At 67.5% G+C, this 56,844-nt stretch carries 53 protein-coding genes (2 of these 53 cut by a window edge); 45 read left to right on the top strand and 8 right to left on the bottom strand.

Features of this window, described 5'->3' with window-relative positions; all coding sequences use genetic code 11:
- Positions 1-551, bottom strand: the beginning of a protein-coding gene (gene rhmD / locus J0I99_RS05775; RefSeq protein WP_291396475.1) for an L-rhamnonate dehydratase. The gene continues 631 nt to the left of window position 1, outside the view; the window shows 551 of its 1,182 coding nt (coding positions 1-551); its start codon is at positions 549-551; the stop codon falls past the left edge of the window.
- 74 nt (positions 552-625) lie between these two features.
- Entirely contained in the window at positions 626-1,375 is a 750-nt protein-coding gene (locus J0I99_RS05770) for a FadR/GntR family transcriptional regulator (RefSeq protein WP_291396473.1), read from the bottom strand.
- 143 nt (positions 1,376-1,518) lie between these two features.
- Between J0I99_RS05770 and J0I99_RS05765 the strand changes: the two genes are divergently transcribed.
- Genes J0I99_RS05765 through J0I99_RS05745 form a run of 5 tightly spaced genes read left to right on the top strand, consistent with a single transcriptional unit; the run spans position 1,519 to position 7,098 of the window.
- The gene (locus tag J0I99_RS05765; protein ID WP_291396470.1) at positions 1,519-2,547 is read left to right on the top strand and encodes an aldo/keto reductase; all 1,029 of its coding nucleotides are present in this window, start codon (positions 1,519-1,521) and stop codon (positions 2,545-2,547) included.
- Entirely contained in the window at positions 2,544-4,061 is a 1,518-nt protein-coding gene (locus J0I99_RS05760) for a sugar ABC transporter ATP-binding protein (RefSeq protein ID WP_291396469.1), read from the top strand. The genes J0I99_RS05765 and J0I99_RS05760 overlap by 4 nt, the downstream gene beginning before the upstream one ends.
- Complete coding sequence (locus tag J0I99_RS05755) at positions 4,058-5,059, top strand: ABC transporter permease (RefSeq protein WP_291396466.1); 1,002 nt, start codon at positions 4,058-4,060, stop codon at positions 5,057-5,059. The genes J0I99_RS05760 and J0I99_RS05755 overlap by 4 nt, the downstream gene beginning before the upstream one ends.
- A complete protein-coding gene (locus J0I99_RS05750) occupies positions 5,056-6,054 on the top strand; it encodes an ABC transporter permease (RefSeq protein WP_291396464.1) in 999 nt (332 codons plus the stop codon). Before J0I99_RS05755 ends, J0I99_RS05750 begins: the two co-directional genes overlap by 4 nt.
- Positions 6,055-6,099: 45 nt before the next feature.
- Positions 6,100-7,098, top strand: coding sequence for a substrate-binding domain-containing protein (locus J0I99_RS05745; protein WP_291396462.1), 999 nt, complete (start codon positions 6,100-6,102; stop codon positions 7,096-7,098).
- A 66-nt stretch (positions 7,099-7,164) separates the two neighbouring features.
- Here J0I99_RS05745 and J0I99_RS05740 read toward each other — a convergent pair whose 3' ends face one another.
- A complete protein-coding gene (locus J0I99_RS05740) occupies positions 7,165-8,556 on the bottom strand; it encodes an L-serine ammonia-lyase (protein ID WP_291396460.1) in 1,392 nt (463 codons plus the stop codon).
- A gap of 328 nt (positions 8,557-8,884) precedes the next feature.
- Here J0I99_RS05740 and J0I99_RS05735 point away from each other — a divergent pair, with 328 nt between their 5' ends.
- The 9 genes from J0I99_RS05735 (at position 8,885) to J0I99_RS05695 (ending at position 18,367) form a co-directional block, all read left to right on the top strand.
- Positions 8,885-10,222: an extracellular solute-binding protein gene (locus J0I99_RS05735; protein ID WP_291396458.1), complete on the top strand. Its 1,338-nt coding sequence runs from the start codon at positions 8,885-8,887 to the stop codon at positions 10,220-10,222.
- 73 nt (positions 10,223-10,295) lie between these two features.
- The gene (locus tag J0I99_RS05730; RefSeq protein WP_291396456.1) at positions 10,296-11,180 is read left to right on the top strand and encodes an ABC transporter permease subunit; all 885 of its coding nucleotides are present in this window, start codon (positions 10,296-10,298) and stop codon (positions 11,178-11,180) included.
- A 10-nt stretch (positions 11,181-11,190) separates the two neighbouring features.
- Positions 11,191-12,108: an ABC transporter permease subunit gene (locus tag J0I99_RS05725; protein ID WP_291391314.1), complete on the top strand. Its 918-nt coding sequence runs from the start codon at positions 11,191-11,193 to the stop codon at positions 12,106-12,108.
- 12 nt (positions 12,109-12,120) lie between these two features.
- A complete protein-coding gene (locus J0I99_RS05720; protein WP_291396454.1) occupies positions 12,121-13,197 on the top strand; it encodes an ABC transporter ATP-binding protein in 1,077 nt (358 codons plus the stop codon).
- Positions 13,198-13,382: 185 nt separating this feature from the next.
- On the top strand, positions 13,383-14,294 hold the full coding sequence (locus J0I99_RS05715; RefSeq protein WP_291396452.1) for a TIM barrel protein: 912 nt from the start codon (positions 13,383-13,385) through the stop codon (positions 14,292-14,294).
- A 194-nt stretch (positions 14,295-14,488) separates the two neighbouring features.
- Complete coding sequence (locus J0I99_RS05710; RefSeq protein WP_291396450.1) at positions 14,489-15,622, top strand: NAD(P)-binding domain-containing protein; 1,134 nt, start codon at positions 14,489-14,491, stop codon at positions 15,620-15,622.
- A 31-nt stretch (positions 15,623-15,653) separates the two neighbouring features.
- Positions 15,654-16,613: an NAD(P)-binding domain-containing protein gene (locus J0I99_RS05705; RefSeq protein ID WP_291396448.1), complete on the top strand. Its 960-nt coding sequence runs from the start codon at positions 15,654-15,656 to the stop codon at positions 16,611-16,613.
- 165 nt (positions 16,614-16,778) lie between these two features.
- The gene (locus tag J0I99_RS05700; protein ID WP_291396446.1) at positions 16,779-17,468 is read left to right on the top strand and encodes a FadR/GntR family transcriptional regulator; all 690 of its coding nucleotides are present in this window, start codon (positions 16,779-16,781) and stop codon (positions 17,466-17,468) included.
- A gap of 152 nt (positions 17,469-17,620) precedes the next feature.
- Entirely contained in the window at positions 17,621-18,367 is a 747-nt protein-coding gene (locus J0I99_RS05695; protein WP_291391320.1) for an SDR family NAD(P)-dependent oxidoreductase, read from the top strand.
- Between the two features lie 59 nt (positions 18,368-18,426).
- On the opposite strand, the gene J0I99_RS05690 is transcribed toward J0I99_RS05695, so the two are convergent.
- Positions 18,427-19,899 carry an FGGY family carbohydrate kinase gene (locus J0I99_RS05690; protein WP_291396444.1) on the bottom strand — a complete coding sequence of 491 codons (1,473 nt, stop codon included), beginning with the start codon at positions 19,897-19,899 and terminating at the stop codon, positions 18,427-18,429.
- Between the two features lie 192 nt (positions 19,900-20,091).
- On the opposite strand from J0I99_RS05690, the gene J0I99_RS05685 reads away from it, so the two are divergent.
- On the top strand, positions 20,092-21,384 hold the full coding sequence (locus J0I99_RS05685; RefSeq protein WP_291396442.1) for a Gfo/Idh/MocA family protein: 1,293 nt from the start codon (positions 20,092-20,094) through the stop codon (positions 21,382-21,384).
- Between the two features lie 198 nt (positions 21,385-21,582).
- Here J0I99_RS05685 and phnF read toward each other — a convergent pair whose 3' ends face one another.
- Positions 21,583-22,320: a phosphonate metabolism transcriptional regulator PhnF gene (phnF, locus tag J0I99_RS05680; RefSeq protein WP_291396440.1), complete on the bottom strand. Its 738-nt coding sequence runs from the start codon at positions 22,318-22,320 to the stop codon at positions 21,583-21,585.
- Between the two features lie 80 nt (positions 22,321-22,400).
- On the opposite strand from phnF, the gene phnG reads away from it, so the two are divergent.
- From phnG to phnE (J0I99_RS05625), 11 genes are all read left to right on the top strand, one after another.
- Positions 22,401-22,847 carry a phosphonate C-P lyase system protein PhnG gene (gene phnG, locus J0I99_RS05675; RefSeq protein ID WP_291396438.1) on the top strand — a complete coding sequence of 149 codons (447 nt, stop codon included), beginning with the start codon at positions 22,401-22,403 and terminating at the stop codon, positions 22,845-22,847.
- Positions 22,847-23,437, top strand: coding sequence for a phosphonate C-P lyase system protein PhnH (phnH, locus tag J0I99_RS05670; protein WP_291396436.1), 591 nt, complete (start codon positions 22,847-22,849; stop codon positions 23,435-23,437). The genes phnG and phnH overlap by 1 nt, the downstream gene beginning before the upstream one ends.
- A gap of 3 nt (positions 23,438-23,440) precedes the next feature.
- Positions 23,441-24,541, top strand: a complete 1,101-nt coding sequence (locus tag J0I99_RS05665; protein ID WP_291396434.1) for a carbon-phosphorus lyase complex subunit PhnI — start codon at positions 23,441-23,443, stop codon at positions 24,539-24,541.
- 142 nt (positions 24,542-24,683) lie between these two features.
- A complete protein-coding gene (locus tag J0I99_RS05660) occupies positions 24,684-25,562 on the top strand; it encodes an alpha-D-ribose 1-methylphosphonate 5-phosphate C-P-lyase PhnJ (RefSeq protein ID WP_291396433.1) in 879 nt (292 codons plus the stop codon).
- A gap of 150 nt (positions 25,563-25,712) precedes the next feature.
- On the top strand, positions 25,713-26,489 hold the full coding sequence (phnK, locus tag J0I99_RS05655) for a phosphonate C-P lyase system protein PhnK (protein ID WP_291396431.1): 777 nt from the start codon (positions 25,713-25,715) through the stop codon (positions 26,487-26,489).
- A 176-nt stretch (positions 26,490-26,665) separates the two neighbouring features.
- Positions 26,666-27,370 (top strand): phosphonate C-P lyase system protein PhnL, encoded by a 705-nt coding sequence (phnL, locus tag J0I99_RS05650; protein ID WP_291396429.1) that lies wholly within the window; start codon positions 26,666-26,668, stop codon positions 27,368-27,370.
- The gene (locus J0I99_RS05645; RefSeq protein WP_291391330.1) at positions 27,367-27,975 is read left to right on the top strand and encodes an acetyltransferase; all 609 of its coding nucleotides are present in this window, start codon (positions 27,367-27,369) and stop codon (positions 27,973-27,975) included. The genes phnL and J0I99_RS05645 overlap by 4 nt, the downstream gene beginning before the upstream one ends.
- Positions 27,976-28,143: 168 nt before the next feature.
- Positions 28,144-29,016 (top strand): phosphonate ABC transporter ATP-binding protein, encoded by an 873-nt coding sequence (phnC, locus tag J0I99_RS05640; protein ID WP_291396428.1) that lies wholly within the window; start codon positions 28,144-28,146, stop codon positions 29,014-29,016.
- Positions 29,017-29,108: 92 nt separating this feature from the next.
- The gene (gene phnD, locus J0I99_RS05635) at positions 29,109-30,023 is read left to right on the top strand and encodes a phosphonate ABC transporter substrate-binding protein (RefSeq protein WP_291396426.1); all 915 of its coding nucleotides are present in this window, start codon (positions 29,109-29,111) and stop codon (positions 30,021-30,023) included.
- Positions 30,024-30,093: 70 nt separating this feature from the next.
- Positions 30,094-31,053, top strand: coding sequence for a phosphonate ABC transporter, permease protein PhnE (gene phnE, locus J0I99_RS05630; protein WP_291396424.1), 960 nt, complete (start codon positions 30,094-30,096; stop codon positions 31,051-31,053).
- Between the two features lie 2 nt (positions 31,054-31,055).
- Positions 31,056-32,396, top strand: a complete 1,341-nt coding sequence (gene phnE, locus J0I99_RS05625) for a phosphonate ABC transporter, permease protein PhnE (RefSeq protein ID WP_291396422.1) — start codon at positions 31,056-31,058, stop codon at positions 32,394-32,396.
- Between the two features lie 107 nt (positions 32,397-32,503).
- Here the strand turns inward: phnE (J0I99_RS05625) and J0I99_RS05620 are convergent, their stop codons facing one another.
- Positions 32,504-33,544, bottom strand: a complete 1,041-nt coding sequence (locus J0I99_RS05620; RefSeq protein ID WP_291391335.1) for an ABC transporter ATP-binding protein — start codon at positions 33,542-33,544, stop codon at positions 32,504-32,506.
- Between the two features lie 196 nt (positions 33,545-33,740).
- Here J0I99_RS05620 and kynU point away from each other — a divergent pair, with 196 nt between their 5' ends.
- Both kynU and J0I99_RS05610 read left to right on the top strand, forming a co-directional pair.
- Complete coding sequence (gene kynU / locus J0I99_RS05615) at positions 33,741-34,961, top strand: kynureninase (protein ID WP_291396420.1); 1,221 nt, start codon at positions 33,741-33,743, stop codon at positions 34,959-34,961.
- A gap of 117 nt (positions 34,962-35,078) precedes the next feature.
- Complete coding sequence (locus tag J0I99_RS05610; RefSeq protein ID WP_291396418.1) at positions 35,079-37,751, top strand: EAL domain-containing protein; 2,673 nt, start codon at positions 35,079-35,081, stop codon at positions 37,749-37,751.
- Positions 37,752-37,839: 88 nt separating this feature from the next.
- Here J0I99_RS05610 and J0I99_RS05605 read toward each other — a convergent pair whose 3' ends face one another.
- Positions 37,840-38,193, bottom strand: a complete 354-nt coding sequence (locus J0I99_RS05605) for a hypothetical protein (RefSeq protein WP_291391338.1) — start codon at positions 38,191-38,193, stop codon at positions 37,840-37,842.
- A 164-nt stretch (positions 38,194-38,357) separates the two neighbouring features.
- On the opposite strand from J0I99_RS05605, the gene J0I99_RS05600 reads away from it, so the two are divergent.
- From J0I99_RS05600 to J0I99_RS05525, 16 genes are all read left to right on the top strand, one after another.
- Positions 38,358-38,954, top strand: a complete 597-nt coding sequence (locus tag J0I99_RS05600) for a chemoreceptor glutamine deamidase CheD (RefSeq protein ID WP_291391339.1) — start codon at positions 38,358-38,360, stop codon at positions 38,952-38,954.
- A gap of 135 nt (positions 38,955-39,089) precedes the next feature.
- Positions 39,090-40,604 (top strand): methyl-accepting chemotaxis protein, encoded by a 1,515-nt coding sequence (locus J0I99_RS05595; RefSeq protein ID WP_291396416.1) that lies wholly within the window; start codon positions 39,090-39,092, stop codon positions 40,602-40,604.
- A 26-nt stretch (positions 40,605-40,630) separates the two neighbouring features.
- Complete coding sequence (locus J0I99_RS05590; protein WP_291393150.1) at positions 40,631-41,491, top strand: CheR family methyltransferase; 861 nt, start codon at positions 40,631-40,633, stop codon at positions 41,489-41,491.
- On the top strand, positions 41,488-42,537 hold the full coding sequence (locus J0I99_RS05585; RefSeq protein WP_291396414.1) for a chemotaxis response regulator protein-glutamate methylesterase: 1,050 nt from the start codon (positions 41,488-41,490) through the stop codon (positions 42,535-42,537). Before J0I99_RS05590 ends, J0I99_RS05585 begins: the two co-directional genes overlap by 4 nt.
- A gap of 98 nt (positions 42,538-42,635) precedes the next feature.
- On the top strand, positions 42,636-43,025 hold the full coding sequence (locus J0I99_RS05580) for a response regulator (protein WP_291393154.1): 390 nt from the start codon (positions 42,636-42,638) through the stop codon (positions 43,023-43,025).
- Between the two features lie 261 nt (positions 43,026-43,286).
- Positions 43,287-45,809: a methyl-accepting chemotaxis protein gene (locus J0I99_RS05575; protein WP_291396412.1), complete on the top strand. Its 2,523-nt coding sequence runs from the start codon at positions 43,287-43,289 to the stop codon at positions 45,807-45,809.
- Positions 45,810-45,991: 182 nt separating this feature from the next.
- Positions 45,992-48,421, top strand: a complete 2,430-nt coding sequence (locus J0I99_RS05570) for a methyl-accepting chemotaxis protein (protein ID WP_291396410.1) — start codon at positions 45,992-45,994, stop codon at positions 48,419-48,421.
- Between the two features lie 87 nt (positions 48,422-48,508).
- Positions 48,509-48,805, top strand: a complete 297-nt coding sequence (locus J0I99_RS05565) for an antibiotic biosynthesis monooxygenase (RefSeq protein ID WP_291396408.1) — start codon at positions 48,509-48,511, stop codon at positions 48,803-48,805.
- 1 nt (position 48,806) lies between these two features.
- The gene (locus tag J0I99_RS05560; protein WP_291396406.1) at positions 48,807-49,154 is read left to right on the top strand and encodes a DUF1801 domain-containing protein; all 348 of its coding nucleotides are present in this window, start codon (positions 48,807-48,809) and stop codon (positions 49,152-49,154) included.
- A 38-nt stretch (positions 49,155-49,192) separates the two neighbouring features.
- Positions 49,193-49,555 (top strand): methylglyoxal synthase, encoded by a 363-nt coding sequence (locus J0I99_RS05555; RefSeq protein ID WP_291393165.1) that lies wholly within the window; start codon positions 49,193-49,195, stop codon positions 49,553-49,555.
- A 147-nt stretch (positions 49,556-49,702) separates the two neighbouring features.
- Positions 49,703-50,485 carry an ABC transporter ATP-binding protein gene (locus J0I99_RS05550; RefSeq protein WP_291396404.1) on the top strand — a complete coding sequence of 261 codons (783 nt, stop codon included), beginning with the start codon at positions 49,703-49,705 and terminating at the stop codon, positions 50,483-50,485.
- Complete coding sequence (locus tag J0I99_RS05545) at positions 50,485-51,189, top strand: ABC transporter ATP-binding protein (RefSeq protein WP_291393167.1); 705 nt, start codon at positions 50,485-50,487, stop codon at positions 51,187-51,189. The genes J0I99_RS05550 and J0I99_RS05545 overlap by 1 nt, the downstream gene beginning before the upstream one ends.
- A 5-nt stretch (positions 51,190-51,194) precedes the next feature.
- Positions 51,195-52,196 (top strand): branched-chain amino acid ABC transporter permease, encoded by a 1,002-nt coding sequence (locus tag J0I99_RS05540; RefSeq protein ID WP_291396403.1) that lies wholly within the window; start codon positions 51,195-51,197, stop codon positions 52,194-52,196.
- Positions 52,196-53,482 carry a branched-chain amino acid ABC transporter permease gene (locus J0I99_RS05535; RefSeq protein WP_291396402.1) on the top strand — a complete coding sequence of 429 codons (1,287 nt, stop codon included), beginning with the start codon at positions 52,196-52,198 and terminating at the stop codon, positions 53,480-53,482. The genes J0I99_RS05540 and J0I99_RS05535 overlap by 1 nt, the downstream gene beginning before the upstream one ends.
- A 73-nt stretch (positions 53,483-53,555) precedes the next feature.
- On the top strand, positions 53,556-54,092 hold the full coding sequence (locus tag J0I99_RS05530) for an MbcA/ParS/Xre antitoxin family protein (RefSeq protein WP_291396400.1): 537 nt from the start codon (positions 53,556-53,558) through the stop codon (positions 54,090-54,092).
- Positions 54,089-54,745 carry an RES family NAD+ phosphorylase gene (locus tag J0I99_RS05525; protein WP_291396648.1) on the top strand — a complete coding sequence of 219 codons (657 nt, stop codon included), beginning with the start codon at positions 54,089-54,091 and terminating at the stop codon, positions 54,743-54,745. The genes J0I99_RS05530 and J0I99_RS05525 overlap by 4 nt, the downstream gene beginning before the upstream one ends.
- 309 nt (positions 54,746-55,054) lie before the next feature.
- On the opposite strand, the gene J0I99_RS05520 is transcribed toward J0I99_RS05525, so the two are convergent.
- Positions 55,055-56,263: an ABC transporter substrate-binding protein gene (locus J0I99_RS05520; protein WP_291396399.1), complete on the bottom strand. Its 1,209-nt coding sequence runs from the start codon at positions 56,261-56,263 to the stop codon at positions 55,055-55,057.
- Between the two features lie 226 nt (positions 56,264-56,489).
- Here J0I99_RS05520 and J0I99_RS05515 point away from each other — a divergent pair, with 226 nt between their 5' ends.
- Positions 56,490-56,844 carry the 5' portion of a glycine betaine ABC transporter substrate-binding protein gene (locus J0I99_RS05515; RefSeq protein ID WP_291396398.1) on the top strand. 695 nt of this gene lie beyond the right edge of the window, so 355 of the gene's 1,050 nt are visible here — the first part of the coding sequence; its start codon is at positions 56,490-56,492; its stop codon lies off the right edge, out of view.

Raw genomic sequence — 56,844 nt, 5'->3', positions numbered from 1 at the left:
GGCACCTTGGCGCCCCAGAAGCCAAGGGCCTTGATGGCCTCGGGTTCGGGCCCGGTGCAGTAGAAGGTGATCTCGTCGCGCGTCCTGCCGCCGATCAGGTTGTAGACCGGCTCGCCGCGCACCTTGCCGATGAGGTCCCAGAGGGCCAGGTCGACGGCGCTGATCGCCATGATCGGCAGGCCCTTGCGACCGTACGGCAGGGACGAGCGATAGAGCTGGTCCCACAGCATGTTGGTCTTGCGCGCGTCCTCGCCGACGAGGAAGCGCGCGAAATGGTGCCGGATCATCCAGGCGGCCGGGGCGCCGCCCGAGCCGGTGGCGACGCCGACGGTGCCATCCTCGGTCTCGATCTCGACGACGATGGCGCCAAGGACGCCGATGCCCCAGCTGGAGCGCTTCTCGCGATAGCGCGGGTAGCCGGACATGGGGTTGGAGATCAGGGTGTCGACCAGCCAGTGGCGGCTCTCACCGGGCTTGAAGTAGGTGCCGGCCTTCTCGGACGGCTTCACGTTGTAGGCGCGGACATCCTTGATGCGGAAAGCGGTACTCATGGCAAGCGGACGTCCTGCGGGGAGGAGACCCCGCCAGGTCGGGTCATGCGAAATGCAGTGAGCGCCGGCATCGATCAGGCTCCGAGGCTTTGTTTGGCCGAGATGGTGGTGTCGCGCACATGCTCGAGATGGGCGCGGTAGGCGGCGATGGCAGCGGGTGCGTCGCCGGCCATGAGGGCATCGGCGACGACGATGTGCTGGCCGACGCTCTTGGCAATGACGCCAGGCACTTCGCTGGCGGTGCGGCGGACGTCGAGGCCCATGTCGTAGAGCACCTGGGCCAGGGCCGCGAGAAGGCTATTGCCCGCTCCGTCATTGATCGCCTGGTGAAATTCCATGTCGAGCAGCCGGAAGGCGACCGGATCTTGCTCGAAGGCGCGCCCGTCGACGGCGAGCTTGCGGATGCGCTGGCGCAGTTCCGGCGACGCCCGCTCGGCGCACAGCCGCACGAGCTCGAGATCGACGACGGTGCGCGCCTCGAACTGCATGTCGACGTCGTAGTCGGCCACCGACAGCATGGTGTTGAAGGGGGCGACCAGCCGGCTCGGTGACAGGTCCGTCACCGTGTAGCGGCCGCCCTGGCGGCTGACCAGCACGCCCATCAGGGTCAGGGCCTTCAGCGCCTCGCGCAGGGGCGGGCGCGAAATGCCGAAGGCGATGGTCATCTGCTGCTCGGTCGGAAGCCGGTCGCCGGGCTTGAGGTTGCCCGACTTGATCATGGCCATGATGCGATTGGCGACCTGCTCGGCAATGGACGGGCGCGCCAGCGTGCCGCCGCCGAAGTCGCCCGCATCCTTGCGGCCGCTGTCGTCGTAAGCAGACATGCCCACCTTGGAGATCGTCCTCGTCGCCATGGGCTACGAATGGCCGGCACTCCAGAACTTGTCAAACTAATTTTTGTCTGACAAGTTGCGTGTCAGCGAGAGCAGAGCCAACTCTGCCGGAAGAGGACCAGGGAGCCCGGGCCGTGACCGTTTCCGTCTCAACGCGCCGCCGTGTCGCGCAGACTGCACTCGAGCTGCCGGTCTTCGGCTTCGGTGCGGCGCATCTGGGCGAGCTCTACGCCAGGGTGGACGAGGCGATGTCACGCGCCACCCTCGAGGCGGCCTGGCAGAAGGGCGTGCGCTTCTACGACACGGCACCGTGGTACGGCCGTGGCCTCAGCGAGCACCGGCTGGGCGGGTTCCTCAGGACCAGGCCGCGCAGCGAGTTCATCGTCAATTCAAAGGTTGGCCGCTACCTCAGGCGCCCGGACGACCCGGCGCGCTTCAGCACCGCGCCGTGGACCGGTGGACTGCCGTTCGAGGTCGTCTTCGACTACAGCTACGACGGCGTGATGCGGGCCTATGAGCAGCTGCTGCAGCGCCTCGCCGTGAACACCGTCGACTCGCTGGTCATCCACGACCTCGACGCCATGTTCCACACGCCCGAAGCCATTGCGCACTACATGAAGCAGCTGACCGGCGGCGGCGTCAGGGCGCTCGAGGAGCTCAAGCGCAACGGCGAGATCAAGGCCATCGGCGTCGGCAACAACATTCCCGGCGCGCTCGACGACATGCTGGGGGCAGTGGAGGTCGATTTCGCCATCGTCGCCATGCCCTACACGCTGCTCGACCAGTCGGTGCTGAATACCAGCATGAAGCTCTGCCTCGACAAGGGCGTGAGCGTCATCATCGGCGCGCCGTTCGCGTCCGGTATCCTCGTCACCGGCTCGGGGGCGGGCGCCATGTATGCCTATGGCAAGGCGTCGCCCGAGGTGCAGACCAGGGTGCGCGGCATCGAGGCGGTGTGCGCGGCGCATGGGGTGAGCATGCCCGTCGCGGCGCTGCAGTTCGTGCTGGCCCATCCGGCGGTCGTCTCGGTCATTCCCGGGGCGGCCAAGCCGCGCGAGGTCGAGGCCAATGTCGACGCGCTGGCGGTGCGCATCCCGGCGGCCTTCTGGGCCGACCTCAAGGCCCAGGGACTGCTCCATCCCGAAGCACCGGTGCCCGCATGAGCGAAGCCGGCGCTTCCCCGCTGCTCTCCGCCCGCGGTACCTCGAAGTCGTTCGCCGGTGTCGAGGTGCTGCGCAACGTCGATCTCGACCTGATGCCGGGCGAGATCCACGCGCTGCTCGGGGAAAACGGCGCGGGCAAGTCCACCTTCGCCAAGATCATCGCCGGCGTGCACCGGCCGACGCGCGGGACGCTGCAACTGGGCGGCACGACGGTCGACGTGGCCAGCCCGGTGGTGGCCCAGAAGCTCGGCATCACGCTGATCCACCAGGAGCCGATCTCGTTTCCCGACCTGTCGGTGGCGGAAAACCTGGTGCTCGGGCGCAGCGATGGCGCGCCGCTCGGGCGGGTCCCGTGGGCCGCGATCAACCGCGACGCACGCCGGCTGATCGACCTCCTGGGCGTCAGGATCGACGTGACGCGGCCGATGCGCGGCCTCTCCATCGCCGACCAGCAGATGGTCGAGATCGCGCGGGCGCTCGCCTCGGACAGCCGGCTGATCATCATGGACGAGCCGACCGCGCCGCTGACCCCCAAGGAGGTGGAGACGCTGTTCGGCATCGCGCGGCGGCTGCGCGACGAGGGGCGGACCATCATCTTCATCTCGCACCGGCTCGAGGAAGTGCGGGCACTGTGCGATCGCGTCACCATCTTCCGCGACGGCAACAAGATCGCCACCGAGGCGATCGGCAAGCTCTCCGATGCCGACATCATCCGGCTGATGATCGGGCGTCCGCTGAAGGAATACATGCACAAGGGCAAGAGCCAGATCGGCGAGGTGGCGCTCGAGGTTGAGCACCTGACGTTGCCGGGCTATTTCGACGACATCAGTTTCTCGGTCCGGAAGGGCGAGATCGTCGGGCTCGGGGGGCTCGTCGGGGCCGGCCGCACCGACGTGGCACGCGCCCTGTTCGGGGTGGCGCCGGCGGCGAGCGGCAGCGTCCGGGTCGGCGGCCGTCCCGTCACCATCACCGATCCCGCGCAGGCCATCGCGGAAGGACTCGCCTTCGTGCCGGAGGACCGCGCCGTGGCCGGCATATTCCGCACCCTCTCGGTGGAACAGAACATCTCGGCTGCGGTGCCCGGGCAGATCGCCCCGCGCGGCGTCATCCGCCGCGGCGTCGAGAAGGCCCTGGCGCAGGATGCGGTCAAGCGCCTGCGCATCCGCCTCGCCTCGCTGCGCCAGCCGATCGGCGAACTGTCGGGCGGCAACCAGCAGAAGGCGATCCTGGCGCGCTGGCTGCTGACCGATCCGAGCGTGCTGATCCTCGACGAGCCGACGCGGGGCATCGATATCGGGGTCAAGGCCGAGTTCTACGACATGATCGGCGAACTGGCAGCGAGTGGACGGGCAATCCTGCTGATCTCGTCGGAACTGCCTGAACTGCTGGCGCTCTGCGATCGGGTGCTGGTGATGTCGGAGGGCCGGCTCACCGCCGACATTGCGCGCGCCGAGGCGACGCAGGAGAAGATCATGAGCGCGGCGGTGCCGCAGGTGCGGGGAGCGGCGGCATGAGCCTCATCCGCACCCTGCTGGTCCGGCGCGAGGCCGGCATCGCGGTGATGATCGTGCTGTTCTGCCTCGCGGTCGGAGCGTTCCGGCCGCAGTTCCTGACGCTCGACCAGTTGCGCATCATCCTGCTGCTGGTGCCGCTGATCATGATCGCGGCGATGGGGCAGATGATGGTGATCGTCGCCCGCCACGTCGACCTGTCGATCGGCTCGACGCTCGGCTTTTCGGCCATGGTGAGCGGCATGCTCTACCGCTTCGACGTCGACTGGTTCGGCTTCGACGTGCCGTGGTGGACCGGTATCCCGGTGTCGATCGTCGTCGGGGCCGGCCTCGGCCTCGTCAACGGCCTGTTGATCCAGCTGTTCCGGCTGCCGGCGATCATCGTCACGCTGGGCACGCTGAGCCTTTATCGCGGGCTGACGTTCATCATCTCCAACGCCAAGCAGATCGACCGGCAGTGGATTCCGTCCGAGCTCAAGGGCCTGTCGCAGACATCGCCCGTCTTCGGCACCCCCTGGATCATCTTCATCGCCTTCGGGGTGGCGCTCGCCACCTACCTGTTCCTCATGCACACACGCATGGGCCGCCAGATCTACGCTATCGGCTCCAATCCGGTGGCGGCGCCGCTGCGCGGCATCAAGGTGACGCAGGTGACGCTGGTGGTGTTCACCATCTCGGGCGCGCTCGCCGGCCTTGCCGGCATCCTCTATGCCAGCCGCTGGGGCTTCGTGAATCCGTCCAATACCGGCAGCGGCTTCGAGTTCCAGGTGATCGCGGCGGTAGTAATCGGCGGCGTGTCGATCAATGGCGGGGTGGGGAGCGTGCTCGGCACGGTGCTGGGCGTGCTGCTGCTGGGGTGCGTGGCGGCGGCGCTGCCGCTGCTCGGCATCCCCGGCACCTCGCAGGCCGCGATCTATGGCGCGGTGATCCTCGTCGCGCTGGTCATCGACCGGACGGTGCGCCGGCAGGGCATTGCCGGCTTCAAGCGGGTGCAGCCATGAGTGCGTCGGACCTGCAGTCGGCCCCGAGCGCACAGGAAGCCGCGCCGCCGCGCCCGGCCTGGCAGGTGTTGCTGATCCGCCCCGAGACGATGACTCTCGCGCTGCTGGTGCTGGCGGTCTTTGCCGGCGCGTGGCTGTCGCCCTTCTTCCTCGACATCTCGTACATCCTGCGCAGCTTCACGCTCTACGCGGAGTTCGCCATCGTCGCGCTGGTGCTCACCATGGTGATCATCGCCGGCGAGATCGACCTGTCGCCGGCGGCGAACATGGCGCTTTCGGCCTGCGTCTTTGCCTGGCTGCAGCAGGCGGGACTGCCCGTCCCGGCGGCGGTGGCGGTCGGGCTCGCCGCGGGGCTCGCCATGGGGGCGTTCAACGGGCTCATGGTTATCGGGCTGCAACTGCCCTCGATCATCGTCACCATCGGCACGCTCACGCTCTATCGCGGGCTGGCGCAGATCATCGCCGGCGACAAGTCGATCCGGGTGCCGGAGTGGTTCATCGGGGTGGACAAGATCATGGTCCTCGGCGTGCCGCTGCCGGTGGTGATCTTCATCGTGCTGGCGCTGGCCCTCGGCTTCTTGCTGAGCCGGACCATCGTGGGGCGGCAGATCTATCAGATCGGCACCAACGAGGTGGCGGCCCGGCACGCCGGCATCCGCAGCGCGCGCATCAAGTTCGGGCTGTTCCTCGCCGTCGGGCTGGTGTCGGCGACGGCGGGGATGATGACCGCCTCGCGGCTGGGCTCGGTCCGCTACGACCTGGGGCTGGGTGGGGAACTGCAGATGGTGCTGATGGCCATGCTGGGCGGCACCTACATCTTTGGCGGGCGCGGCACCATCCTCGGCACGTTCCTCGCCGCCTGGCTGCTGGTGCTGGTCTCCACCGGGATGATCGTCGCCAACGTGCTGCCGGCGGTGCAACTGGTGGTGCTCGGCATCCTGCTCGTCGTCTCGATCATCGCAACGAACTTCATCTATTCCCGCACGCAGAGGTAGCGGGCGTTTCCGCCGGACCCACCGGCATCACATGAGGAGGAAGACGTGCTCAAGAAATCCCTGCTGCTCGGCCTTGCCGCCGGCATCGCGCTGGCGGGCGCGGCGCTCGCCGCCGATCCGGTCAAGATCGTCTATATCGGCAAGAACACCGGCAATCCGTATTTCGATTCGATCACCGGCGGGTTCCAGGACGCCTGCAAGGCCAAGGGCTGCGAGTTCGAGTTCGTGGCCCCGGCGACGGCCGAGGCGACCTCGCAGATCCCGTTCATCGAGGCGCAGATCCAGCGCGGCGTGAACGTGATCGGCATCGCGCCCAACAGCCCCGACGCGCTGAACCAGGTGCTCGATGACGCCCGCGCCAAGGGCATCCTGGTGCTGACCGTGAACGGCGACCTGACCGGCAACGAGAGCCACCGCGACGCGACCATCCTGCCGGTGAACTTCGACATCGTCGGCCGCGACCAGGTCGAGATGGTCGGCTCGCTGATCGGCTACGAGGGCGAGATCGCCATCCTGTCGGCCACCACCGAGGCTCCCGACCAGAACAAGTGGATCGTGGGCATGAACGACACGCTCAAGAACGATCCCAAGTATGCCAAGATGAAGCTGGTGGCGACCGTCTACGGTGACGACCAGCCCGAGAAGTCGACCACCGAGATGGAAGCTCTGCTCTCCAACTACCCCGACCTCAAGGGCGTCATCGCCCCGACCACGGTAGGTATCGCCGCCGCGGCGCAGGTGGTGCAGTCGCGCGGTATCGCCGACAAGGTGCATGTCACCGGCCTCGGCCTGCCCAGCGAGATGCGCGACTTCATCAAGGACGGCACGGTGAAGGCCTTCCAGCTGTGGTCGCCGTACAACGAGGGCTGGCTCGCCGTGCACTTCGCGCTCGGTGTGCTCGACGGCTCGATCAAGAACGAGGTCGGCTCGACCTTCGAGGTGCCGAACCTGGGCAAGATCACGATCAACGCCAACAACTCGATCAATACCCAGGCGGAACTGACCACGTTCAACGCCGACAATATCGATCAGTTCAACTTCTGACCTGACGGGCGGGCTCCGGCGTCGGCAGGGGCCCGCCTCCTCCCGGCGCTGCCGGACGTTCGCCGCTCAACAGGCGACGACGTTGACGGCGAGGCCAGCCTGGCTGGTCTCCTTGTAGCGCTCGCTCATGTCATGGCCGGTCTGGCGCATCGTCTCGACGCAGACGTCGAGCGAGACCTTGTGCGTGCCGTCGCCCTTGAGTGCCAGCGACGCGGCGGTCACCGCCTTCACGGCGCCGAAGGCATTGCGCTCGATACACGGGATCTGCACCAACCCGGCCACCGGGTCGCAGGTCATGCCAAGATGGTGCTCGAGCGCGATCTCGGCGGCGTTCTCGACCTGGGCCGGGGTGCCGCCCATGGCAGCACACAGCGCCGCAGCGGCCATGGCCGAAGCCGAGCCGACCTCGCCCTGGCAACCGACCTCGGCGCCCGAGATCGAGGCATTGTGCTTGATGATGCCGCCAATGGCGGCGGCGGTGAGCAGCATGTCGCGGATGGACGCGCGGGTAGCGCCGGTGGCGAAGGTGGCGTGGTGCTTGAGCACGGCGGGGATGACGCCAGCCGCCCCGTTGGTGGGGGCGGTGACGACGCGGCCGCCGGCGGCGTTCTCCTCGTTCACCGCCATGGCATAGACGCCAAGCCAGTCATTGCCGGCGAAGGGGCCGAGTTCGTTGCGCTGCCATTGCTGCTCGAGCTGGGTGTGGATGGCCCGGGCGCGGCGGTTCACCCTGAGGTCTCCGGGCAACTGCCCGTCGGTCGCGAGTCCGCGCCGGATGCAGCCATCCATGGCCTCCCAGATGCGGTCGAGGCCGGCGTCCAGCGCCTTGCGCCCGATCCGCGCCTCCTCGTTGGCGCGCTTCATCTGGGCGATCGAGAGGCCGGAGCTGGCGGCCATCTCGAGCATCTGCGCGGCGTTCTCGAACGGATAGGGCACGTCCGCCGCCTCCGCTGCGGCGGGGCCGCGCGCGAGCTCGGCTTCGCTGACGACGAAGCCGCCGCCGATCGAATAGTAGATGCGGCGCAGCAGCAGCGTGCCGTCCGCGTCTAGGGCGAAGAACTGCAGCCCGTTGGCGTGGCCGGGCAGGCGGTTCGATCGGTCGTAGACAAGGTCGTGCGCGGGGCGGAAGCGGTAGGCGGGGTGGCCGGGCGGATGCACCAGGCCTTCGGCTTCGACGGCGGCGATGGTCGCGTCCGTCCGGTCGGGATCGACGCTGTCGGGGGCGAGGCCGCACAGGCCGAGGACCACGGCGCGGCCGGTGCCGTGCCCGACGCCGGTGAAGGCGAGCGAACCATGCAGGCTCACCTTCAGCGCCGCGACTGTCGCCTGGCGTGGCCGCGGCCAGTCGCCAGCCAGGATCTCGTCGAGGAAGCGGTTGGCGGCCGTCATCGGCCCCATCGTGTGGGAACTCGAGGGGCCGATGCCGATCTTGAAGACGTCGAATACGGAAAGGAACATGTTGCCTCCACATGTCGTGTGCGGCGAGCCTATCGACAACGGCGCCCGACGTCTCGCGCCGAAGTGCCGGACCCGGCCGCAGACCGGGCGGCGCACGGGCCGACGGGTTTCCTGCACAGCCAACCGCGAGGCCGCTTGCCGGGCCGCGTCTCCCCCAAGTGCCTCCCTGCAAAGGCGTTTTCGGCCTGCCGGGCGGGCTGACATAATTCTGTCATCGGCTCGTCATGGGAGCTTCACCGCCCTGAAATCCAATCGTCAAGGTGACCGACTAGGAGTGCCGCCGCTCGAGAAATCGATCGGCATTTCACTTTCCTCGGAGACCTTTGAGATGAAAACCAACTGGCTGCTCAGCGCGGCTCTGGCTGCGACTGCGCTCACCTTCGTGGGCTCCCCCGCCGCCGCCGCGACCAAGTTCGAATTCTGGTACGGCCTGTCGGGCGACCTCAGCGAGCGCATCCAGGAGATGTGCAAGACCTTCAACGAGTCGCAGCCCGACTACGAGATCGTCTGCGTGAGCCAGGACAACTACGACAACAACCTGCAGAACACGATCGCGGCCTTCCGCGCCAACAAGCAGCCGACCATCACCCAGATCTTCGACGCCGGCACGCTCGACCTGATGCTGTCGGACGCCTTCATCCCGGTCGGCCAGCTGATGGCGGACAACGGCTTCCAGATCGACTGGACCAACTACTTCTCCGGTATCGCCTCGTACTACTCGACCAGCAAGGGCGAGCTGCTGTCGATGCCGTTCAACTCCTCGACCGCCGTCATCTACTACAACACCGACGCGCTGGCGAAGGTGGGCTTTGAAGGCACCCCGACGACCTGGACCCAGGTCGAGGACGTGGCCCGCAAGATGAAGGCCGCCGGCTACGATTGCCCGGTCGCGTTCGACCCGGCCGGCGCCTGGCAGTGGTTCGAGCAGTTCTCGGCCATCCACAACCAGCCGATCGCCACCAAGGGCAACGGCTTCGGCGGCCTCGACGCCGAACTGGTCGTCTCCAAGGGCAAGTTCGTCGACCAGCTGGCCTGGATCAAGAAGATGTATGACGAAGGTCTCTTCATCCATAAGTCCAAGGATGCCGGCGAGACCGCCAACGACGCCTTCGTCAACGGCAAGTGCCAGATCACCTCGTCCTCGATCGCCGACCACGGCACGTTCAGCAAGCAGGCCAAGGACGGCGTGCACTGGACCGTCGCCATGCTGCCGATGCTCGAAGGCTTCGAGCGCACCAACTCGCTCGTCGGCGGCGCTTCGCTGTGGACGCTGAAGGGCAAGTCGGCCGAGGAATACAAGGGCGCCGCGGCGTTCTACAACTTCCTCGCCGAGCCGGCACAGGCCGAGTGGTGGTCGACCGTGACCGGCTACATCCCGGTGACCAACACGGGCTTCGAGGCCATGAAGGCCAAGGGCTTCTACGACGCCGCTCCGTACAAGGGCCGCGAGCTCGCCATTGCCTCGCTGACCATGCCGGCCGGCGAGAACACCCGCGGCATCCGCCTGGGCGGCTACCCGTCGATCCGGGCCGAGATGGTCAAGACCATCCAGTCGGTGCTGTTCAACAACGTGCCGGCGCAGCAGGCGCTCGAAGAGTTCGATGCCAAGGGCAACGAAGTCCTGCGTCGCTTCGAAGCGACCTATGCCGGCAAGAGCCTGCTCTGATCGTTGAGTGACTGAGTGCACGGGCAGCCCGCGTGGCCGCCCGTGCACTGTTTCCCCTGGGGCGGATGGGACGATGGAACGACGCGCTTACTACAAGAACCCGATGCTGCCCTGGCTGCTGCTTGCGCCACAGCTGCTGCTGGTCCTGGTTTTCTTCTACTGGCCGACGTCGCAGGCGCTGTACTGGGCGTTCACGCTCGAGCAGCCCTGGGGTGGCGGCAACAGCTGGGTCTGGTTCGACAACTTCATCTCCATCTTCCGGGATCGCGAATACTGGGGCACCGTGCTGCGCTCCGGCCTCTATGCGATGGTGACGACCGGGCTCTCGATGGCGATCGCGCTGACGCTGGCCGCCTTCGTCGACCGCTCGCTCAAGGGCACCAAGTTCTTCCAGTCGATCTTCGTGTGGCCCTACGCCATCGCGGCTCCGGCCGCGGGTGTCGCCTTCCGCTTCATCTTTGCGCCGGAATCGGGGCTGATCGGCTCGATCAACCAGGTCTGGCCGGGGATCTGGGATCCGGCGACCAATGGCTGGCACGCGCTCGCCATGGTGATCGTCTGCCATGCCTGGCTGGGCATCGGCTACAACTTCATCTTCTTCCTCGCCGCCCTGCAGATGATCCCGCGCTCCATCTCGGAAGCCGGGGCCATGGATGGCGCGCGCCCGTTCCGCCGCATGCTCGACCTGCAACTGCCGCTGATCGCGCCGACGGCGTTCTTCCTGCTCATCATGAACATCATCTCGAGCTTCACCGACAGCTTCGGCCTCATCGACACGATGACCGAGGGTGGACCGATCGGGCAGACCGAAGTGATGGTCTACAAGATCTATTTCGACGGGTTCAAAGGCCTCGACTACTCGGGCGCCGCCGCCCAGTCGATCATCCTCATGCTGCTCGTCATCGGGCTCACGTTCGTCCAGTTCAAATGGGTCGAACGCCGCGTCCACTACAATTGAGGATAGAGCCATGATCGAGCGCTCGCCCGTCTTCGACTTCCTTACCTACCTCGCCATGGCGATAGGCGCGTTCCTGGTCGTGATCCCGTTCTGGATCACGCTGGTGGCCGGCAGCCAGTCGCTGCAGGAAGTGAGCCAGGTGCCCATCAGCCTGATGCCGTCCAGTCACCTGTGGGAGAACCTCTCGGCAGCCTGGGCCCGGGCCGACCTCGGCCCCAAGATGCTCAACAGCCTGATCGTCGCCGTGGGCGTCACCGTCGGCAAGATCACGCTGGCCTCGCTTTCGGCCTTCGCCATCGTGTTCTTCAACTTCCGCGGCCGGATGATCAGCTTCTGGCTGATCTTCATCACCCTGATGCTGCCGCTCGAAGTGCGCATCGTGCCGACCTATGCGATTGCCGCCAACGCGCTGCTGCCGTTCCAGGTGATCCTCGACACGCTCGGCATCAGCTGGCTGGTCAATGCGGTGAGCGGCATCCAGGTGACGCTCAACTGGAACCTGCTCAACTCCTATACCGGCCTGATCCTGCCGCTGGTCGCGACCGCGACCGGTACGTTCCTCTACCGGCAGTTCTTCATGACCATTCCGGACGAGCTGGTCGAGGCCAGCAAGATGGATGGAGCGCGGCCGATCGAGTTCTTCTTCGACGTGCTGCTGCCCCTGAGCCGCACCAACATGCTGGCGCTCGCCACCATCATGTTCGTGTCGAGCTGGAACCAGTACCTGTGGCCGCTGCTGATCACCACCGACCGGGCCAATTTCGGCACCGTGGTGATGCAGCTCAAGGCGCTGATCCCGGCACAGAACGGCACGCCCGACTGGAACGTCACCATGGCGGGCGCCCTCATCATCATGCTGCCGCCACTGCTCGTCGTTGCCTTCATGCAGCGCTGGTTCGTGCGCGGCCTCATTTCCCGCGACAAGTGATTGGATAGACCGATGTCCCAGATTTCCATCAAGGGCGTGAAGAAGAGCTACCTCAAGACCCCGGTGATCCACGGCGTGGACGTCGAGATCGAGGCGGGCGAGTTCGTCGTCATCCTCGGGCCGTCCGGCTGCGGCAAGTCCACGCTGCTGCGCATGATTGCCGGGCTCGAGGACATCACGGCGGGCGAGATCGCCATCGGCGGCAAGGTGGTCAACCAGCTCGAGCCGCGCGAGCGCGGCTGCGCCATGGTGTTCCAGAACTATGCGCTCTACCCGCACATGACGGTGCGCCAGAACATCGGCTACTCGCTGAAGGTGGCCAAGGTGCCCCGGGTCGAGCGCGATGCGCGCGTCATGAAGGTGGCGCAGTCGGTGTCGCTCGAGACGTTCCTCGACCGCCGGCCGGGCGAACTGTCGGGCGGCCAGCGCCAGCGCGTGGCGATGGCCCGTGCCATGGTGCGCGAGCCCAAGGTGTTCCTGTTCGACGAGCCGTTCTCGAACCTCGACGCCAAGCTCCGCGTCGCCATGCGCGCCGAGGTGCGGCGCCTGCATCGCGACCTCGGCGTCACCTCGGTGTTCGTGACGCACGACCAGACCGAGGCGATGACGCTGGCCGACAAGCTGATCATCATGAATGCGGGCAATGTCGAGCAGATAGGCAAGCCGACCGAGGTTTACAACAACCCGGCCAGCCGGTTCGTTGCCGACTTCATCGGCTCGCCGGCCATGAACCTGTTCGAGGGCGAGTTCGATGCCGACGGCCACTTCGTGCACGGCCAGGGCGGCAAGATGAATGTCAGCCAGCTCAACGGCGTGCGCCAGCCCGGCAAGAAGGTGGTGCTCGGCGTGCGTCCGGAATCGGTACGTCGCACTCATGCCGAGACGCACGGCGCCATCGCGGCGGTGGTCGACTATGTCGAGGAGCTCGGCGCGTCGCGGCTGATCCACGCCGACGCCAACGGTAGTCGCATCGTGGCTCTCGATACCGACACGGCCGAGATCAAGTCCGGCACGCGGGTGCACCTGAGCCTCGAAGCCGACGCCCTGCACCTGTTCTCGGTCGAGAACGGCCGCCGCATCGCGCACTGAGTGCCGGCGGGCACTCCGCCCGCCATCATCCACCGTCATCCCCGGGCGAAGACCCGGGACCGAGCGATGCCGCGGCATCCCACGGGTCCGCGGACGAAGCCCGCGGATGACGACCGAAACCATCAGAGCGTCTGGAGGCACGCGCCCCGACGCGCTTCCAGCCTGCAACCCCCAGGAGACATTGCATGACCCACATCATCGGTGCCGGCTTCAACGTCGGCTCCCACAATGGCGAGTTCACCGAACTCGAAGCCGACATGCGCGCCCTTGCCGACATGGGCGTCGACACTGTCGAGATCGGAATCACCAGCCTCGACCTCGTCGCCGGCGGCCGGATCATCCGCGAGCGGCACGAGGCGCTGGTGGGGCTCTGCCAGCAGTTCGACTTCCGCTACACCGTGCACGGGCTGGTCTCGTCCAACTTCATGGACCCCGTCACCCAGCGCTACCAGATCGACGCCGCCAAGGCGCTGATCGAAGTGTGCAACTCGATCGGTGCTGAAATCATCGTCCAGCATTCGGGCAGCCTGCGTGCCGATGCGATCGCCGACTGGGCCGGAGCCGACGAGCGCGAGCGCGAGGCGCTGACCGAGGTCGCCGATTTCGCCCGCCCGCACGGCGTGCGCATCGCGCTCGAGAACATCTTCACCACCGAGCCGGGCCAATATCGCCAGACTCCGTCGCAGGTCGCGGCGACCGTCCGCGCGGTGAACCATCCCAACGTGGTGGCGCTGATCGACTTCTCCCACGCCTACATCGAAGTGACCTTCAAGGGCCTCGATTTCTTCGCCGAGATCGGGGCGATGGCGCCGGTCGCCGGGCACCTGCACGTGCATGACTCGTTCGGCCGGCCGCAGGGCTTCTTCAAGGCCTTCCACCCGCAGGAGAACACGGCGCTCGGCATCGGCGACCTGCACATGCCGCTCGGCTGGGGCGACATCGGCTGGGATCGCATCTTCAGCGAACTGACGTTCCTACCCGAGACGGTGCTGATGATGGAGATCGGCAGCCGCTACCGGCGCGAGCAGCCGGCGAGCCTCGCCCGGGCCCGAGAGCTTGCGACGCTGAATGCGCCGCGTGCCATCGCCGCCGAATAGGCGGTCCGTTCCCGCGATGCCGCCCCGGCGAGAGCCGGGGCCGTTCCTCCGACGGTGCTCCCTTCCCGTCGTGCAACGACAGTCCGGCCTCCCTGTCCGGATGGCATCGCGCGGGCGCGCCCGTGCGTACCTCTCCCGTTGCGCCACCGGCGCGCCCATCCTACCTCTGGGGTCCGCAGCCGGAACCCGCACCGATGGACGCCGCAGCCCCGACCCTCAATCCGCAGCCAAGCGGCGTTGCCATCAAGACCGAGATCGTCGTGATCGGAGCGGGGCAGGCCGGACTGTCTTCGGCCTATCACCTCACGCAGCGCGGGCTCGCGGCGGGCCGTGGCTTCATCGTGCTCGACCAGTCGCCACGGGCGGGCGGGGCGTGGCAGTTCCGCTGGCCATCGCTGACGCTGTCGACGGTCAACCGCGTGCACGACCTGCCGGGCATGGCCTTTTCCGAGGCGGTGGACACCAGCCGCACCGAGGTCGAGGCCGCACAGGCGGTGCCGCAGTATTTCGCGGCGTATGAGGAGCGCTTCGGCCTCAACGTGTTCCGGCCGGTGAAGGTCGCGGTAGTGTGCCGGCGCGGCGAGCGCTTCCGCATCGAGACCGACCGCGGACAGTTCTCGGCGCGCGGCATCATCAATGCTACCGGCACCTGGGAGACGCCCTACATCCCGGACTATCCCGGCCGCGACCGGTTCAGGGGACGGCAGCTGCACACGCGCGACTACCGCACCGCGTCCGAGTTCGCCGGCCAGCACGTGGTCATCGTCGGCGGCGGTATCTCGGCAATCCAGCTGCTCAACGAGATCTCGCAGGTGACGACGACCACCTGGGTGACGCGCCGACCGCCGCAGTTCCGCGACGGACCGTTCGACCAGGAGGCGGGACGGGCGGCGGTCAAGCTGGTCGAGGAGCGGGTGCGGGCGGGGTTGCCACCGAACTCGGTCGTCTCGGTCACCGGCCTGCCGCGCTCGCCGCTGATCGAGGCCATGGCAGCGCGCGGCGACCTGAAACGGCAGGAGATGTTCAGCGAGATAACCGCGACCGGGGTGCGCTGGGCCGATGGCCGCGAGCAGCGGGCCGACGTGATCGTCTGGTGCACGGGCTTTCGCTCTTCGCTCGACCACCTGGCGCCGCTGCTGCTGCGCGAGGACTCGGGCGGCATCTTCATGGGGGGGCGGCTGGCGACCGAGGTGGTAAAGGAGCCGCGCGTCCACCTTATCGGCTACGGGCCATCGGCCTCGACGATCGGCGCCAACCGGGCAGGAAGCGCCGCGGCGGCGGAGTTGATGGCGACGCTGGGGATTGGCCCGGCCGAGGCGGGCAGGTGACAAGCCGGGCCGGGGCGTGCCGGATCGCTGCATGGCTCCGATCGTTCTTCACGACGATGACGTCAGGCGGCTGACCGACATGCCGGCGGCGATCGCCGCCGTCGAGGCGGTGATCCGCGCCGCGGCGGACGGAGCGTTCGTCGCGCCGGCCCGCCACCGGGTCGATTTCGGCGGCACCACGGAACTGGTCTTCGCCGTCGGCGGATCGAGGCAGGGGCCGGCGGTGGGTGGCGTGCGCAGCTATTTCTCGCGCTACGGCCAGCATTTCGACGATCAGGCCGTGATCGTCTGGGATATGGCCAGCGGCCGGATGAAGGGCATCGTGCTCGGTAGCGAACTGGGCGTGGTGCGCATGGGCGCCATCGGCGGGGCCGCGATCCGGGCGCTGGCGCGTCCCGAGGCGAGCACGGTGGCGCTGATCGGTGCGGGCCGGCAGGCTCGGTCGCATCTCGAAGCCGCCCTGGCAACGCGCGGCATCACGCAGGCGCGTGTCCACAGCCGCTCGGCGGAATCGGCGGAGCGGTTTGCGGCCGAAATGTCGGGACGACTGGGACTTGCCGTGACCGCGTCGGCCTCGGCGGAGGCGGCGGTCGACGGGGCGGACATCGTGATTGTCGCCACCACCAGCCTGCGCCCGGTGCTCCGGGCGGAGTGGCTGGCGCCGGACGCCTTCGTGCACAGTGTCGGCTACAAGAGCCCGGCGGGCAAGGAACTCGGTCTTGACGTCGCCGAGCGTGCGGCAACGCTGGTGACCGATAGTCCGCAGCAGGTTGCCGCGGCCGGTGCGTCCTTCATCCTCTCCGGGACGGAGCATCTGCGGCGCCTCGAGCCGCTTTCCGCCTTTGGCCCTGAGCGGCAGCCGTCGGCGGGGTTGACCGCCTGCTATCCGATGGGGCTTACCGGCACCGACGTGGTGGTCGCCGACCTGATCATCGAGGGCGCCGGCCCGGGTCGTGACCCCCGCGCGGGGTTCGCCGCTGCGGGCGCCTAGGCCGAACTGCGGGCGCCGCATATTCGACTTGAGGCGCTCTTCCCGGTGCCCCGCATTCGGGGTAGCTGCTGACGCCAGCGTTTCACCATAGGGACGAGGGTCGCCATCAGTCAGGTCGAGTCAAACGCGGGGGCTGCCGCATCCGGGCGTTCGCGCACCGCCCGGGTGGCTGCCGAAGTGGGGCGTGCGATCGTGTCGGGCGCCTATCCGGAGCGCTCGCTGCTTCCCGGCGACGCAGAGCTGATGCAGCGCTTCGGAGTGTCGCGCACGGTGCTGCGCGAAGCGCTGAGGACCCTGGCGGGAAAGCGACTCATCCAGGCCAGGGCCCGTGTCGGAACCAGCGTGCTGCCACGCTCGGAGTGGAACCTGTTCGACCGCGACGTGCTGGCCTGGCAGTCCCGGCAGGGGCTCGATCCCGAGTTCATCACGCACCTTTCCGAGATGCGGCTGGCGCTCGAGCCGGAGGCGGCTGCCCTCGCGGCGATGCGGTGGACCCGGGACGAACTCGACGCGATCCTGCACCGCCTCGACCGCATGGCGGCACCCGAGATCGGTCGCGAGGACTATGCCAGGGCCGACCTGGACTTCCACCTCGCCATCGTGGTGGCGGCACACAACCCGTTCCTGAGGTCGGCGGCGGCGCTCGTCGAGGTCGCGCTGATCGGGCTTCTCGAGGTCAGCTCCCCGGCCGAGGATGCCGCACGGCTGGCGTCGTCGGTCGACGACCATCGCCGCATCGCCGAGGCCATCGCGGCCCGCGACCCGCACGCGGCGCGCGAAGCCATGAAGGTGGTGATCGGCGTCGGCATGCGCGCCAGCCGGATCGGCGACATCGGCCGGCAAACCGGCGGGTAGCCGCGCGAGCTGGCCGGCCTCGTCGTTCCAGCGCGCGGCAGTTGCGCAACAGGGGCAGACTAAAGGTCACTAGCGAGCGGGACCACTGTATGGAATTAGCGGAAAGGGCTGCTAAGCCGATTGCACAAGAACACTTGCCGAGCGGGGAAGACATGAACCAGATCGATCTGAACGGCCAGGTCGCCGTCATCACGGGCGGCGCCCAAGGGATCGGCTTTGCCATCGCGCGCCGGCTCGTTGCTTCGGGCGCCAGGGTCAGCCTGTGGGACATGAACGCTGAATTGCTCGCCAGCGCCAAGGCCGAGCTCGGCGCCGCCGCCTCCACCGTCGCGGTCAACATCACCAACTACGATGCGGTCGCCGCAGCGGTGGCCGAGGTCGAAAACAGCCTCGGCAAGCTCGACATCCTCGTCCACTCGGCCGGCATTGCCGGCAAGAACGCGCCGCTCGACGAATACGAGCTCGATGAATGGCGCCGGGTGATCGAGATCGACCTCAACGGCGCGTTCTATGTCAACCGCGCGGTGCTGCCGGGCATGAAGGCGCGCAACTACGGACGCATCGTCAACATCGCCTCGATCGCCGGCAAGGAAGGCAACCCCAATGCCTCGGCCTATGCGGCGGCCAAGGCCGGCGTCATCGGCATGACCAAGGCGGTCGGCAAGGAATGCGCCAAGTACGACATCGCCATCAACGTCATCACCCCGGCGACGGCCAAGACGCGCATCCTCGACGAGCTCAAGCCCGAGTTCATCGACTACATGCTGAGCCGCATCCCGCGCGGTCGTTTCCTCGAAGTCGAGGAAGCCGCCAACATGGTGGCCTGGCTGGTGAGCAAGGAAAACAGCTTTACCACGGCGTCGGTGTTCGACCTCAGCGGCGGCCGCGCCACTTACTAACGCCCGCGCACTCCCCTCTCCGTGATCCTCCCCCGTGAACGGGGGAGGATAAGAGGGGACTAGCGCTCCAGCCCATCCAGTTCCGCATAAAGCGGCCGCATGGCCTCGACGATGTGGCTGTAGACCGGCAGCATTCGAGCGTAGCGGTCTGCCCATTCGGGCACGGGCTGCACCTCGCGCTCGATGGCGGTCATCCTGCCCATCAGATCCGGCAACCTGCCTTCGCCGAGCGCCTGCCGGCAGAGGATGGCGCAGCCGACGACGCCGGTTTCGAGCACGCGCGGCACGAGGATCGGTACGCCGTAGACGCTGGCCTTGATCCTGAGCCACAGGTCGGAGCGCCCGCCACCGCCGGCGGCAACGAAGCGCTCTGGTCGGCCGCCGAGGCGCGCAATCGGCTCGAACTGGCGGTGCAGGGCGAAGGCGATGCCCTCGAGCACGGCGCGGTTCATCTCGGCCGTGCCGTGGCTGGTGGTGAGGCCAAAGAACTGCGCGCGGGAGTTGCGGGCCGGCGGCATGCGCTCGCCCGAGAGGAAGGGCAGGAAGAACAGGCCGTCCGAGCCTGCCGCGGCGGCCTCGATGGCGCTTTCGGGCACGCCGTCGCCAATGGCGCGGGCCGCCCAGCGGATGGCGTCGCCGCCGGCGTCGACGAGCGTGAACGCACCCCAGAGTCCACCCGGCAGCGCGACATTGGCCACCGCCGGATCGAGCAGCGGAGCGGTCCGCACGAGGGTGGCGATCGCCGAGGTGCCGGCGATGTCGGACCCCAGGCCAGGGGCTGCGACGCCGGAGCCGATCAGCGCCACCGGCAGGTCACCGCCGCCGGCGAGGACCGGGATGCCGGCAGGCAACCCGGTGGCACGGGCCGCCTGCGCGGTCACGTGGCCGATCACGGCCGAGGCATCAAGGATCCGCGGCAGCAGGTCGCGGCGGAGGCCGAGGCTAGCGACGACCTCGTCCGACCAGCGGCCGGTTCGACTGTCGGCCATGAAGCTGGCCGAGGCCTCGCTCCAGTCGGTGGCGGCGACGCCGGTCAGCTGCAGGTTGATGAAGTCCTTGGGTGTCAGCACCGCGGCGGCCCGCGCCATCTCTTCCGGTGCATGGGCCCTGAGCCAGGCGAGCTTGAAGCCGGGCCAGGCGGGCGTTGCAGGATTGGCCGTGGTTTCGGCGTGGGAGGTGAAGGGATGCGCGCCTTCCCAGGCCTCGACCTGCGGCGCGGCGCGCTTGTCGTTCCAGAGCAGCACCCGGTCGCTGGCGAGCTCGCCCCGGGCATCGACCAGCACGGTGCCGTGCATCTGGCCGCAGGCGCACACGGCCACGACGGGCGCGGCAGCGGCCTGCATGACCTCGCCGATAGCTGCCTCTGTTGCCTGCCACCATGCCGTGGCGCTCTGCTCGGCCCAGCCGAAGCGCGGGACGGTCTGCACGAAGCCGCGGCTCGCCAGCGACCGGATCGTACCTCGCCGATCCACCAGCGCGGCGCGGACGCTGGAAGTGCCGAGGTCGATCGACAGGGTGAGGTCGTCCGTCATCGTCGCGGCTTCTGGTCCGTTCTGGTTGGCGGCGTGCGGGGAGTAGAGACCATCCATCGCAGGCAAGGCAAGTGGCGCATGCATCGCGGCGAGGGTCGGCTTGACTAAGTAACCAGGTGGTGAATTAGTTTTGCCCGGTGCCTGGCATGAGAATTTGGCCGGGCGGCTGAGACCGGACGAGGGACCCCCAGATTGAGATACGCGATAGTCGGCGTCGGCGGGCGCCATGCCATGTTCCGCAAGGCGATCACCGAGACGCATCCGGAGGGCAACGACCTCGTTGCACTGTGCGACGTGAACGACAGCCGGCTGGCGCTCTCGGCCGGCAAGGTGCCGAAGCGGGGGAACGGGGTCGCGACCTACGATGCGAGCGACTTCGACAGGATGATCGCCGAGCAGGAGCCGGACACGGTCATCGTCACGACGCCTGACTACCTGCACCACGAGTACATCGTTGCGGCGCTCAAGGCCGGGCGGAACGTGATGACCGAGAAGCCGATGACGGTCGATCTCGACAAGCTCCGCGCCATCCTTGATGCGCAGCGGGAGAGCGGCAAGACAGTCACCGTCACCTTCAACTACCGCTACACGCCGGCGCGCACGCAGCTCAAGGACCTGCTGCTGTCCGGCGCCATCGGCGAGATCACGGCGGTCGACTTCCGCTGGTATCTCGACCGGGTGCACGGGGCCGACTATTTCCGCCGCTGGCATCGCGACAAGGAGAAGTCCGGCGGGCTGCTGGTGCACAAGTCGACGCACCATTTCGACCTGATGAACTGGTGGGTGGCTTCCACTCCAAAGACCGTCAGCGCACTGGGCAAGCGCGTGTTCTACACGCCTGAGATGGCCGAGGCGCTCGGGCTCGGCGGCCATGGCGAGCGCTGCCACACCTGCCCGGTATTCGACAGATGCGAGTACCGGCTCGACCTCGCGAACGATCCGGCGCTGCGCGAGCTCTATCTCGAGGCGGAGGATGACGACGGCTACTTGCGCGACAAGTGCGTGTTTTCGGGCGACATCAGCATCGAGGACACGATGCAGGTGCAGGTGCGCTACGCCAACGACGTATTCCTCAACTATACGCTGTGCGCCTATTCCCCTTGGGAAGGGCTCGAGATCAAGTTCCACGGCACCAAGGGCGAGCTGACGCATCGGCATGTCGAGGTGCATGGCGTGTTCGGCGGGGTGCGGGACAAGTCGGCCGAGGAGAACATGACGACGGTGCTGCACCTGCACGGCCGGCGGCCCGAGCCGCTCGAGGTCTGGGCCGGCGAAGGCGACCATGGCGGCGCCGACCCGGTGATGCTGGGCTACCTGTTCGAGCCGGGCAGCATGGCGCCGGACAAGTACAGCCGCGCGTCCACGCACAAGGAGGGGGCGTGGTCGATCCTTACCGGCATTGCCGCGAACACGTCGATCGCGACGGGGCAGACGGTGGATGTGGACCGGATGCTGGCCGAGGCGGGGATCGTGCTCGAGCGGTAGGGGCTACCGTATTGCCTTGCGATTACACTGTCAGTCGTCATCCCCGGGCTTGACCCGGGAACCCACTCGATCTTGCGATTTGTGCTCGACCTAGCCCTGACCACCGACACCGAGCATGGGCGACGGTGGGGGTCTTCCTCGACATCGTCAGGGTCCCCGGGTCAAGCCCGGAGATGACGACAGCTGACGATCGAAAGCCTAAACCACCAACTCCATGCGATCCGCCGGAAACCGCGTCAGCAGCGTATGGATCGGCACGCCGGCCGCGTCGATGTCCACTGCGTCCGACACTAGCACCACGGCGCCCGGTGCGAGCTTCAGCACCTGGGCTTCGTCGGTCGTGGCGTGGCGGGCCGAGATACGGGTCGAGCCGCGCGAGTAGTCGTCGATGCCATAGCGCTTCAGCGCTTCAGTGGTGGATCCGGTTTCGGCCAGCACGGCCGGATATTCGGGGAAGCGCTGCTCGGGTAGCCAGCCTGTCGCCCGGCTGAGCGCGCGGCCGTCGGCGAAGGCGACGGTCTCGACGCGGATCAGGCGTGTCCCCGGCTTCACATCGAGCCGCTCCGCAAGGCGAGCGGTGGCGCGTTCGATGCGACTTGACAGGATCGTGCGGGCGCGTTGCTTCGTTTGTCCTGCCAGCCCCTCGCTGAAGCGGGTTCGCCGTCCGATGGGGTAGCTCAGTCGCCGTGCCTCGGCGACGAAGGTGCCGCGGCCGTGCTCGGCGCGCAGCACACCCTCCTCGACCAGCACGGCAATGGCGCGACGCACGGTATGGCGGTTGACGCCGAAGCGCTCCGCCAGCGGCAGCTCGCCAGCCAGCCTGTCGCCGGTTTCGAGCTTGCCGCCGACGATGTCGAGGCGGATCGCATCGGCGATCTGGCGCCACAGCGCGACGCCGCCGGCGGGCTCGATCTCGGTGCGGCTCAAGACTGTCATTGCAAATTCACGTCGGCTGGGTAAGGAGGGGTAAGACGGACGTACTTGTCTATTCCACTATACAAGTTGGAGCAAGCCACATGCAGCCCGCAGAGGCAAATCCGAGGCAGGAAGCGATGGCCGTGCTGAGCCATGCGGCGGCCGGTCGCCTCGCCGAACTGTGGTCGGCCTGGCCCGACAAGCCGGCCTTCCACAAGGTACGCGGGCCCGAGACCGGGCTGGTGATGGTGCGGGCGCGCGCCGGGGGCGGCGGCAATCCGTTCAACCTGGGCGAAGCGACGGTGACGCGGGCGACGGTGCGGCTCGAGAGCGGCGAGGTCGGGCATGCCTATTGCCTCGGGCGCGACGGCGACAAGGCCGTGACGTCGGCGCTGTTCGATGCGCTGTTCCAGCGCGATGCGGCGACCGTCGAAGCACAGGTTCTGGCGCCGCTGCGCGCCGAGCTCGAGGCCGCCGACGACCGGCGCCGTGACGAGACGGCCGCCACCAAGGTCGATTTCTTCACCATGGTCCGGGGAGACGACTGATGGATGCAGTGATCGAAGGCGGCTTTACCGACCGGGTGCTGGGCGCGCAGTCGGTGTTCCGCGCCACCATGGATGCGCTCGCCCGTCCAGGCACAGTGCAATCCATCGCCTCCGATGCCGCACCGCCGGCGCCGCTGACGCAGGAGCTCGGTGCGCTGGCCCTGACACTCTGCGACCAGGATACGCTGGTTTGGCTCGACCCCGTGCTGGCGTCGAGCGAGGCGGTGACCGGCTGGCTGGCCTTCCATTGCGGCGCGCCGCTGACCGCCGATCCCTCGCAGGCGCAGTTCGCGCTGGTGACCGAGGCGCGCCACCTGCCGAAGCTCGACGTGCTGGGGCAGGGGACAGACGAGTACCCGGACCGTTCGACCACAGTGGTGCTGGCCGCTGCTGCCGGCACACAGCGCGTCACCCTCAAGGGGCCCGGCATCAAGAACCGTCTCGACACCGAGTTGCCGCTGCCGGGCGGCGATTTCCTCGCGCAGTGGGCCGACAACCGCGAGCGCTTTCCGCGCGGCATCGACATACTGATCGTCCGCGACGGCGCGCTCGTCGCGCTGCCGCGCACCACCCGCATTTCGGAGGCCTGAGCCATGTATGTTGCCGTCAAGGGCGGCGAGGCCGCCATCGCCAATGCCCACCGCCTGCTGGCCGACCGCCGTCGTGGCGATCGCAATGTCCCGGCGTTGCGCATCGAGCAGATCATCGAGCAGCTCGGACTTGCGGTCGACCGCGCCATGGGCGAGGGCTCGCTCTACGACCGCGAACTGGCGGCCCTGGCTCTGATCCAGGCGCGCGGCGACCTGATCGAGGCCATCTTCCTCGTCCGGGCCTATCGCACCACATTGCCGCGCTTCGGCTATTCGCGTCCTATCGACACCGGCGAGATGAAGATCGAGCGGCGCATCTCGGCGACCTACAAGGACCTGCCGGGTGGCCAGTTGCTCGGCCCGACCTTCGACTACACGCACCGGCTGCTCGATCCCTCGATCGCCGAGGGTGGTGCGGTCGACACGCCGGTGGCGCGGGACAGCGAGCCCGAGCGGGCCCCGCGGGTCACGGACTTGCTCGGCCATGAGGGCCTGACCGAGGACGACGTCAACGAGCCGCAGGACGAGATCGGCGACCTGACGCGCGAACCCATGGAGTTCCCGCTGAGCCGTGATCGGCGCCTGCAGGCGCTGGCGCGCGGCGACGAGGGGTTCCTGCTCGCCCTCGGCTATTCGACGCAGCGCGGCTATGGCCGTTCGCATCCGTTCGTGGGTGAAATCCGCATCGGCGAGGTCGAGGTCGAGCTCGATATCCCAGAGTTCGGCTTTGCCGTGAACCTCGGGCGCATCCGGGTCACCGAGTGCCAGATGGTCAACAAGTTCAAGGGCAATGCCAAAGTGCCGCCGCAGTTCACCCGCGGCTACGGGCTGGTGTTCGGGCAGGCCGAGCGCAAGGCGATGGCGATGTCGCTGTGCGACCGCTCGCTGCGCGCCCGGGAACTGGGCGAGGACGTGAACCATCCGGCGCAGGACGAGGAGTTCGTCATCTCGCACTCCGACAACGTGCAGTCGACCGGCTTCGTCGAGCACCTGAAGCTGCCGCACTATGTCGATTTCCAGGGCGAACTCGGCCTCCTGCGCGAAATGCGCGCCGAGCACGAGGCGGAGGCCGGGGACGACGCCTATCCGGAGGCGGCGGAATGACAAGGCTCGCAGTTGTCCTTCCCTCCCCCTTGAGGGGAGGGACCGAGGGAGGGGGTGGTCCGGCAAAATACCGATGGACCCCCACCCCCAGCCCCTCCCCACAAGGGGGAGGGGAGCCAGAAAAGTTCGCGAGGAACGCGGAATGAACGTCGCAGCTTACAACTTCGCTTACCTCGACGAGCAGACCAAGCGGATGATCCGGCGGGCCATCCTCAAGGCCATCGCCGTCCCGGGCTACCAGGTGCCGTTCGCGAGCCGGGAGATGCCGATGCCGTACGGCTGGGGCACGGGCGGCGTGCAGATCACGGCCTCGATCATCGGGCCCGAGGATGTGCTCAAGGTCATCGACCAGGGTGCCGACGACACCACCAATGCCGTCTCGATCCGGGCCTTCTTCGCCAAGGTGGCCAATGTCGCGGTGACCACGCATACGGCCGAGGCTTCGATCATCCAGACGCGCCACCGCATCCCGGAAAGGACGCTGACCGAGGGCCAGGTGCTGGTCTACCAGGTGCCGATTCCCGAACCGCTGCGCTACCTCGAGCCGCGCGAGACCGAAACGCGCAAGATGCATGCGCTCGAGGAATACGGGCTGATGCATGTGAAGCTCTATGAGGACATCGCCAAGCACGGGCGCATCGCCACGACCTACGCCTACCCGGTCAAGGTCGAGGGCCGCTACGTGATGGATCCGTCGCCGACGCCGAAGTTCGACAACCCCAAGATGCACATGAGCGAGGCGCTGCAACTGTTCGGTGCCGGGCGCGAGAAGCGCATCTATGCGGTGCCGCCCTACACGGAAGTGGTGAGCCTCGATTTCGAGGATCATCCGTTCGAGATTCAGCATTTCGAGGAGCCGTGCGCGCTGTGCGGGGCGACCGGGGTCTATCTCGACGAGGTGATCCTCGACGATCACGGTGGGCACATGTTCGTGTGCTCGGACACCGACAACTGCGAAGACCGCCGTGAACACGGCCATCGCGGCACGCTCGCCGGACATGCGCTGGAGGCGGCGGAATGAGTACGCGGCATCTCGGTTCGTCGCCTCCCTCCCCCTTGAGGGGAGGGATCGAGGGAGGGGGTGGTTCAGTGGATCACCGATGGACCCCAACCCCCCGCCCCTCCCCTCAAGGGGGAGGGGAGCTGACATCCCCCAGCATCGGAGACGTCGATGTCTGACCAACCCCTCCTGCGTGTGTCCAATCTCAGCAAATACTACGGCTCGCGCCGCGGCTGCGCCGACGTGTCGTTCGAGCTCTGGCCGGGCGAAGTGCTGGCCATTGTCGGCGAGAGCGGCTCGGGCAAGACGACGCTGCTCAATGTCCTGTCGACCCGGCTCGAGCCGACGTCCGGCGTCGCCGAGTACCGGATGCGCGACGACGTCTGGCGCAATCTCTACGACCTGAGCGAGGCCGAGCGCCGCTTCCTGATGCGCACCGACTGGGGCTTCGTGCACCAGAACCCGGCCGACGGGCTGCGCATGACCGTTTCGGCCGGCGCCAATGTGGGCGAGCGGATGATGGCGGTCGGCGACCGGCACTACGGCAGGATCCGCTCGACCGCGATCGACTGGCTGGGCCGCGTCGAGATCGCCGAGGACCGCGTCGACGACGAGCCGCGCTCGTTCTCGGGCGGCATGCGGCAGCGGTTGCAGATCGCCCGCAACCTCGTGACGCATCCGCGGCTGGTCTTCATGGACGAGCCGACCGGCGGCCTCGATGTCTCGGTGCAGGCGCGCCTGCTCGACCTGATCCGCGGCCTCGTCTCGGACCTCGGGCTTTCGGCCATCATCGTGACGCACGATCTCGCCGTGGCGCGGCTCCTCAGCCACCGCATGATGGTGATGAAGGACGGGCACGTCATCGAGCAGGGCCTCACCGACCGCGTGCTCGACGACCCGCGCGAGGCATACACGCAGCTGCTCGTCAGTTCGATCTTGCAGGTGTGATGAGCAGTGCGCACCAACCCCTCATCCGTCTCGGCCTTCGGCCGATCCACCCTCTCCCCGACGGGGAGAGGAACAGCGTGCCCCGATCTGGCCGCCGCCTATTCTTCTCCCCGTCGGGGAGAAGGTGGCGCGAAGCGCCGGATGAGAGGCGCGAGGCACGATCTTGGAGCAAGGCGATGACCCCCCTCCTCTCCGTCCGCGACGTCGCGAAATCCTTCACCATGCACCTGCGCGACGGCATCGTGCTGCCCGTCGTCTCGGGTGTCGGGTTCGAGGTCCATGCCGGCGAGTGCGTCGTGCTGGGCGGCCCGTCGGGCGCCGGCAAGTCGAGCCTGCTCAAGATGGTCTACGGCAACTACGGCGTCGACGCCGGCTCGATCAGCCTGATCCATCATGGCGCACCCGTCGACCTCGCCACCGCCAGCGCGCGCGTGGTGCTCGAGCTGCGCCGCGACACGATCGGTTATGTCAGCCAGTTCCTGCGCACCGTGCCGCGTGTCACAACCCTCGACGTGGTGGCCGAGCCGCTGGTCAGTCGGGGCGTGGCACGGGACGAGGCGACGGAGAGGGCGCGGGCCCTGCTGGCCCGGCTCAACCTGCCGGAGCGGCTGTGGTCGCTGCCGCCGGCCACCTTCTCGGGGGGCGAGCAGCAGCGCGTCAACATCGCGCGCGGCTTCATAACGGACCATCCGGTGTTGCTGCTCGACGAGCCGACGGCCTCGCTCGACGCCACCAATCGCGGCGTCGTGGTCGAGATGATCGCCGAAAAGAAGCAGGCCGGCGCGGCGCTGCTCGGCATCTTCCACGACGAGGAAGTGCGGGCGCTGGTCGCCGACCGGATCGTCGATGTGACCCTGTTCGCGGCAAGGAAGGCGGCATGAGGCTCAGCGAGACGCCGTTCATCCACGAGACGGCCGACGTGCGGAGTTCCGTGATCGGCCGGTACACCGAGGTGGGGGCTGGCTGCCATGTCGCGCACTCGAGGCTGGGCGACTATTCCTATTGCGTCGAGAACACGCAGATCGCCTACGCTGAGATCGGCAAGTTCGCCAACATCGCGGCGCATGTGCGCATCTATGCCAGCAAGCACCCGATGCAGCGCGCGTCGCTGCATCACTTCACCTATCGTTCGAGCTGGTATTTCGACGGCGAGGACGATGACCAGGGCTTCTTCGACTGGCGCGCCGAGCACGGCATCGAGGTCGGGCACGACACCTGGATCGGTCATGGCGCCGTGATCATGCCCGGGGTGAAGATCGGCCATGGCGCGATCATCGGTTCCAATGCGGTGGTGACGAAGGATGTCGCCGACTTCGCCATCGCGGTGGGGGTGCCGGCGCGGCCGATCCGCGAGCGATTTCCCAGGCCGATCGCCGACCGCCTGCTGGCGCTCGGCTGGTGGGACTGGGAGCATGAGAAGCTGCATGCGGCGCTGCCGGATTTCCGCGCGCTGACGATCGAGGCCTTTCTCGAGAAGTACGAATAACCGAGCTGTCTGCACCTGCTCCTCGGCCGATAAACCGCTGCCAGCGCAGCGGTTTATCTGCTTTGTGGGCCGACTTTTGCACCGTCACGAACACGTCATCCAACCTTCATGCGGGCTTCGTCAAGCCGGCATAGGTCTCAGTCCCGCTAGAGGGACGGGGTGCCGGGCATGCTCAAGATTTCCAACGTGACGCGGCGCTTCGGCGCCAAGACGGCCGTTGCGGACATCAGCCTCGATATCCCCGCGGGCCAGATGGTTGGCATCATCGGTCGATCCGGCGCCGGCAAGTCGACCCTGCTGCGCATGATCAACCGGCTGATCGACGTCAGTGAGGGGCGGATCGAGTTCGACGGCGCGCCGGTGTCGGCGCTGCGCGGGCAGGCCCTGCGCGACTGGCAGCGCGACTGCGCCATGATCTTCCAGCAGTTCAACCTGGTGCCGCGCCTCGACGTGCTCACCAACGTCATGCTCGGGCGCCTCAACCGGCGCAATTCGCTGCTGTCGCTGCTGCAGATCTTCTCCGAACAGGAGCAACTGATGGCGCTCAAGGCGCTGGAGCGCCTCGACATCGCCCAGACTGCCAGCCAGTGGGCCCAGACCCTGTCGGGCGGTCAGCAGCAGCGCGTCGCCATCGCCCGCGCCCTGATGCAGGAGCCCAGGGTGATCCTGGCCGACGAGCCGATCGCCTCGCTCGATCCGCGCAACGCCAAGGTCGTGATGGACTCCCTCGCCGCCATCAACGAGGAGCAGGGGATCACCGTCATCACCAACCTGCACACGCTCGATACCGCCCGCGCCTATTGCGAGCGGATCATCGGCATGGCGGCCGGCAAGGTGGTATTCGACGGCACGCCGGATGAACTGACGACCGAGGTGGCACGCGAGCTCTACGGCGCCGACGGCCTCGAGGAAGCGTTCTCCGAGGAGATGACCTCGACCAGCCTCGAAGCCATCGTTCCCAAGAAGAAAAAGAAGAAGCATGCCGACCTGCCCGCCGGTGCCCTCGAGGCTCCGCTGGCTTCGGCCGGTCTTCCCAACTGAAATCCAGAGTTTCCGCACCTGCCGGCCAGCCGCCTGCTCGTGCGGCGCGGCAGGCGGCGGAAAGCCAATCGCGTCACCAAAGGAGACTATCCATGTCCGCGATCCGTAACGTCATGATGGCGAGCGTCGCCGTCTTCGCCCTCGCAACCCCGGCCCTGGCCCAGGATGCGATCCGCATCGGCCTGCTCGGCGGCGAGAACGAGGCCGATCGCCTCGCCGACAACCAGTGCCTGATCGACAAGCTCCCGGCTGCCCTCGGCGTCAAGGAAGTGCAGCTGTTCCCAGCCGCCGACTATGACGGCGTGATCCAGGGCCTGCTCGGCGGCACGCTCGATGTCGCCAGCCTCGGCGCCTCGGGCTTTGCCAAGGCCTACCTCGCCAATCCCGACGCGGTCGAGCCGTTCCTCACCACCGTCCAGACCGACGGGTCGATGGGCTATCACTCGGTGATGCTGGCCCGCAAGGATTCCGGCATCGCCTCGCTGGCCGAAGCCAAGGGCAAGAAGCTCGGCTACGCCGACCCGGATTCGACCTCGGGCTACCTGATCCCGCTGGTGACCCTGCCGCAGGATCCGGCGCTCGGCGGCATGAAGCCGGACGAGTACTTCTCCGAGACCTCGTTCAACGGCGGGCACGAGAACAACGTGCTGGCCCTGCTCGACAAGAAGGTCGACGTGGCCGTCACCTGGGCCTCGGGCGTCGGTGAGTTCTCCGAGGGCTACACCTCGGGCAACATCCGCTCGATGGTCGACAAGGGCATGCTCGACATGGAAGACGTGGTCGAGATCTGGCAGTCGCCACTGATCCCGAACGGTCCGACCGTGATGCGCAAGGACCTGCCGCAGGACCTCAAGGACAAGATCGTGAAGTTCTTCACCGAGCTTCCGGCTGCCGACTACGACTGCTTCCGCGCCATCGAGAACGGCGACTTCAAGGGCTATGCCCCGGTCAGCGCCGAATTCTACCAGCCGATCATCGACGCCCGCAAGGCGACCATCGGCGGTTGATCCAACCCAATAACCCGGGGCGGTGCCACACCATGGCGCCGCCCGTTTTGCGCAAGCGGTCAGGGCAGGCATGGCGACGTTGGACCAGGGCGGATTGACGGATGCGGGGCGCGTCGTCCACGATCACTACCGCGCGCTGGTGCGGACGCGGCGGGTCTATACGATCCTGTCGCTTGCGGCGCTGCTGGCCGTTCTCCTTGGCGCGCTGTGGTTCGCCAACGCCGCCAATTCCGGCAAGTTCTTCGAGCGCCTGCCGTACTTCTTCGATTTCTTTATCCACTTCCAGCCCGACGATGCGATGGAGATCGTGCGCGCGCTGTTCGACCTGCCTTCGCCCCATGCCGACGGGTCGTTCAAGTATGACTACGAAGTAGGACGGGTCTACCTGATCGGCGACCTCTACCTGCCCGAGTATTTCTACCAGATGCTGGTGACCATCAACATCGCGGTGGTCTCCACCCTGATGGGCTTCGTGCTGGCATTCGGGCTGTGCTTTTTTGCGGCGAGCAACATCACCGGATCGCGGCTGGTGCGCTTCGCGGCGAGGCGCGGCTTCGAAGTGCTGCGGGCCTTTCCCGAGATCGTGGTGGCCGGCATGCTGGTGGCGATCCTCTCCATCGGCCCGATCGCGGCCATCGCGGCGGTCGCCCTGCATACGGTGGGGGCGCTCGGCAAGCTGTTCTTCGAGGTCGTCGAGAACGCCGACATGAAGCCCGACGAGGGGTTGCGCGCGGTCGGAGGCAGCTGGCTGGAGCGGGTGCGCTACGGGCTGGTGCCCCAGGTGATGCCCAATTTCATCTCCTATGCGCTGCTGCGCACCGAGATCAACGTGCGCGCCTCGACCATCATCGGGGCAGTTGGCAGCGGCGGCATCGGCGAGGTGTTCCGGCTGTCGATCGGCCGCGACCACGCCGCCAAGACCTATGCCATCATCATCCTGCTGTTCGTCACCGTCGTTTCCATCGACTGGCTCTCGGGCTACCTGCGCAAGCGCCTGGTGGGACAGTCGGCATTCCAGTTCGGAGGCTGAGCATGGCGTCGATCGAGATCAGCCCCGACGAGGCGCTGGCGCTCAGGGCCCGGCATGCCGAGGTGCTGCATCGCCCGCTCTACCGGCGGCTGATGGCGCCGCTGCTCGTCGTCGGGGCGGCCGCCTACCTCGTGTTCTGCTTCTTCTTCTTCAACGTCGCCGGCGTCTTCGCCAACGCGCAGTGGGAGCGGGCCGGCATCTACATCGCCGACTGGTACTCCTGGGAGGCAACGCCGCGTTTCCGCTTTGCCAAGGACGGGATCGAGGTCGAGTGGACCCGGTCGCTGCTCGGCGACAATCCGAATCCGGACTGGATCGAGGGCGGCAAGGACAACTATGTCGTGAGCTTCGGTGGCGCCGACAACCAGGTCGAGATCAGCCCCGGCATTGTCGTCGTGGTGGAATCCGGCCGGCGCTACGACATCCCGATCTCGGAGTCGGGGGCAGAACTGTCGCCGGACGCGCCCGCCAACATGAGCCTCAAGGGCGGCCGCGTGACGGTCGACTACGGCTTCATCGGGCTGGCGGAGATCCGCAACACGCAGGTGCTGGTCCGGCATCGCTACCTGGGCTGGCCGAACTTCTTCTTCGACACCAAGTCGCCGTTCTTCGGCAAGGACCTGGGCCAGCTGTGGGCGGACGCGAGCAGTCCCGAGCGCATCGAGGCGCGCATGCCGAACTGGCAGTTGATCATCGTCGAGTTCCTCTACAATTCCGAGTGGCAGCATCTCGACGTGTTCATGAAGCTGCTCGAGACCATCGTCATGGCCTTCGTCGGCACGCTGTTCGCCGCGCTGGTCGCCTTCCCGCTCTCCTTCGTCGCCGCGCGCAACATCAACCCCAACCGGGTCGGCAACTGGCTGACCAAGCGGGCCTTCGACCTGCTGCGCTCGGTGGACATGCTGATCTGGGCACTGTTCTTCGTGCGCGGCTTCGGCCCTGGCCCGATCCCCGGCATCGCCGCGATCTTCTTCACCGACACCGGCACGCTGGGCAAGACGACCACCGAGGCGCTCGAGAATGTCGACGACCGGCAGCGCGAGGGGATCAGGTCGGTCGGGGCGTCCCCGGCCAACGTGCAGCGCTACGGCGTGGTGCCGCAGGTGGCGCCGGTGTTCATCAGCCAGTCGCTGTATTTCTGGGAGAGCAACACGCGCTCCGCCACCATCATCGGCGCGGTCGGCGCCGGCGGCATCGGCCTCAAGCTCATCGAGGCGATGCGCACCAACCAGGACTGGGAGAACGTCGCCTACATGGTGCTGCTGATCCTGGTCGTCGTGTTCGTGTTCGACAACATCTCGAACGCCCTGCGATCCCGGCTCATCGGGCGGAGCGGGCACTAGGCACTCGCCTACTTCCATCCGCCGTCATCCCCGCGAAGGTCTGGACAAAACAAAAAGGCCGCCGTGGCGTTCCACGGCGGCCTTGTCATTCAGCGATACCGGCGCGCTCAGTTCACGCGCTTGCCGTCCTTGTCGAACAGATGGACGACCGACAGGTCCGGCTTCACCTTGATCTTGGAACCCGGCGCGACGTTGACGCGCTCGCGGAAGATGCCGGTGATCTGCTGGGTGCCAAGGCGGGCGATGACCTGGGTCTCCGAGCCGGTCGGCTCGAGCACCACGACTTCGATCTCGATGCCGTCGTCGGCGAGGTGCAGGTGCTCGGGGCGAATGCCGTAGATCGCGGCGGAGGTGGCACCCGGAATGGTGGGCAGCAGGATCCCGTCGGTGGTCTTGAAGCCTTCGGCGGTGGTCTGGCCGTTGATGAAGTTCATCGACGGCGAGCCGATGAAGCCGGCAACGAAGGTGTTGAGCGGACGATCGTAGAGATCGAGCGGCGAGCCCATCTGCTCGATGATGCCGTCGCGCATGACCACGATCTTGTCGGCCATGGTCATCGCCTCGACCTGGTCGTGGGTGACGTAGATGGTGGTGGTCTTGAGGCGCTGGTGCAGTTCCTTGATCTCGGAACGCATCTGCACGCGCAGCTTGGCGTCGAGGTTCGACAGCGGCTCGTCGAACAGGAAGACCTGCGGGTCGCGCACGATGGCGCGGCCCATGGCAACGCGCTGGCGCTGGCCGCCCGAGAGCTGGCGCGGCTGGCGGTCGAGCAGCTTTTCGAGCCCGAGAATCTGCGCGGCGCGGTCGACCTTGGCCTTGATCTCGGTCTTGGGTACGCCCTTGAGCTTCAATGAGAAGCCCATGTTCTGCGCCACCGTCATGTGCGGGTAGAGCGCATAGTTCTGGAACACCATGGCGATGTCGCGTTCCTTGGGCGGCAGGTCGTTGACGACGCGCGGCCCGATCGAGATCTCGCCCGAGGTGATCTCCTCGAGGCCCGCGATCATGCGCAGCAGGGTCGACTTGCCACAGCCCGAGGGGCCGACCAGCACGACGAATTCTCCGTCCTCGATGTCGACCGAGACGCCCTTGAGGGCCTCGAAGCCGCCATAGTGCTTGCCGGCCTTGTTGATGTTCACGCTAGCCATGAAGTCCTCATCCCTTGCGCGGGAGAGACCCCGCATTCGGCCCGGAGCATCGACGAGGGAATGGACGGCGGTCAAGGCGGGATCAGCGATATGCTACGAAAGTAGCAGCAAAGGATAATACGAAAGTAGTATGCCCGGAGCGGGTCGGTCGCCGGCTGGCTGGACAAGCGACGCCCAGGGTGCTTGTTGCCCGGCCATGACCGACATCGCCAAGCTCGACCTTACCGATCCGTTTGCTCGCACCCGGGCCTTGTTCGCGCTGCCCGAGGAGGTGATCTACCTCGACGGCAACTCGCTCGGCGCGTTGCCCAGGGCGGTGACGGCGCGCATGGCGGAGGTGGTCGAGCGCGAGTGGGGCGAGGGACTGATCCGCTCCTGGAACACGCATGACTGGATCGACATGCCGGGGCGCGTCGGCGACCGCATCGCGCGGCTGATCGGTGCGCCACCCGCTACGGTGACCGTGGCGGATTCGACATCCATCAATCTTTTCAAGGTGTTGGTGACGGCCCTGCGGCAGCGTCCGGAGCGGCAGGTGATCCTCACCGAGAGGGGTAATTTCCCGACTGATGCCTATATCGCGGCCGGGGTTGCTGAATTGCTCGGGCAGGGCCATCGGCTGCGCGAGGTGGAGGCGGACGAGCTCGAGGCGGCCCTTGGCCCGGAGGTCGCGGTGCTGATGCTGACCGAGGTGAACTACCGCACCGGGGCCAGGCTCGACATGGCCGGGCTCACCCGGGCGGCGCACGCGGCGGGGGCGCTGACGGTCTGGGACCTGGCCCATTCGGCGGGGGCATTTCCCGTGCATCTGCTTGATGCGAATGCCGATTTCGCCGTCGGGTGCGGATACAAGTACCTCAATGGCGGCCCGGGGGCGCCGGCCTTTGTCTATGCCGCGCCCCGGCACCTGGATGGGCTGAAGCAGCCGCTGACGGGTTGGCTCGGGCATGCCGCGCCGTTCCGTTTCGCCCGGACATACGAGCCGGCCGCGGGGATCGCGGCGATGCGGGTCGGGACGCCCGCGATCCTCGCGATGTCGGCCCTCGATGCGGCACTCGACGTCTTCGAGGGGGTAACCATGGTGGAACTCAGGGCAAAAGCTGATCGCTTGTTCGACATTCTTGCAGCCGTCGTCCATGAACTTTCGCCGGAACTCGAGCTCGCTACACCGACCGACCCGGGCAAGCGCGGCACGCAGGTGTCGCTGCGCCATCCCGAGGCCTATGCCGTGATGCAGGCGCTAATCGCGCGCGGGGTGATCGGCGACTTCCGCGAGCCCGATATCCTGCGCTTCGGGTTGACGCCGCTCTACGTCAGCCATGCCGAGGTGCAGCGCGCCGGCGAGATCCTCGTCGAGGTGGTCCGCACGCGCGCCTGGGACGAGCCCCGGTTCAAGCGGCGGGCCAAGGTCGTGTAGGGTGCAATTCGCCGCCCGACGCTAAAGCCTAAGTTAAGGCGTCACCGCTAGCATCCGCGCCGAGTATCCATGCCAAGGGCATCGGGGGGCGGCGATTTGTCCAGCCTGCGCAGGGTGTTGCGTCAACTGACGGTCGTGCCGCTGCGGTCACGCTGGTTCGGCACGCTCGTGACCTTTGCCGGCATCCTCATGCTCGGCTGGTATGCCAGCTGGCAGAACCAGGTGCTGTTCGAGGAGCAGGCGCGCGCCGACGTGCTCAAGGAGGTGAGCGTGGTGCGCGCTCGTCTCGAGGGACACATCAACGGCAACATCCAGCTGGTGCGGGGGCTGGTCGCCACCATCTCCACCGAACCGGGCATGACGCAGGCGCGCTTCGCCGAGCTCGCCGCGAAGATTCTCGATAGCGATTCCGAACTGCGGAACATTGCCGGCGCCCCCGACTTCGTGGTCAGGCTGCTCTATCCCCTGGTCGGCAACGAGCGGGCGATCGGGCTCGACTATCGGCACAACGAGGCCCAGAACGAGGCCGTGATGCGGGCGCGGGAGACGGGGCAGCTGGTGCTCGCCGGCCCGGTCGACCTGGTGCAGGGCGGCAGCGGTTTCATCGCGCGCTTCCCGGTGTTCACCGGCGCGGGCGAGACGCGGCAGTTCTGGGGCATCGTGTCGGCAGTGGTCGATGTCGACCGGCTCTACGCGGCGAGCGGGCTGACCGACCCCGGGCTTGGCGTGCAGATCGCCATTGCCGGACGCGACGGGCTCGGCCGGCGTGGCGCCCTGTTCTATGGCCCGGCCGAGGTGTTCGACCAGGCGCCGGTGATCGCCGACATCGAACTGCCCGCGGGACAATGGGAGATCGCCGCCATCCCCAAGGGCGGCTGGGCCGGCACGCCGCGCAACGCCTGGCTGATCTGGGCCGGCTTCCTGGCGCTGGCGGTCATCGTCTGCGTCCCGGTCTACTATACGGGCCGGCTGCTCGAGGAGCGGCGGCGGCACCTGATGGCGCTGAAGAGCCGCGAGGTCGAGCTGCAGCGGCTGTCGCGCCGGCTGGGCCTGGCGCTCGAGACTTCGGCCGTCGGGGTGTTCGAGTTCGACCTCGACACCGGCCGGCTGCTCTGGGACGATCGGATCAATGCGCTGTTCGGGCTGCCGCAGGATGGCGGCGCGCGCGACTACGGCGACTGGTGCAAGGCGGTCCATCCGGCCGACCTGGCGCGGGCGGAAGAGGAGTTCCGCATCGCGACCGCCGTGACCGGGCGCTATCACTCGGAGTACCGGATCGTCACGCCGCAGGGCGTCACGCGCAACGTGCGCGCCATCGGCGCCGTGTACCAGGATGCGGGGGGCACCCGCCGCATCATCGGCGTGAACTGGGACGTGTCGGACGACGTCGCGCTCAACGAAAGCCTCAAGGAGGCGAGCCGGCTGAGCGAGGCGCGCTATGCCGAGCTCGAGGCGGCCAAGGCCTCGATCGAGCACAACGCGCTGCATGACAGCCTGACCGGGCTGCCCAACCGGCGCTACCTCGACCGGGTGCTGGCCGAGCGGGCGGCGCAGGCGAGCGAGACCGGCATGCCGCTGGCGCTGCTGCATATCGACCTCGACCGCTTCAAGCAGATCAACGACACGCTCGGCCACGCTGCCGGCGACGCCACGCTGGTCCATGCCTCGCATGTGCTGCGCGCCAATACCCGCGCCGACGATTTCGTGGCCCGGATCGGCGGCGACGAGTTCGTCATCGTCTCGTCGGCGGACAGCGGCGACGCGGGCCTCGCAATCCTGGCGCAGCGCATCATCGTCAAGATGCGCCAGCCGGTGGACTACCACGGCCACCAGTGCCGCTGCGGCGTCTCCGTGGGCATTGCCCGGCAGACCGGCAAGGCCGCCGATCCGGCGCGGCTGCTCGTCGATGCCGACATCGCGCTGTATCGGGCCAAGAGTCGCGGGCGCAACCGGCACGAGTTCTTCACCGAGGCGCTGCAGGCGGAGGTGGTGCGCACCAAGCGCGTTGCCGACGAGCTCCTGGGCGCCATCGAGCGCGACCAGTTCGTGCCCTATTTCCAGCCCCAGTTCGATGCCCGCACGCGCGAGGTGGTCGGGGTCGAGGCGCTGGTGCGCTGGCAGCACCCGGTCGATGGCCTGCTCGGCCCGGCGGCGTTCCTCGACGTCGCGGAAGACCTCAACATCGTTTCCACCATCGACCGGATCGTGCTGGAAAAGTCGATGGCCGCCTTCCGCCAGTGGCGCGCGCTGGGCCTCGACGTCGGACGCATCGCGGTCAACGTCTCGGCGCGGCGGCTGCAGGACGAACAGCTGATCGAGAGCCTCAAGCATCTCGAGATCGAGCCCGGCACGGTGTCGTTCGAGCTGGTGGAGTCGATCTTCCTCGACGAGACCGACGACCTGGTGCGGTTCAACGCCGACCAGCTCAAGGAGCTGGGCATCGACATCGAGATCGACGATTTCGGCACCGGCTATGCCTCGATCGTCAGCCTGCAGAAGCTGAAGCCGCGCCGGCTCAAGATCGACCGGCAGCTGGTCAAGCCGATCGTCAGCTCGGAAGCACAGCGGAACCTCGTGGCCTCGATCGTCGATATCGGGCGGGCCCTGGGTATCGAAGTGGTCGGCGAAGGGGTGGAGACGCTCGAGCATGCCGACATCCTCAGGGATCTCGGTTGCACGGTGCTGCAGGGCTATGCCCTGGCACGACCGATGAGCGGTCTGGCCCTGGCCCAGTTCCTGCCCAGCCACGCGGCGCGCAAGCTGGCCCGACCGCGCCGGGCCAGGGCCTAGTCCAGGCGACCGACCCAGGGGCGGGGTCGAGGCAGTGATCGGCGGATTGTTGGCGGTGCTGCCTCTGACCCGCTGCGACGGCAGACCGTCAGAACAGCTCGGCCTCGCCGTGCACGCCGCGCGAGGCGCTGCCGGACAGGGCCGGCACGCTCAGTTCCTCGAGCACCAGGCTGGCCCAGATCTCGTCATAGACGGCATTCGACGTCGCGGGCGGAAGCAGGGCGAACTGGCGCACCGCGAGGGCCATGTTGTGGCAGCGCTGCTCGATGCGGTCCTGGCCCTGCAGCGCACCGATGATGATGCGGGCGGCCTCCCGACGGGCCATGTCGGGGCTGAGCGATGCGTCGGCGAGGACCTCAAGGGCCTGCGTCACGCCATCCACCATGCCGGCAGTCTGGCGCGCAGTTTCATCGAGCTCGCGAGCGAGCCTTTGCAGAGACATCTAGGACCTAACCCCCGACAGTTGCGTCCCACCCTAGCCCGGATTCCTGAAAGGCTCGTTGCGGCGTGTTGTCTTGGAGCAAAATCCCGGAGGTCTTGGTTAGCGGTTCCCTAACGAATTGCCCTTAACGCTGATGACGCCACTCGTTCGGATTACCTCTAGCCATGGTCTTGTCGCGTTCGCTGCCTCCCGAGTTCGATCGAGGCGTGGTGACGACCGTGCATCAGGGCGATTGCTTCGTCTCCGATGAAACCGATCTCACCTTCTCGACGGTGCTGGGCAGTTGCGTGTCGGCCTGCATCCGCGACCGGGTCGCCAATGTCGGCGGCATGAACCACTTCCTGCTCGCCGAGCAGTCCGCGTCGGCCCAGGATCGCTACGGCGCCTCGGCGCGCTATGGCGCGTTCGCCATGGAGCAACTGATTAACAAGGTGCTGAGCCGGGGCACCGGCAAGAAGGCCAACCTCGAGATCAAGGTCTTCGGCGGCGGCAAGATCAACGGCGCGCTCGACGATATCGGGCTCAAGAATATCGAGTTCGTGCGCGAGTTCCTCGCCAACGAGGGCTACGAGGTGGCCAAGGAGGATCTCGGCGGGACCTATGCACGCCGGGTGATGTTCAAGCCGCACTCGGGCCGCGCCTTCGTCAAGCGGCTGGACAACGCAGTCAACGCCTCGATCGCCCGGGAAGAACTGGCCGTGGCGGCGAGCCGGCGCAGCGTGGTCGCGAGGCCCGTCGTCGACGACATCGAGCTGTTCTGACGGGGCCCAGCCGGGGACGCGTCGCCAGCCTTACCAATCCCTTACGGCCGGGCGGCCAAGTATAGATTTGGTTAACCATTCCCCACCTAGGGTCGCGGCACGGGCCTGGGGAGGCCCGACGGGGCTCGGTGATTCGTGCGGCGCTTCAACGTAGCGCTCATCGTCAGTGTGTGCTGGCTTGCCGCCATGATGGTCGCGGCCGGCGCCTTCGTGCTGTTCGGCGCCGGGCTCGTTGCCCTCGTGATTGCCGGCCTCGCGGCATCCGCGGCGGCGGCCGCCGGCATGGTCGTGGGCCGGCGCGCCGACCGCGCCGCCGCCGCGCGCCTCGCCGTCATCGGCCAGGCCGTCGGGGTGCGCGATGGCGAAGCCGCCAGCCTGGAGGCGATCGTGGGCAGCCTCGGAGCGCGGCTCGACCGGGCCCACAACTTCAAGTCGGCGTTCGCCGCGCTGCGGCAGCCGGCCGTGCTGATCGGCGGCGACGGCGAGATCCTCGGGGCCACCGCCGGATTGACCGCGGCCGAGCCGGCGGCCGAGGAGGGCGGGATCATCTCCGACGTGCTCGGCGGCGACATGCTGCTCGAGGACATGGCGGCCGAGAGCATCGCCGTCGTCGGCGACCGCCGCTATGTCGCGGAGCGGCGCGAGCTGGGCGGCGGGCGCTCGCTGATCGAGTTCTCGCCGGCCGGCTACCACATCGCCGACGACGACTTCGACGCCTTCGTGACGGCGCTGGGCAACGGGCGCACCGGGTTCCGCTTCGACGACTGGGGCATGCAGCACACGCCGGCGCTGAAGGCGCTGGGCGGGGCGCTCGAGAGCTTCGACCGCTCGGTCAAGGCGATCGGCCAGCTGCTGCGCGGCGAGCAGGTCGATGCGCTCCTGCTGATGGGGGCGGGCGGGCTGGCGCCGGAGCTCAGGCAGTTCGAGCAGGACCTGGCGGCGCTGATCGCCGAGCGCGACGAGGCGGTGGCGGTGCGGCACCATCTCGAGGCCAAGATGGAAGCCATCCTGCACGCCATCGACCGCTACCGGGCCAGCGTCACCAGCCTGGCCGAGCTCGCCGACCAGAGCCGGGCGGGGCTCAATGCCGCCTCGAGCTCGATCGAGAAGGGGCGCGCCAAGACCCAGGCCGTGCGCGATCTCGAGCGGCAGGCGGTGGCGCTCGCGACCGAGGCGGCGCTGGCCGTGCAGCGGACCAGCACCTCGGTGAGCGGGGTCGAGCACGCGACGGTCGAGATCGACAGGATGGTCAGTTCGATCGAGGACGTGAGCTTCCGCACCAACCTGCTGGCGCTCAACGCGGCGGTGGAAGCGGCGCGGGCCGGCGAGAAGGGCGCCGGCTTCGCCGTGGTCGCCGCGGAGGTGAGAACGCTGGCCCAGGCGTCGCAGAAGGCGGCGCGCGAGATCAAGATGCTGGTCGGCAGTTCGCGGCAGCGCGCCGATGCCTCGCTGGCCGAAACCGCGACGCTCAAGAAAATCCTCGCCGGGCTCGGCGGGCATTTAGAGAATCTAAGCAATGAGACGGACATGATCGCCGGTGCGCTGGACGAAGGCAGCGGAGCGATCGCCCGGCTCGACGGCAATGTGAAAGCCGTAGGTTCGGAAGCGGCGAGAGCCCTGCAACTGCCCGCGCGCCGGCGCCAGGCCTAGAACGGGACTGGTATTTGGGGGCGGATATGGAACCGGGCGAATTTGCCCTCAGCGACCGCGAGTTCAATCGGGTCAAGGTACGGGTCTACAAGGAGGCCGGGATCTCGCTGTCGGAGGCCAAGCGCACGCTCGTCGTGTCGCGGCTGGGCAAGATCGTGCGCACGCTCCGGCTCAGCTCGTTCGACGACTATCTCGATTACCTCGAGCGGCAGGGGACGCCCGCCGACGCGCAGGACTTCATCAATGCGCTGACCACCAACCTCACCCGGTTCTGGCGCGAGGACCACCACTTCACCCACCTCGAGACCTATGTCGGCCAGCTGATCCAGCGCCGGCCGCGGATCGAGGGCGGGCGGCCGAAGCTGAGGATCTGGTCGGCCGGGTGCTCGACCGGGCAGGAGCCCTACACCATCGCGCTGCACCTGCTGGCGGCCTTTCCGGAACTGCGGCGCTGGGACTTCCGCATCCTGGCCACCGACATCGACACCAATGTGGTGGCCAAGGCGGCGGCGGGCGTCTATCCGCAGTCCGAGCTGAGCGGGCTTGCCCGCGAGCGCGTCGACCTGTTCGAGCCGGCCGGGCCGGGGCAGGTGCGCGTGCCGATGGCGGCGCGCGAGCTGATCGCGTTCAAGCCGCTCAACCTGATGAACAATCCCTGGCCGATGCGCGGTCCGTTCGACGCGGTGTTCTGCCGGAACGTCGCGATCTATTTCGACAAGCCGACCCAGGCCGAGCTGTTCGCGCGGCTCGGCGCCATCCTCGTGCCCGAGGGCTTCCTCTATATCGGGCATTCCGAGAACCTCGGCGCCGGCGGCGCCAACTTCAGGCTGGTCGGCAAGACCATCTACCAGACCCGTGCACAGCAGAAGGCGAGGGACGCAGCATGAACAGTATCAAGGTGCTGGTGGTCGACGACTCCGCCCTCATCCGCGAGGTGCTGACGCGCACGCTGGGCAAGGACGGCGATATCCTGGTGGTGGGCACGGCGGAGGACCCGCTGGAGGCGCGCACGAAGGTCAAGGAACTCAATCCGGACGTGGTCACGCTCGACATCGAGATGCCCAACATGAACGGGCTGCAGTTCCTCGACAAGCTGATGCGCCTGTATCCGCTACCGGTGGTGATGGTCTCGACGCTCACCACCAAGGGGGCGAGCGAGACGCTGCTGGCGCTGGAACTGGGCGCGGTGGATTTCGTCGCCAAGCCCAATGCCACGCTGGCCGGCGGGCTCGAGGCGTTCGGCGAGAACCTGCGCCAGAAGGTGCGGGCGGCGGCGCATTCCGACGTCAGGGGGCGGGCGATGCGGGCGGTGCCGGCGAACGTGCCGGTGCGCACCGCCGCCGCTCCCGCCGGCGCGCTCATCGCCATCGGGGCTTCGACCGGTGGGGTCGAGGCGGTGCGGGTGGTGCTGGGCCAGATGCCGCCCGACTGCCCGCCGATCGTCATCGCCCAGCACATGCCGGCGGGATTCACCTCGCGCTTTGCCGGGCGGCTCGACGAGCTGACCGAGCTGACGGTGGTCGAGGCCGAGGACCGGATGCCGCTGCAGCCGGGACATGCCTACGTGGCGCGCGGCGACTTCCACCTGCGCGTCGAGCGCAGCTCGGGCCAGCTCAAGTGCCGGGTGACGCAGGACGAACTGGCCTCGGGGCACCGGCCGAGCGTCGACGTGCTGTTCGAGTCGGTGGCGCGGACGGTGGGGCCGATGGCGGTGGGGGCGATCCTGACCGGCATGGGGCGCGACGGGGCGCGGGGGTTGAAGCTGATGCGCGACACGGGGGCCTACACGGTGGGCCAGAGCCAGGCCTCGGCGCTGGTCTACGGCATGCCGCGGGTGGCGTTCGAAGAGGGCGCGGTAATCGAGCAGGCGCCGGTCGAGGCGATCGCGGCGCGGCTCGCCGCGGCCCTGACCCGGCTCAAATCCGCAGCATAACGCGGCATCGGGTTGATGGTTTGGTAACGGAAAGTGCCTAGGCTTTTCGGATACGCGACCCGGGCGTATTTCGGGCGGCTAGAAGGCAACAGCGTAACATGCCGAAGGCAAGTGCAATCAGCGTGATGATCGTGGATGACCAGCAGTCGATGCGGGGCATCTGCAAGTACATCCTGACGCAACTGGGGTTCACCAACATCATCGAGGCCAAGTCCGGCCGCGACGCGCTGGGCAAGCTCGAGAAGAGCCCCGTCGACCTGATCATCTCCGACTGGAACATGGACGACATCGACGGGCTGACGCTGCTGCGCGTCATCCGCAAGCATCCCAAGACGCAGGGCATGCCGTTCATCATGGCCACCGGCCGCTCCGACAAGGAGCAGGTGAAGGAAGCGATCTCCTCGGGGGTCAACAACTACATCATCAAGCCGTTCGACGCCTCGACGATGAAGAAGCGCATCGAGGCGGTGATCGGCGTCCTGTCCTAGCTAGCCGGCGCCGGCAGCTCGACAAGCAACGGGCCGCCTTCGGGCGGCCTTTTGCGTGGCCGTCATGTAATCGACTACATGCCCGCAAACCCGGGCCGGGCACGTAGCGCAAGCGTAACAGGATGTTAAGGCGGCCTGCCTAGGCTCCGTGCAGTCGACACGGGTCTTTGGGGGGAAAGACGGCGTGACGGCGGCGCCGTTGCCGGTCGCCCGCCCCGACTCCTTCCCCCGGTGCAGGTTTGCTCGAGGGAGGAGCGGCGCATGGGTTGGCTACCGAAGTTCAGGATCGCGCAGAAGCTGCCGCTGGCCATGGTCGGGTCGGCGCTCGTCGTCAGCGTCGGGGTGGGCGTGGCGAGCTATCTGATCGGATCCTCGATCGTCGCCGACCTGAGCGCGCGGCAGATGCAGACCGTGGCGTCCAGCCACGCCGACCAGCTCTCGACCTACCTCAAGACGATCGAGGCGGACCTGGTCAAGACCGCGACCACCGAGAGCGCCATCTCGGCGGTGCGCGACTTCGCCATCGGCTGGAAGAGCTTCGCCAAGGCGACGCCGCCGCTCGACCCGGTGGCGACGCTGCGCCAGGGCTTCATCACCGAGAACCCCTATCCGGCCGGCGAGCGGCAGAAGCTCGACGTCAAGCAGACCGGGCGCACCAACTACGACTTCACCCATGACAAGGTGCAGGTGGTGTTCCGCCAGCAGCTCGAGCTGCAGGGCTATCTCGACATCTACATGTTCGACACCACCGGCAACCTCGTCTACTCGGTGATGAAGAACGACGACTTCGCGCTCAACTTCGCCGAGGGCGGCGATCTGGCCGATACCGGCCTCGGTCGGGCCTACCGCGCCGCCATGCAGCTCACCGAGCGCGGGCAGGTGGTGTACGAGTCGGCCTCGGTCTATCCGGTCGGCGGCCAGCCGGCGAGCTTCCTCGCCACGCCGATGCTGGACCAGCGCGGCAAGCTGATGGGCGTGATGGCGTTCGAGATGCCGGTCGCGCCGATCAATGCGATGCTGCAGGACAATTCGAGCCTGGGGCAGACGGGCGAGAGCTTCATCGTCGGGTCGGACAAGCTGCTGCGCTCCGACTCGGTGTTTTCGGACGGCGACGATACGCTCGTCACCGCCTACGACAATCCGCTGGTCGAGGCGGCGCTGGCCGGGACGCCGAGCACCGGCATCACCACGGGCTATCGCGGCATGCCGATGATCGCGACGGCGACCCCGCTGTCGTTCAACGGCACCAACTGGGCCGTGGTCACCACGATCTCGCAGGACGAGGCCCTGGCTCCGGTGGCGCAGTTGCGCAACATGATGCTGGGCGTCGGCGCCGTGCTGCTGGCGATCGCTGCGGCCGTCGGGTTCGTGTTCTCGCGCACCATCACCAAGCCGCTGAGCCAGCTCACCGGCACCATGAACGCGCTCGCCGAAGGCCAGCTCGAGACCGAGGTGAAGGGGGCCCAGCGCAGCGACGAGATCGGCGCCATGGCGCGGGCGGTACAGGTGTTCAAGGAGAACGCGCTCAAGGTCAACGAGATGACCGAGGGCGAGCGGGCCGCCTCGATCCAGCGGCGCACCGAGCGCACGCAGATGATGCAGGCGCTGCAGAAGGCGTTCGGCGAAGTGGTCGACGCGGCCATCGCCGGCGACTTCAGCCGGCGCGTCGAGGCCGAGTTCCCCGACCCCGAGCTCAATGCGCTCGCCCACGGCGTCAACGAACTGGTCGCCACCGTCGATCGCGGCCTGGGCGAAACCGGCCGGGTGCTGGGCGCGCTGGCCCATACCGACCTCACGCATCGCGTCGACGGCGACTACCGGGGCGCCTTCCTGCAGCTCAAGAGCGACACCAACGCGGTGGCCGAGAAGCTGAGCGAGATCGTCAGCGGGCTCAAGCAGACCTCGCGCGGGCTGAAGACCGCGACCTCGGAGATCCTGTCGGGCGCCAACGATCTTTCCGAGCGCACCACCAAGCAGGCGGCGACGATCGAGGAAACCTCGGCGGCGATGGAGCAGCTGTCCGGCACGGTGCTGGCCAATGCCGAGCGCGCCAGGGATGCCTCGGGCGTCGCGGCCACGGTGACGCGCACCGCCGAGGAGGGTGGGCAGGTGATGCACCAGGCGACCGATGCCATGGAACGGATCACCACCTCGTCGGGCAAGATCTCCAACATCATCGGCATGATCGACGACATCGCCTTCCAGACCAACCTGCTGGCGCTCAACGCCTCGGTGGAAGCGGCGCGCGCCGGCGATGCCGGCAAGGGCTTCGCCGTCGTCGCCGTCGAGGTGCGTCGGCTGGCGCAGTCGGCGGCCGGCGCCTCGGCGGAGGTCAAGGCGCTGATCGAGCAGTCGGGCACCGAGGTCAAGGCCGGTTCTCGGCTCGTGGCCGAGGCGGCCGCCAAGCTCGAGGCGATGCTGGTCGCGGCACGCTCCTCGAACGAACTGATGGACTCGATCGCCCGGGCCAGCCAGGAGCAGGCGTCCGCCATCGAGGAAGTCAACACCGCCGTGCGCCAGATGGACGAGATGACCCAGCACAATGCCGCGCTGGTCGAGGAGACGAATGCGGCAATCGAGCAGACCGAGGCGCAGGCCACCGAGCTCGACCGCATCGTCGACGTGTTCCGCACGGACCGCAATGCCGAGCCCGCCGCTGCCCCGGCGGCGGCGCCGGCGCCGGCGCGCGGCATCAAGGCCTTGCACGAGAAGGTGCGCACGGCGGCCAAGTCCTACCTGACGCAGGGCAACGCCGCGATCGACAAGGACTGGGCCGAATTCTGAGCGGCTCGAATGTGACCCTCGTCAGCAGAGCCGGCGCCCTTCGTGCCGGCTTTTTGCCCTGGCGCCGCGGCAGGTGCGGCCGTTGCCACCGGTCACCAGATGTTAACGCTGCCATGGTCACGTGAGAATCGCCCGCAGAAGCATCTTCGGCCGTCGACTCTCCAGAAGGACCCCGACACTCCATGCCCGCACCGTTCAAGCTGACCCTGCCGACGCTGAATCTGCGTGGGTCCATCATCCTGGCCGCCGCGGCGATCTTCACCGTCGCCATCGGGACCTCGCTCTACTACGTGGTCTCGAGCAACCGGGCGCAGGATCTGGCGCGGGCCGACGAGGTCGTGGGCAGGCTCGCCGAGACCGAGGCCGAAACCGTCAAGGCCTTCCTCACCGCGTTCGCCGTCGCCGCGGATTCGACGGCGCGCACCGCCGAGGCGCTGATGGCCGGCCATACCTCGCCCCTCACATACGGCGATATCGTCACCAAGCAGCTGGCGAGCCTGCCCGGGGCGCTCGGCGTCTACATGATGTTCGCGCCCGAATCCGGGCTCGCGTCCAAGCCGACCTTCTCCGGCTCCAAGTTTATCATCAGCGGCGACCACGTCGGCATCCTTGCCGAACACAAGCCCGACGGCTCGCTGGGCTATGGCTCGCTCGATAGCCCAGCCGGTTTCGACAGCTGGTTCACCCAGCCGCTCAAGGCCAATGTGCCGGCCATAACCGGTCCCGACAGCATCGAGGGCAAGCTCTATACCAGCTTCACCAACATCATCCGCAACTCCGCCGGCACGCCGGTCGGGATGAGCGGCGTGGCGTTCGATTCCGCCGTCCTCGCCGCAAAGTTGGGCGGCGAGCCGCCGATGGGCACCGGCTTCATGGGCATCATCAACCAGAAGAACGTCTGGGTGCTGAACCCGGATCCGGCGCTGGTCGGTACTGCAGTCGCCGAGCCCTGGGCGCTCGAGGCGACGACAGCGCTGCAGACCGCGGACACATTCTCGTCGACCGGCGAGGCCGCCGGCCAGACCTGGAAGATGAATGCCCGCCGGGTCGACCTGCCCGGCACCGAGCAGGCCTGGACCGTCGTGGTGGCGGTACCGCAGGCGACGCTGCTGGCCGCCTCGGAAGCACAGATGCTCAACCTGATCGTGGGCGGGCTGGTGATCTTCGGGCTCGGCCTCGTGGCCTTCGCCTGGCTCGGCAGCGCCATCGCCAGGCCGATCAGCAGGATGACCGGCGTGATGCGCAGGATCGCCGACGGCGACTACCAGGTCGACGTACCGTTCGGGAAGATGAGGAACGAGATCGGCGACATGGCCAAGGCCGTGGAAGTGTTCCGCGCCAACGGACTGCGCGTCGCCGAGATGACCGAGGCGGAGGCGGCGCGCATCATCCGCGACCAGCAGGCGCGCACCCAGATGATGGCGGAGCTGCAGAAGGCGTTCGGCCAGGTGGTCGACGCGGCGGTGGCCGGCGATTTCTCGCGCCGGGTCGAGACCGAGTTCCCCGATGCCGAGCTCAACGCCATCGCCGGCAGCATCAACAATCTCGTCGCCACCGTCGACCGCGGCCTCAATGAAACCGGCGAAGTGCTGGCGGCGCTCGCCAATACCGACCTGACCAAGCGCATGCAGGGCGCCTACGAGGGCGCCTTCGCCCGGCTGCGCGACGACACCAATGCGGTGGGCGACACGCTCAGCGACATCGTGGGCAAGCTCAAGGAAACCTCGCGATCGCTGAAGACGGCGACGGGCGAAATCCTGTCGGGCGCCAACGACCTTTCCGAACGCACCACCAAGCAGGCGGCGACGATCGAGGAAACCTCGGCCGCCATGGAGCAACTGGCGAGCACCGTGCTGCAGAATGCCGAACGGGCCCGCGAGGCCAGCGCCGTGGCCGGCACCGTCACCCGCACGGCCGAGGACGGCGGGCAGGTGATGGGCGAGGCCACCCAGGCGATGGAGCGGATCACCGCCTCGTCGGCCAAGATCAGCAACATCATCGGGCTGATCGACGACATTGCCTTCCAGACCAACCTGCTCGCCCTCAACGCCTCGGTCGAGGCGGCGCGGGCGGGTGACGCCGGCAAGGGCTTTGCCGTGGTCGCCGTCGAAGTGCGGCGACTGGCGCAGTCGGCGGCGAGCGCATCGTCCGAGGTCAAGGCGCTGATCGAGCAGTCGGGCTCCGAGGTCAAGACCGGGTCCAGGCTGGTGGCCGACGCGGCCGGGCGGCTGGTCGCCATGCTGGAAGCGGCGCGCTCGAGCAACCTGCTGATGGACGGCATCGCCAGGGACAGCCGCGAGCAGGCCTCGGCGATCGAGGAGGTCAACACGGCGGTGCGGACTCTCGACGAGATGACGCAGCACAACGCGGCCCTGGTGGAACAGACCAACGCGGCGATCGAGCAGACCGACAACCAGGTGAACGAGCTCGACCGGGTGGTCGATACCTTCACCATCACCGGCAGCGCCCCCGTGGTGCAGCGCACCGGCTTTGCGACGCCGGTGCAGCCGGCGCGCGGCATCAGGGGACTGCAGGAGCGCGTCAAGCAGGCCGCCAGTTCTTACCTGAGCCATGGCAGCGCCGCCATCGACAAGGAGTGGGCCGAGTTCTGAGCCTGTTCCCATGAAACCCTGACACGCGCTGTCAGGGCGACCGTGCGAAACCCTCTCCCTGCGACCGCAGGAGAGGGTTTCGTCGTCATGGCTGCACTAGAACTCGTTACATTCCGCCTGGCGCGCGGCGATGCGCAGCAGTTCGTCGACGCCAATGCGCCGATCAACGACTGGCTGAAGCGCCAGCCCGGCTTCGTCTCCCGTCACCTGGCGCAGCGGGACGACGGCAGCTTCATCGACATCGTGTACTGGCAGTCGCACGCGGCGGCACTGGCGGCGAGCGCGAAAATGATGGAAGAGATGGCCCAGAGCGAGGCCATGACCATGATCGATCCCATGGGCCTCGAGATGAGCCATGCAAGCATCCGACTCTCGGTCGACTGAAATGGTCGCCGACCTGATCCAGATCACCCGTTCACTGCCGCCCCCGATCGCCGAGCTGGCGAGCCGGCTGGCGCTGACCCTGCTGGCGGTGCGCCCCGACCTCGAGGCGAAGGCGCGCCTGGGCTGGGGCTCGGTGAACTTTCGCCACCCCAGGGCCGGGTTCGTGTGCGCGATCTTCCCGATGGAGGACCATGTCTCGCTGGTGTTCGAGCACGGCCGCCAGCTGAGTTCGCCGCTGCTCAAGGGCGACGGCAAGCAGGTGCGCTTCATCCGCTTCGCGCCGGACGCCGACATCCCCGAGGACGAGCTCGCCATCCTGCTGGCCGAGGCCATTGCACTCAAGGCCTGAGTTGGGCAGAACCGGGCGGGCGGAAGGCGGAGGTTTCCATGGCGCGGATCGGGCTGGTGGCACATGACGACAAGAAGGACGAGCTGGTCGCCTGGGCCATGGCCAATCGCGACAAGCTCGGCCAGCACGAGCTGTGGGGGACCGGCACGACCGGCGGTCGGATCACCGAGGGCACCGGGCTCGAGGTCACGCGCCTGCTGAGCGGCCCGCTCGGGGGCGATGCCCAGCTTGGCGCCATGATCGCCGAGGGGCGGCTCGACGTGCTGATCTTCTTCCAGGACCCGCTGACGGCGATGCCGCACGATGTCGACATCAAGTCGCTGAACCGGCTCGCGACGCTGTACGACATCCTGTTCGCGCCCAACCGCCAGACCGCCGACGCGGTGCTGGCGGCGCTTTGACCATCTGGTCAAATCTTCCACAAGCCATTAAGAGCCGCCTCCATTCGAAACGCGGTGCTTGGTTGACCGGAATTTGTGCATGTGCGCAGATGCCCCGAACCGGGCCAGAAGTTCCGGGCCAAGACTACTCATCAGGACGGGGGCGGGGTGTCCTTCGACGCAGTCATCGACGTTCAGAACGTCAGCAAGCGCTTTGGCGGATTGCGTGCGGTCAACAACTGCTCGCTCAGGGTCGAGCGCGGATCGATCACCGGGCTGATCGGGCCGAACGGGGCGGGCAAGTCCACGCTGTTCAACCTCGTGGCCGGCAATATCGTGCCCGATAGCGGCAGGATCATCTTCGACGGCCAGGACGTGACCGGGCTGAAGCCGCACCAGTTGTTCCACCGCGGCATGCTGCGCACCTTCCAGATCGCGCACGAATTCTCCAACATGACGGCGCTCGAGAACCTCATGATGGTGCCGCCGGCCCAGCCGGGCGAGAGCCTCGCGACGACCTGGCTGATGCCGGGCATGGTCAAGCAGGCCGAGCGGCACGTGCGCCAGAAGGCGCTCGACGTCATCGATTTCCTCAAGCTCGGCCACGTCAAGAACGAGCTGGCCGGCAATCTCTCCGGCGGGCAGAAGAAGCTGCTCGAGCTGGGTCGCACGATGATGGTCGACGCCAAGGTCGTGCTGCTCGACGAGGTGGCGGCGGGCGTGAACCGCACGCTGCTGCAGGACCTCGCAGCCAATATCGAGCGGATGAACGCCGAGCTCGGCTACACCTTCTTCGTCATCGAGCACGACATGGACCTGATCGGACGGCTGTGCGACCCGGTCATCGTCATGGCGCAGGGCGAGAAGATCGCCGAGGGGCCGATGAGCGAGATCCGGGCCAATCCGGAGATCATCGAAGCCTATTTCGGCGCCCCGGTGGAGAGCGCGTGATGCCGTTGATCGAACTCAAGGACGTGGTCGGCGGCTATGGCGGCGCGCCGATCCTCAACGGGGTCAACATCGCCATCGAGCAGTCCGACATCGGCGTGATCGTCGGACCGAACGGGGCGGGCAAGTCGACGACGCTGAAGGCGATCTTCGGCCTGCTGAAGGTCACGGGCGGCTCGATCACGTTCGAGGGCGAGCAGATCCAGAACTCGCTGCCCGACAAGCTCGTGCCCAGGGGCCTGAGCTTCGTGCCGCAGGAAAAGAACGTGTTCGTCTCGATGAGCGTCGAGGAGAACCTCGAGATGGGGGCCTTCACCCGCACCGACGACTTCCGGCCGACGATCGAGTGGGTGTACGAGATGTTCCCGGTGCTGCGCGAGAAGCGCCGGCAGCCGGCAGGCGAACTGTCGGGCGGGCAGCGCCAGATGGTGGCCATGGGCCGCGCGCTGATGAGCCAGCCCAAGCTGCTGCTGCTCGACGAGCCGTCGGCGGGCCTGTCGCCGCGCTATGTGCTCGAGATCTTCGAGCAGATCGTCAAGGTCAACAAGGCCGGCGTCGCCGTCCTGATGGTCGAGCAGAACGCGCGGCAGGCGCTGGCCTTCGCCTCGCGCGGCTTCGTCCTCGCCACCGGCAAGAACCGCTTCACCGGCACCGGTCCTGAACTCATCGCCGACCCCGAAGTCGCCAAGAGCTTCCTGGGGGGCTGAGGGCAATGAACGAACTCATCTTCTTTTTCAACAACGTGATGGTGGCCGGCGTCGTGCTCGGCTCGATCTACGCGGTCGGTGCCATCGGCGTGACCCTGATCTTCGGCATCCTGCGCTTCGCGCATTTCGCGCATGGCGACATGATGACGATGGGCGGGTTCATCGCGTTCCTGCTCATGCTGGGATGCCAGGCGCTCGGGATCACGACCCCGCTGGTTCCGACGGGCTTCATCGTGCTGCCGGTCGCCATGGTGCTGACGGCGATCCTCGCGCTCGGCATCGACAAGGGCTTCTATGCGCCGCTGCGGGCTCGCGGGGCACGGCCGGTGACGCTGCTCATCGCCTCGATCGGCGTGACTCTGATCATCCAGGGGCTGATCCGGCTGTCCTTCGGTTCGGGGACGTGGTCGTTCTTCGAGACCGAGCAGAAGCAGCTGATCCGCATTCCGGTGCCGCTCGAGGGGGCGACCCGGACGATCAACTTCACCCAGCCGCAGCTGCTGATGGTGCTCTCCACCGTCATCGCCGTGGTGGCGCTGCACCTGTTCCTCAGCCGCTCGCGGCTCGGCAAGGCGATGCGCGCCATGGCCGACAACGCCGACCTGGCGCAGGTCTCGGGCATCAACACCAAGCTGGTGGTGCGGGTCACCTGGGTCATCGCCGGGGGCCTCGCCGCCATGGCCGGCACGATGCTGGCGCTCGACGTGAACCTGAAGCCCGACCTCGCCTTCAACATCGTGCTGCCGATCTTCGCGGCGGCGATCGTCGGCGGGCTGGGCAAGCCGTTCGGCGCCATTGCCGGTGGCTATCTCATCGGTTTTGCCGAGACGGCGGCGATCTTCAACTGGTCGGTGCTGCTGAAGCCGATCGCCGGCGTGCTGCCGTTCGAGGTGCCGGCGACGATGGCGGTGGTGCCGACCGAGTACAAGCTGACCGTGGCCTTCGTCATCCTCGTCGTGGTGCTGCTGTGGCGCCCCACCGGTATCTTCAAGGGAGCCCAGACATGATGGCGCGGCGTTCCCTCGTCCTGTTCGCGGGACTGTTCCTCCTGTTCGCCGTCATCGGCTGGGTGCTGGGCGCGGCCAATATCTCGCTGCTGCTGGTGCAGAGCTTCGCCTATGCGCTGATCGCGCTGGGGCTCAACATCCAGTGGGGCTATGGCGGGCTGTTCAACTTCGGCATCATGGGCATGCTGATGCTCGGTGGCGCGGCGGTCACCTTCATCTCCTACCCGGTCAACGCGCCGTTCTGGGGCTCGGAAGGGCCGCTGATGCTGGGCAAGGCGCTGATGGCGTTCCTGGCAGGGTTCCTGCTCGTCTGGGGCGCCCGCCATGCGGACCGGGTCGGCATCAGGGGGCGCTGGAAGAGCGCGCTTACCATCCTCGCCTGGATCGTCGCCTACATCGTCTATCGCAGCCAGATCGACCCGGCCGCGGCCTATATCGAGAAGGTGGGCGGGGGCTGGGTCGGCGGGCTGGGCCTGCATCCGGTCCTGGGCTGGCTGTTCGGCGGCATCCTCGCGGCAGGCGTCGCCTATGTCGTGGGCAAGATCTGCCTCGGACTGCGCACCGACTATCTCGCCATCGCCACCATCGGCATCTCCGAGATCATCCGCGCACTGCTCAAGAACATGGACTGGCTGACCCGCGGCACGCTGACCGTGTCGCCGATTCCATGGCCCACGCCGATTCCGCAGGACCTGCAGGCGCAGGGCGTGTCGATCGCCGATTCGTTCATCTATGCGCGGCTGGGCTTTTTGGCGCTGGTCATCATCTTCCTCGCCATCGCCTTCTTCCTGATCCAGCGCGCCTATGGCGGGCCGTGGGGCCGCATGATGCGCGCCATCCGCGACAACCACATCGCCGCCGCCTCGATGGGCAAGAACGTCACCCGCCGCCAGCTCGAGATCTTCGTGCTCGGCTCGGTGCTGATGGGCATCGGCGGCGCCATGCTGGTGAGCTTCCAGCAGATCTACGACCCCGGCTCCTACCAGCCGATCAACCACACCTTCCTGATCTGGGTGATGGTGATCGTCGGCGGCGCCGGCAACAACTGGGGCGCGGTGTTCGGGGCGCTGCTCATCTACATCACCTGGATGATCTCGGACCCGGTGGCGCAGTGGCTGTTCAACGGCATCTCCGGCTGGTCGACCGACATGGGCTGGGGGGCGATCCCGGAAATCCAGTCACGGGCGAGCCAGATGCGCGTGTTCGTGCTCGGCGTGGTGATCACCATCGCGCTCCGCTACGCACCCCGCGGCCTGATCCCGGAAGTGGTGAAGCGGGAAGTCTAGTCCGGATCTGGACTTCTTGTGTTGCATCCTGTCTAGATTTGGACTATGTCCTAATCTAGACAAGGAGCGTATCATGCAGCTCGGTTTCCGGGAACGTCCGCAGGCTGGCTTCGAGCCGGCTGCCGCTGCGGACATCATCGATCTCGACCGCTTCGCGGCGCCCAACCGGCGCCGCCTGAGCGGGCCGGCGCTGCGCACCTTCCTCACCATTGCCGATCGCTGGGGCCTGACCGAGGAGCAGCGGCGGCTGGTGCTCGGCTATCCGTCGCGCTCGACCTACCACCACTGGGCCAAACTGGCGCGCGAGGGACAGCCGTTCACGCTCGATGTCGATGCGCTGCTGCGCCTTTCGGCGGTGTTCGGCATCCACCAGGCGCTGGGCGTGCTGTTCGCCGACGAGGGGGAAGGGGTGCGCTGGCTCAGGGGGCCGCACCTTGCGCCGGTATTCGGGGGGCAGCCGCCGCTGGCGCTGGTCACCTCGGGCACGCAGGACGGGCTGATGGCGGTGCGGCGCTTCCTCGATGCGGCACGCGGCGGGCTCTACATGCCGCCCAATGCACTCGATGCGGCCTTCACCCCGTACGAGGACAGCGACATCGTGATCCGCTGATGCGCGCGCCGGCGCCGCAGCCGACCTACCGGCTGATCCCGTCGTGGTTTCCGCCCATCGGGCTGTTCGACACGGTGTCGACCGCCGCCGACCTCGGGGCGGTGATGGAACTGGCCGGATGGACCAACGACCGGCAGGTGAGGGAGCGCGTCGCCCGGCTGCCGGAGAGCGAGTGGGTGTATGGCCGCGCCAATGCCAGCGTCGTCATGGCGGCGTTCCTCCATGCCGCACCGGGCGGGGGCCGCTTCAACGGGCCGGACCTGGGCGCCTGGTACGCCTCGGCCGCGGTGCCGACCGCCATCGCCGAGGTGGGGCATCACCTGCGACGCGAGGTGCTGGCGCGCGGGGTGGACGGCATGGCACGGACTTACCGGACCTATTCGGCCCGGCTCGAGGGGGAACTGGTCGACATCCGCGGCGGCGAGCCGGCACTGCATGCGCCCGATGACCATGCGGCGGGCCAGGCCTGGGGCGAACGGCTCCGCGCCGAGGGCGAGACCGGCGTGCTCTACGACAGCGTCCGGCATCGCGGCGGCATCAATGCCTGCGCCTGCCGGCCGAGCCGGGTTCTGGCCGTGGTGCAGGCCGAGCATTTCGAGATCACGGTGCGCGCCGGCGAGAGGCGGATCGAAGCGGTTCGCCTTGTCGCCTGATCGCGCCAAGAGCGCTTCACGCTAGCTGCGATCCACGCATGCGAGTGGTGGGTCTGTCCCTTCTCCCCTCAGGGGAGAAGGTGCCAGAAGGGCGGATGAGGGGTGAAGCGGCCGTCTGCGCGCATCGAGAGGCTGAACCCCCCGCCCTCGCTTTGCTACGGACCGCTGGTCCTAGCTGCGCTACCCACTCTCCTCAGGGGAGAGGGGGTGAGCGAGCGGCTCTCCGGTGCTTCAGTCATGTCGTCAAGCGCCCTAACGAAAAGGCCCGGGATCGCTCCCGGGCCTCGTTCAATTGGGCAGTCCCGATCCTTACTGGATGGGGCCCTTTTCGACGAACTTGCCGTCTTCCACGGCCACTTCGACGATGATGCCGTCGACGTCGCCAGCGGCGTCGAATTCGGCCGGGCCACCGGCGCCGTCATAGTCGATGTCGGTGCCGGCCTTGATCAGCTCGACGGCCTTGCTCCACTCGCCGGGCAGGATCTTCTCGCCCGGGGCGGTGGCGACGGCACGCAGGGCGGCCGAAAGGCCTTCGCGCTTGGCCGAGCCGTTCTTCTCGATCGCCAGGGCGAGCAGGAAGGCAGCGTCATAGGCCTGCGGCGCGTAGGTCGCCGCCGGGTTCTGGCCGGCATCGGTCGCCAGCTTCTTGTAGATGTCGGCCGACTCGCCGGCATAGGCGCCGGCGCGGGTGGCGATGATCTTGCCGTTGATGGCTTCCGGGGGGAGCCCGGTGACCAGGTCGTCGCCGATCATGCCGTCGCCGCCGACGAACGCGGTGAACTCGCCGCCTTCGATGGCCTGCTGCAGGATGGTCTTGCCCGAGCCCGAAGCGTAGGCGAGGATCACGAGGTTCTGCGAGCCGCCCGACGAGAGCTGGCCGAGTTCGGCGCGATAGTCCGCCTTGCCGTCCTCGTGCGCCACGTTGGCCGAGACGGTACCGCCGGCCTTGGTGAAGGTGTCGACGAACACGTCGGCGAGACCCTTGCCGTAGTCGTTGTTCACGTAGGTGACGGCGACGTCTTTGATGCCCTTCTGGATCAGCAGGTCAGCCATCTTCACGCCCTGGAAGGCGTCCGACGGGGTGGTGCGGAACACGAGGTCCTTGTCGTCGAGCGTGGTCAGCGCCGGGGCCGAGGCCGAGGGCGAGATCTGCACGACGCCGCCCGGGATGCCGGCGGCGGTGGCTGCGCCGATGGTGGCGCCGGTGCAGAAGGCGCCGACGATGGCGGTGACCTGGTCGGTGTTGACCAGCTTGTCGGCCGCCGGGCCAGCCACAGACGGGTCACAGGCGGAGTCGCCGGTGATCGAGATGATCTTGCCGCCGCCGAGGATGCCGCCCTGGGCATTGACCTCGTCGAAGGCCAGCTGCGCGCCGGCGACGATCGGCGGAGCCAGGCTTTCGATCGGGCCGGTCAGGTCGCCCAGGATGCCGATCTTGACGTCTTCGGCGAGCGCCGGAACAGCGAGACCGAGCACGGTCGCGGCAACGGCGAGGCCAAGGATACTGGATTTGTTCATGATGTCCCTCTGTAGTTGTCGCGCCGGGCGTCCCCGTTAGTTCGGGGGTTCTGTTGCCGGCACAACAATGAATGGGGGCGCAACCCACGCCCCGCTGGCAGCGATATTGCATAAATCCCGAAAGGGAGTCATCCGCTTTTGATCAGACGGTAAAAGTCCATGCCGGCGCCAGGTCGCTGCACCGGTGCCCACCAGAGTCGACGCAACAGTCCCGGGTCCCACGACGATGCTTGCCCGCTTCACCTCCGCCCTCGTCGTCCTCGCCGTGCTGGCGGGGTCGGTCCTCGCCCAGGGGTCGATCCAGACGCTCGATCCCCCAGCCACCGGCGGAGGCGGGGAGGCGGGCGCCGGCGAGCAGCAGCCCGCGCCGCCACCGCCATGCGGGACGCAGCAACTGACCATAGCGCGGATGAGCTGGCCCTCCGCCGCGCTGCTGGCCGAAATCCATTCGCGGCTGCTGACGGGCAATTTCCTGTGCAACGTGGCGGTGCAGGACATGGACCTTGCCGTCGCCGCCTCCTCGATGGGGGCGAACGGGCAGCCCGCCGTGGCGCCGGAGCTGTGGGTGGGCCGCATCGCCG

The sequence above is a fragment of the Devosia sp. genome, from assembly GCF_017307495.1.
Taxonomy (GTDB): Bacteria; Pseudomonadota; Alphaproteobacteria; order Rhizobiales; family Devosiaceae; genus Devosia_A.
The sequence above is the reverse complement of the archived record's forward strand: the minus strand, read 5'-3'. Positions and strand labels throughout refer to the sequence as shown.

Bases quoted from the DNA above. Each gene is read 5' to 3' on its own strand.
- J0I99_RS05755 (WP_291396466.1), top strand. From the start codon at position 4,058: ATGAGCCTCATCCGCACCCTGCTGGTCCGGCGCGAGGCCGGCATCGCG.
- J0I99_RS05725 (WP_291391314.1), top strand. From the start codon at position 11,191: ATGATCGAGCGCTCGCCCGTCTTCGACTTCCTTACCTACCTCGCCATG.
- J0I99_RS05690 (WP_291396444.1), bottom strand. From the start codon at position 19,899: ATGACGGACGACCTCACCCTGTCGATCGACCTCGGCACTTCCAGCGTC.
- J0I99_RS05710 (WP_291396450.1), top strand. From the start codon at position 14,489: ATGGACGCCGCAGCCCCGACCCTCAATCCGCAGCCAAGCGGCGTTGCC.
- J0I99_RS05520 (WP_291396399.1), bottom strand. From the start codon at position 56,263: ATGAACAAATCCAGTATCCTTGGCCTCGCCGTTGCCGCGACCGTGCTC.
- J0I99_RS05545 (WP_291393167.1), top strand. From the start codon at position 50,485: ATGCCGTTGATCGAACTCAAGGACGTGGTCGGCGGCTATGGCGGCGCG.
- J0I99_RS05645 (WP_291391330.1), top strand. From the start codon at position 27,367: ATGAGGCTCAGCGAGACGCCGTTCATCCACGAGACGGCCGACGTGCGG.
- J0I99_RS05750 (WP_291396464.1), top strand. From the start codon at position 5,056: ATGAGTGCGTCGGACCTGCAGTCGGCCCCGAGCGCACAGGAAGCCGCG.
- J0I99_RS05535 (WP_291396402.1), top strand. From the start codon at position 52,196: ATGGCGCGGCGTTCCCTCGTCCTGTTCGCGGGACTGTTCCTCCTGTTC.
- phnC (WP_291396428.1), top strand. From the start codon at position 28,144: ATGCTCAAGATTTCCAACGTGACGCGGCGCTTCGGCGCCAAGACGGCC.
- phnK (WP_291396431.1), top strand. From the start codon at position 25,713: ATGTCTGACCAACCCCTCCTGCGTGTGTCCAATCTCAGCAAATACTAC.
- J0I99_RS05540 (WP_291396403.1), top strand. From the start codon at position 51,195: ATGAACGAACTCATCTTCTTTTTCAACAACGTGATGGTGGCCGGCGTC.
- phnD (WP_291396426.1), top strand. From the start codon at position 29,109: ATGTCCGCGATCCGTAACGTCATGATGGCGAGCGTCGCCGTCTTCGCC.
- J0I99_RS05580 (WP_291393154.1), top strand. From the start codon at position 42,636: ATGCCGAAGGCAAGTGCAATCAGCGTGATGATCGTGGATGACCAGCAG.
- J0I99_RS05570 (WP_291396410.1), top strand. From the start codon at position 45,992: ATGCCCGCACCGTTCAAGCTGACCCTGCCGACGCTGAATCTGCGTGGG.
- J0I99_RS05730 (WP_291396456.1), top strand. From the start codon at position 10,296: ATGGAACGACGCGCTTACTACAAGAACCCGATGCTGCCCTGGCTGCTG.
- J0I99_RS05740 (WP_291396460.1), bottom strand. From the start codon at position 8,556: ATGTTCCTTTCCGTATTCGACGTCTTCAAGATCGGCATCGGCCCCTCG.
- J0I99_RS05660 (WP_291396433.1), top strand. From the start codon at position 24,684: ATGAACGTCGCAGCTTACAACTTCGCTTACCTCGACGAGCAGACCAAG.
- J0I99_RS05705 (WP_291396448.1), top strand. From the start codon at position 15,654: ATGGCTCCGATCGTTCTTCACGACGATGACGTCAGGCGGCTGACCGAC.
- phnE (WP_291396422.1), top strand. From the start codon at position 31,056: ATGGCGTCGATCGAGATCAGCCCCGACGAGGCGCTGGCGCTCAGGGCC.
- phnL (WP_291396429.1), top strand. From the start codon at position 26,666: ATGACCCCCCTCCTCTCCGTCCGCGACGTCGCGAAATCCTTCACCATG.
- J0I99_RS05720 (WP_291396454.1), top strand. From the start codon at position 12,121: ATGTCCCAGATTTCCATCAAGGGCGTGAAGAAGAGCTACCTCAAGACC.
- J0I99_RS05560 (WP_291396406.1), top strand. From the start codon at position 48,807: ATGGTCGCCGACCTGATCCAGATCACCCGTTCACTGCCGCCCCCGATC.
- J0I99_RS05620 (WP_291391335.1), bottom strand. From the start codon at position 33,544: ATGGCTAGCGTGAACATCAACAAGGCCGGCAAGCACTATGGCGGCTTC.
- J0I99_RS05695 (WP_291391320.1), top strand. From the start codon at position 17,621: ATGAACCAGATCGATCTGAACGGCCAGGTCGCCGTCATCACGGGCGGC.
- J0I99_RS05600 (WP_291391339.1), top strand. From the start codon at position 38,358: ATGGTCTTGTCGCGTTCGCTGCCTCCCGAGTTCGATCGAGGCGTGGTG.
- J0I99_RS05585 (WP_291396414.1), top strand. From the start codon at position 41,488: ATGAACAGTATCAAGGTGCTGGTGGTCGACGACTCCGCCCTCATCCGC.
- J0I99_RS05605 (WP_291391338.1), bottom strand. From the start codon at position 38,193: ATGTCTCTGCAAAGGCTCGCTCGCGAGCTCGATGAAACTGCGCGCCAG.
- J0I99_RS05715 (WP_291396452.1), top strand. From the start codon at position 13,383: ATGACCCACATCATCGGTGCCGGCTTCAACGTCGGCTCCCACAATGGC.
- J0I99_RS05590 (WP_291393150.1), top strand. From the start codon at position 40,631: ATGGAACCGGGCGAATTTGCCCTCAGCGACCGCGAGTTCAATCGGGTC.
- J0I99_RS05565 (WP_291396408.1), top strand. From the start codon at position 48,509: ATGGCTGCACTAGAACTCGTTACATTCCGCCTGGCGCGCGGCGATGCG.
- J0I99_RS05555 (WP_291393165.1), top strand. From the start codon at position 49,193: ATGGCGCGGATCGGGCTGGTGGCACATGACGACAAGAAGGACGAGCTG.
- J0I99_RS05735 (WP_291396458.1), top strand. From the start codon at position 8,885: ATGAAAACCAACTGGCTGCTCAGCGCGGCTCTGGCTGCGACTGCGCTC.
- J0I99_RS05760 (WP_291396469.1), top strand. From the start codon at position 2,544: ATGAGCGAAGCCGGCGCTTCCCCGCTGCTCTCCGCCCGCGGTACCTCG.
- phnF (WP_291396440.1), bottom strand. From the start codon at position 22,320: ATGACAGTCTTGAGCCGCACCGAGATCGAGCCCGCCGGCGGCGTCGCG.
- phnE (WP_291396424.1), top strand. From the start codon at position 30,094: ATGGCGACGTTGGACCAGGGCGGATTGACGGATGCGGGGCGCGTCGTC.
- J0I99_RS05530 (WP_291396400.1), top strand. From the start codon at position 53,556: ATGCAGCTCGGTTTCCGGGAACGTCCGCAGGCTGGCTTCGAGCCGGCT.
- J0I99_RS05665 (WP_291396434.1), top strand. From the start codon at position 23,441: ATGTATGTTGCCGTCAAGGGCGGCGAGGCCGCCATCGCCAATGCCCAC.
- J0I99_RS05770 (WP_291396473.1), bottom strand. From the start codon at position 1,375: ATGTCTGCTTACGACGACAGCGGCCGCAAGGATGCGGGCGACTTCGGC.
- kynU (WP_291396420.1), top strand. From the start codon at position 33,741: ATGACCGACATCGCCAAGCTCGACCTTACCGATCCGTTTGCTCGCACC.
- phnG (WP_291396438.1), top strand. From the start codon at position 22,401: ATGCAGCCCGCAGAGGCAAATCCGAGGCAGGAAGCGATGGCCGTGCTG.
- phnH (WP_291396436.1), top strand. From the start codon at position 22,847: ATGGATGCAGTGATCGAAGGCGGCTTTACCGACCGGGTGCTGGGCGCG.
- J0I99_RS05575 (WP_291396412.1), top strand. From the start codon at position 43,287: ATGGGTTGGCTACCGAAGTTCAGGATCGCGCAGAAGCTGCCGCTGGCC.